The organism is Marinimicrobium sp. C2-29, assembly GCF_038419845.1.
In the GTDB taxonomy this organism is placed as follows: Bacteria; Pseudomonadota; Gammaproteobacteria; order Pseudomonadales; family Cellvibrionaceae; genus Marinimicrobium.
Genome location: NZ_JBCAQT010000008.1, coordinates 1 through 57,671, shown reverse-complemented (window position 1 = coordinate 57,671; position 57,671 = coordinate 1). Strand labels below are relative to the sequence as shown.

Here is a 57,671-nt window from a genome sequence, read left to right as displayed (position 1 = left end):
CGTCGCCGAAGATCTGGGTGTGGACGTCAAGCACGTGCGCGAGATGGAAGGCCGTCTGGCGTCCTACGACGCCGGCTTTGATGCCGGTGAAGAAGACGACGATGACAGCCACTATGTCGCGCCGGTGCACTATCTGGAAGACAAGCGCTACGACCCGGCCACCCAGCTGGAAGACTCCAACTGGGAAGAGAACAGCGTCAACAATCTGGAAGTCGCCTTGGAAAAGCTGGATGATCGCAGCCGAACCATTCTCCAGCGTCGCTGGCTGGCCGAAGACAAGTCGACGCTGCACGAGCTGGCTGCGGAATACGGCGTTTCGGCCGAGCGTATTCGTCAGCTTGAAAAAAATGCGATGAAGAAGGTCAAGACCGCCATTCTGGCTGCCTGATCCTCCACGCTTTCATACAAGCTGACACTTGAAAACCGGTTGAATTGACAGTCTGTTGAGTTGAAAAGCCGCGCGCTGCGCGGCTTTTTTGTCTGAGTCGGGCCCGTCCCTCGGGCTTGCCCTGTCTGGCCGGGCCAATGGCCCCAAGAGCGATTGATCGAAATGACACCCCTGTTTGTGCTTATTGCCGCCCTGTCCGGGTTGATCGCCGTCGGACTGGGTGCCTTTGCGGCCCATGGCCTGAAAGCCCGGTTGAGTGTCGAGGCTCTCTCCGCGTTTCAGACCGGGGTGCAGTATCAGATGTACCACGCACTGGCGCTGCTGGCGGTGGCGGTTCTGCTGCGGGTACTCGGCCATTCCTGGGCGCTGGCAGCCAGTGGCTGGCTGTTTTTGGCCGGCATCCTGTTCTTCAGTGGCAGTCTCTACGCACTGGCATTGGGCGGGCCGCGCTGGCTGGGGCCGGTGACGCCCCTGGGCGGACTCTGCTTTCTTCTGGGCTGGCTCGCGCTTACGGTGGCGGCGGTGCGGGCACTGCGTCTTTAAACCTGTTGATTGAGTTGTACTCGGCATGTCAGAAACTGAATCCCGCCTCGCCATCCGGCCGGAATACAAACCCAAAGCCATTCGCAGCTATGTGATCCGCGCCGGCCGCATTACCGAGGGCCAGCGGCAGGCGTTCGACCAATGGTGGCCCACCTATGGTCTGAGTCTGCACGATGGGCCCCTGGAGCCGAAGGCCGTTTTTGGTCGGGAGGCCCCGCTGGTGCTGGAAATCGGGTTCGGTATGGGCGACTCCCTGCTGGCCATGGCGCGCAACGAGCCGGACAAGGACTTCATCGGGATTGAAGTGCATCCTCCCGGTGTCGGCCGGTTGATCAAGGGCGCCGGGGACGAGGGGATTACCAACCTGCGCGTCTACATGGCCGATGCCATTGATGTGCTCGATGACTGTGTCCCCGAGGGGGCCATTGCTCGCTTCCAGCTCTATTTCCCCGACCCCTGGCACAAAAAGAAGCATCATAAGCGCCGGATTGTGCAGCCGGCCTTTGTCGAGAAGGTCCGGCAAAAGCTGATGCCCGGGGGGGTGATGCACCTGGCGACCGACTGGGAAAACTATGCCGAGCATATGCGGGAGGTGATGGAAGCGGCTCCGGGGCTCACCAATGTGGCGGGGGCCGGTCTCTATTCCGCTCGGCCGGAGTACCGCCCGGTGACCAAATTCGAGCAGCGCGGCGCCCGGTTGGGACACGGAGTCTGGGATCTGCTTTACCGCACCTGAGGGCCTGGTGCGGAGCCCCGGTGGCCCGGGAGGTTACGGAAGGCGCGGCAAATCGCCATTTTGCGTGATCGCTTTCGCGAAATGGGCTCCCGTTCGGTTTCTTTTCACGAAAAGAGACGGTATGCTCGCCGGGCGCTCTTCCGTCGAAGGAATTTACTCTGGCATGAAACTGTCATAGGACTGGGCTGCAACGCCGGTCGTGCTTTGGTCACCCAGTCAGGGATGAGCCGAAAACTGGCCTGGGCACATTTTTCGTCATGCTTGTGATCTGGGGTACAATCCGACGGCATGATAAGAATAATGCCACGGTCGTCTCTCTGGCCCGTTCACCAGTCAGGCGGCATTCTAGTGCGCGTGGAGTAGTCAATTGTCGAACACAACATTGCAACAAGAGCCAAAATCGACCGGCGTAGTGGCGGATTGGCGCAGCGAGCGGCTGGTCCAGGCCCTGCGGCGCTGTGGTGCCGGGTTCGCGCGGGTGCCCGCGTCCGTGTGGCGCTTTCTGGTCAAGCTCGCCCTGGTGGTCTGGCTCGCCTATACCCTGGCCCAGATGGTCTGGTTGCTGGTTCCCGCGCCGGATACGCCTCAGGCTCGTGTCGCCCCCAATGCGTTGGAAGCAGATCGCGGTGACGCGACGGGCGAGCGGGTGGATATTGCCCAGCTCGCTTCATTGGAAATCTTTGGGCGTGTGGCCGAAGGGGATGAACCCGAAGAGTTCGCCGGCTCGGGTGACGCTCCCGGAGGTTCGGGGATCGAAGACGAAGCGGTGGATACCGAGCTGAAGCTGGTGCTGCGCGGAATCATGGGCAGTAACGAGGAGGCGGCCGCCCGGGCGATCATTGCCGATGGCTCCGATCAGGCGATCTATGCCCCGGGAGACGAGTTGCCGGTCAGGGGCAGCGTGACTCTGGAAAAAGTGTTGCCACTGCGCGTGATTCTGAACAATAGCGGCCGTTACGAGTCTCTGTGGCTCTACTCCGACAATGATCTGGGCAGCAGCCTGGCCGCTTCGCGTCCGGTTCCGGATACGCCCAGCCGTAGCTGGGAGGGGGACGACAGTGAGGATATGGCCGAGAGTCCGGAGCCGCAGGACGATCGGCAGACTGAGGAAGCCATTGAAGAGCCGGTCGAAGAGCAGGAGCTGGAAGACGCGGCCGATGAAGTGGCGGACCGGATGGGCAGCCAGTCGCTTTCCGATGTGGTGTCCATGAGCATTCACCGCGAAGACGGTCAGATCGTCGGCTACAAGATTCGTCCCGGGCGCAACCGGGTTATGTTCGACTCCCTGGGGTTGGAAGCCGGCGACGTCGTCAAGGCGGTCAATGGCGTCGAGCTGAGCAGCCCCCAGAGAGTGATGGAAATTTACCGCGATATGGGGGGAGCCAGCTCCGCCAGTCTACTGATCGAACGGGACGGCCAGGAATTGTCCGTCGACATCGAGCTTGAATAACAACGAGGGTAACCAGTGAACGTGTGTGCGAAACGCTTGGTAGGAACGGCCGTGACCGCTCTGCTGTGTCTGAGTCTCAACGCCTGGGCGCAGCAGACCTGGACGGTCAACTTCAAGGATACCGACATCCAGGAAGTGATCAAATTCGTCGCCGACGCGACCGGCAAAACCATCATTGTCGACCCGAAGGTGCGCGGCCAGGTCCGGGTCATCTCCGAGGAGGAAGTGGACAAGGAAGAGCTCTATGACCTGTTTCTGTCGATGATGGACGTTCAGGGCTTTACCGCCGTGGAAAATGGCAATGTGGTCCGGGTGGTGCCCAATCGAGACGCGCGCTCGCTGCCCGTGCCGGCTGCGCTTGAAACCGATGGCCGGAGCGACGACACCTACATCACCCAGGTGCTCAAGCTCGACAACATCAGTGCCTCCAAAGTGCTGCCGACTTTGCGCCCCCTGGTTCCCCAGCACGGCCACCTCTCGGCGTATGACCCCAGCAACTCCATCATCGTGACCGACACCCGCTCCAATATCCTTCGACTCAAAGAAATTATTGCCCAGATTGATCAGTCCTCGGTGGTCGATACCGAGCTCATCCAGCTCGAGTTTGCCCAGGCCGAAGATGTCGCCCGGGCGGTCACCCAGATCGAGAAGCCCGGTTCCGGCGAAGGGGGCAAGCCGGCGCTGACGGTCGTGCCGGATACACGCACCAATGCGGTTCTGGTCCACGGCGACGATCTGCAGCGCCAGCGCGTGCGCCTGCTCGTGGAGCAGATGGATCGTCCCAAGACCAAAGACAACAATGTCCGGGTGGTCTACCTGAAGTACGCCAAGGCCGAAAATGTGGCCCAGGTGCTCAACGGCGTCATGCAAACCATGGGTGCGGAGTCAGGCGAAGGCCAGAATCGCAGCCGCCAGACCAGCATTCATCCCGATGAAGATACCAACTCCATCCTGATTACCGCTGATGGCGACGTCATGGAGTCACTTCTGGGTGTGATCGAAAGTCTGGACATCCGCCGCGCCCAGGTGCTGGTGGAGGCGATCATCGTCGAGGTGGAAGACAGCGATGGCCGGGAGCTGGGCGTCCAGTGGATGTATCGGGACGATAAGCGCGGCTTTGGCAGCTCCACCACCGGCGATGGCTCTCTCAGTGTCGGCCAGAGCGCCTTCGATGACAGCGACGAAGGCCTGATCAGTCTGGCGGGGTCCCTGGCACAGACCACTGGCCAGACCTTTGGTATCGGCCGGCTGGGTGAGCGCACCGATTTTCTGGCCATTCTCAACATGCTGCAGGAAGAGAGCTCCACCAATATTCTGTCCACGCCCAACCTGCTGACTACGGATAACCACACGGCCTCTATTTCAGTGGGCCAGAACGTTCCCTTTGCCACCGGCTCCTTCACCTCCACCGGCGGGGGCAGCAGCAACCCGGGCAACCCCTTCCGAACCATTGAACGGCGTGATGTGGGCATTCTGCTGGAAGTCACTCCGCATGTGAACGCCGGCGACAGCGTGGTACTGGACATCAGTCAGGAGGTGTCCAGCCTGTCCAATCTGAACAGCAACGATGGCCCCATCACCAATCAGCGCAAACTGGAAACCCAGGTGCTCGCCGCCAACGGCGAAACCGTGGTGCTCGGGGGCCTGATTGAAGAAGAGGTGCAGACCTCCACCCAGAAAGTGCCCTTCCTGGGCGACATTCCCCTGATGGGACGTCTGTTTCGCAACCAGACCGACAGCCTGTCGAAAACCAACTTGCTGGTCTTCATTCGGGCCACGGTGATTGAAGATGACCAGATGCTCCGGGGTGCGACCGCTGAGAAGTACAAAGAGTTGCGTCGACAGCAGGAAGAGCGTCGTGCCGCCGGCGGCATGTTGTTCAACAATCGGGAGCTTCCCGTCCTGCCCGAATGGCAGGAGAAGCTGGATCGTGCCGAGGAAATCAACATCCGCATGATGGGGCGCGACGAAGAGCAAGACGCCGAGGGTGAGGAGTAAAACCGTGAGCGCCGAATCCATGTTGGAGCAATACGAACAAGAGCAGGACCATACCCTGGGCGAGCTGCCCGAGGGCGAAGAGGTCCATGCGGCCAGTGTGGGTGACGATATCGCCCATGCCCGGCTACCGTTCGGTTTTGCGTCCAGTCACGGTGTGATGGTGGACGAAGAGGAAAACGGTCTCACCCTGATTTACCGCCCCGGACTCAACCTGGATGTATTGCTGGAACTGCAGCGCTATCTGGGCACCGAGTTCGCACTGCGTGAAGTGTCCTCCGAGGAATTTCAACAGCGGCTGACCCGCGTCTACCAAAGTGGTGACGGCGCGGCTCAGCAGGCGGCGGAAGACCTGGGGGCGGAATACGACCTGTCCTCCATGGCCGAGGATCTGGCCGACCGCACCGACCTGCTCGCCGGCAACGACGATGCGCCCATCATCCGTCTGATCAACGCCATCCTGTCACAGGCCGTGCGCGAAGAGGCCTCGGATATTCACCTGGAGCCCTTTGAAGACCGGGTCTCGGTACGCTTTCGCATCGATGGGGTCCTGAGTGAAATTCTCTCGCCCAAAGCGGAGTTGGCACCGGTGCTGGTGTCGCGCCTGAAAGTGATGGCGCGCCTGGACATCGCCGAAAAGCGCCTGCCCCAGGATGGTCGTATCACGGTGCGACTGGCGGGCCATGCGGTCGATATCCGGGTCTCCACCATTCCCTCGGCCCACGGCGAACGCATCGTATTGCGTCTGCTGGACCAGGCCGCCGGGCAGCTCTCTCTGGAGCAGCTGGCCATGCCGCCGCACGTGCGCGAGGGGCTGGGCAAGGCGCTGCACAAACCCCACGGTATCATTCTGGTGACCGGCCCCACCGGCTCGGGTAAAACCACCACCCTGTACGCGGGTCTGAGCCACATCAATACCCGCAGTCGCAATATTCTGACCATTGAAGACCCGGTGGAGTACCTGCTGCCGGGCATCGGCCAGACCCAGGTGAACACCAAGGTCGACATGACCTTTGCCCGCGGTCTGCGCGCCATTCTGCGGCAAGACCCGGATGTGGTCATGGTGGGCGAGATCCGCGATGGTGAGACCGCCGAAATCGCCATTCAGGCCAGTCTGACCGGTCACTTGGTGCTGTCCACGCTGCACACCAACACCGCCATCGGGGCGGTGATGCGGCTCAAAGACATGGGCGTTGAGCCCTTCCTGCTGGCCTCCAGCCTCGAGGTGGTGATGGCCCAGCGACTGGTGCGCAAGCTCTGCTCCGTATGCCGCGAGTCCTATGAGCCCAATGAAGCCGAGCGCGAGCTGATGCGCCTGCCCGAGGGCCAGAGAATTTACCGCCCCGTGGGCTGCAAACAGTGCAACAACATGGGCTACCGTGGCCGTAAGGGGATCTACGAACTGATTGAAATCAACGAGCGGATGCGCCACCTGATTCACGAGCAGGCCGGCGAACACGACCTCCTGGCCGAGGCGCGCAAATACAGCCCCTCGATCAGCGACGACGGCCGCCAGTGTGTGATCGATGGCACGACCAGCCTGGAAGAAGTGCTCCGGGTGACCACCGCCAGCTAGTGAATTGAATTGCGAGATGAGAAGCCATGGGTGCCTATAGCTATCAAGCATTGAACGAGGCCGGTAAAACGGTCAAGGGCATTCTTGAAGGCGACTCCGAGCGCCAGGTGCGCAGTCAGCTGCGGGCCAAAAAGCTCAAACCGCTCGAAGTTTCCAGTGCCGTGGGGGGCAAACGCGCCAGCACCGCTTCAGCGGCGCAGGGGTTGAGTGGCTTCCAGCAACGCTGGCGGGCGCGGATGAATACCCGCGACCTGAGCCTGATTACCCGACAACTGGCCTCACTGGTGAAATCCGGCCTGCCTCTGGATGAAGCGTTGCAGGCCACCGCCAAGCAGCAACAGAAGCCCAATAACAAGCGCATACTGCTGCAGGTTCGATCGAAAGTACTGGAAGGTCTGAGTCTGGCCCAGGCGCTGGGTGAAATCCCGGGCGCCTTCGACAATATGTTCCGGGCCATGGTCAAGGCCGGTGAAAGCTCGGGTTATCTGGCGCCGGTGCTTGAGCGACTGGCGGATTATACCCAGAGCAATCAGCAGATCCAGCAGCGCCTGAAAATGGCGATGATCTATCCACTGGTGCTGCTGTTCATCAGCCTGACGGTGATCATAGCCCTGATGGCGTTCGTGGTCCCCAAGCTGGTGAGTATTTTTCAGCAGAGCGAGCGCGATCTACCGGCGCTGACGCAGTTCATGATCGCCAGCAGTGACTTTATCGTCAACTATGGCCACTACACGATACTGGCGATCATCGGGCTGGTATTCGGTTTCCACCGCCTCTTGCGCAACGAGGCCAGGCTCAGACGCTGGCATCAAATAAAATTGAAAATGCCGGTGATGGGCAATCTGATCCTGCAGATCAACAGCTCCCGGTTTGCGGCGACCCTGGCGCTGTTGTCCTCCAGTGGCGTGCCCCTGCTGCAGGCGCTGCACATTGCCGGGCAGGTGATGACCAACAAAATCATGCAGGAAGCCTGTGAGGCGGTGGCCGAAGATGTGCAGGAGGGGACCAGCCTGCACCGGGCGATGGAAAAAGCCGGGTACTTTCCGCCCCTGCTGGTGCAGCTGGTGGCCAGCGGCGAGACCAACGGTACCTTGCCCGAGCAGCTGGAGAACGCGGCCCAGGATCAGGACCGGGAGCTGGAAATGATGCTGGGGGTGGCCATGGGCCTGCTGGAGCCCTTTACGGTGGTGTTCATGGGCGGTGCGGTCTGCCTGATCGTGATGGCCATTCTGCAACCGATCTTTGAAATGAACAGCCTGATTTAACAGACCGAAATACCAATTTTTTATGATTGATACAGTGGGAGTAAAGCAATGAAACAGAATCAGGGGATGCGTCGCCAGGGCGGCTTCAGTTTGATTGAAATCATGGTGGTGGTGATCATCATCGGTTTGCTGGCGAGTATCGTCGCTCCAGCGGTACTCAACCGGGCCGACGACGCCCGCATCCAGAAAGTGCAGGCCGATTTCAAGAACATCCAGACCGCGCTCAAGCTCTACCGCATCGACAACTATGTGTACCCCTCCAGTGAACAGGGGCTGGAGGCACTGGTCAGCAAACCGACCACCGCGCCCGAGCCGCGCAACTGGAAGCAGGGCGGCTACCTGGACGACCTGCCCCAGGACCCCTGGGGCAATGATTACAAATACCTGAGCCCGGGCGAGTCGCGCGAATACGATATCTATACCCTGGGCGCCGATGGGGTCACCGGCGGTGAAGGCCAGAACGCTGATATCGGCGTGTGGGATGAGCGCACGCAGGAAGATTGATGAGCTTTATGCCGGCATCTCTGGTCCGCGCCCGCGGCTTCACTCTCGTTGAGCTGCTCGTCGTCCTGATGATTGTCGGCATCGCGATCGCCATGGCGTCGCTCTCTGTGGGTGGTCGGGACAACGCCACCCTGGCAGAAGAGGAAGCCGAGCAATTCATGGTAAGCGCCCGCTTCGTGTCCGAGCAGACCGTGCTCAACCGCGAGGTGATCGGCCTGTTCTGGCAGCCGCGCGCCGACTCGGGAGCCACCGGGCAGCGCTGGTGCTACCAGTGGCGCCGCTACCGAGACCAGAGATGGGAGGAGGTCACCGACTTCATGGAAGAGCGGTGCCTGCCCCCGGAGTTGCAGCTGGAGGTTCGGGTGGAAGGTGAAGAGTGGGAGTACGACCCGCGCGAAACCACGCCCCAACCGGTGCTGGCCTTTTACCCCAGCGGCGAGGCCACGCCCTACGAAATGGCCATCATTCCGGGTCGGTTCGACGAAGGCGAGACCCAGCGCATCGAAATCACCATGATGGCGGACCTGATCTGGGTCAACCGCGAACGGGAAGAGGAGTTGCAGGACGAATGGTAAGCCGGGTGCGACAGAACCGGGGGTTTACTCTGGTGGAAGTGATGGTGGCCCTGGTGATTGTCGCCGTGGCCCTCCCGGCCTTCCTGTCTCTGGTAATGACCCAGCTGGACGGCACGGGCGCGATTCGCGACAAAACCATGGCCTTCTGGGTGGCGGAAAACGAGATGACCCGGCTGCAGCTGCAGCACCGACTGCTGCAGGACTTCAACCTTCCCGACAGTGATCAGGGCGAGGTGACCCAGGCCGGTGTGCAGTGGTACTGGCAGATGGAAAACGAAGCCACGGATTCGGGCATCCAGGGTTTCCGCCAGGTGGAAATCTCGGTGGCGCTCGATCGCAACCGGGACTCAAGCTTGGCGCAGCTGTTGGGGTTTGTTCATGAGCAGCCGTGAGCGCATAGACAACCATGAGCGCATGGAAAGCCATGAGCTTGGGCGCCGGCAACGGGGCTTTACCCTGCTGGAGATGATGGTGGCGCTGGCCATCGCCGGAGCCATCGCGGCGATGGCCTACCAGGCACTGGTGGCGGCCAGCAACGGCGCCGAACGCAGCCGTGAAATCATGACGCGGATCAACGAGCTGGATCGGGCCTGGCAGATCATCGCCTCGGACTTTCGTCATATTCTGGAGCCCGAGCCGGCTCCCCAGGGGCAGGCCCAAAGCCAGATGCAGGGCATGGGACAGGGGCTGAGGTTTCGTTTCGTCGCCGATCCCATCGCCACGCCCGATGAGGAGCAGCGGTTGTTGCTGTTCACCCGCGAAGGCTGGTTCAACCCTCTGGAACGGTTGCGCAGCGACCTGCAGGAAGTCAGCTACCGGCTGGATGAGGGCACACTCTGGCGCGACTATCGGCCGGTGCGCAATCGGCCTTTTGACGAATACGATTTCGAGGAGCAGGCCCTGAACCAACGGCTGCTCGAAGGGGTGAAGGATATTGAGCTGCGCTTTTTATCCAAACAGTTGATTGATCGTTCGGGCCAGAGTGCGCTGGACGGCGACGATTACTCCCGGGACTGGGCGGCCGGCTGGCCCGACCCGGACCAGATGGGAACCGGGAATCAGGTGACGCTGCCGCTGGCGGTATTGGTCCGAATCGAAGTTGAGGGGGTAGGAGTCAGTGAACGTCTGTTCGAAATCACCCGCTTCAACTAAACGCCGTCAGTCGGGCGCCGTGCTGATCATGGCGCTGATGATTGTCAGCGTCGTGGCGGGGCTGGCGATCAAGTTCACGGGCGATTACCAGCTCGGGATGGCCAAGGCCGAGAGCCGCTGGCACGGCGCCCAGGCGCGCTCCTACTTGCTGGGGGCGGAGAACCTGGCCACCTACCTGCTGGAGCAGGACCCGGATCCGGCCGTGGATCATCTGGAGGAGCCCTGGGCGCAGGAAGCCCCGCCGTTTCAGATCGATGGGGGCTGGATACTGGCCTCGGTTGAGGATGCGCAGAGCCGGCTGAACCTGAACGATCTGGGCGGTACGCTGGATCCGAACAAGGCGCTGACCGATCCGAGCCGCTACACCGAAATGCAGCGGCGGTTCATCCGCCTGCTACAGACATTTACCGAGCAGGATGTGCCGCTCAATGAAGACGAGGCGGTCGTGATTCTCGAGGCGATTGTCGACTGGATGGATCCGGACAATCAGCCAAGCGGTTTTGGCGGCGCCGAGGCGGATTATTATCAGGGGCTGGACCCGGCTTACCTGCCGGCCAACAGCGAGTTTGTGAGTGTGGAGGAGCTGCGGCTGGTGCGTCACGTCGGTCCGGAACTGATGGAGCTTCTGCGACCGCACCTGGTGGTGTTGCCGCGGGGCCAGAGCATGAATGTGAACACCCTGTCCATGAAGCTGCTGCGCACGATCAATGCCAGCGACCGGCTGCAACCGCTCGGGCCCACGGAGGTGGAGCTGCTGCGTCAGGACTGGCCGGAGGAGGGCTACCACGTGGACGTGCAGAGTTTTCTGAGCACGCCGGCCTGGCAGGGCATTGGCGGCAGCCCGCCGGATACCAGCGGGTTGTCAGTGAACAGCAATTTTTTTCTGGTCAGCACCACGGTCTCACTGGTGGACCAACGGCGCAGCATGCGCAGCTTGATGATGCGTGCGAGCGATGAATTTGAAGTGGTCAGACGCATCGACGTCTACTGACCGCGCTCAAACCCAACACGGAACAGCGATTACAGAGACTATGGCCAACCAACTTGTACTTTACGCCAATCGCGCCCAGGACCAGTTCCGCTGGTGCTGGCTCGATGCCGACCACCGGCCGATTCTGGACAGCGCGGCTTCGGGAGACCTGGACACCCTGATGGCAACGCTCGGCGAGGGGCACCACAGTGCCTGGGTACTGCTGCCCGGCCTGCAGGTGGTGACGCGCGAGTTGGAGTATGTGGAAAAGGAAAAGAAACACCTCAGCCGCCTCCTGCCGTTTCAGCTTGAAGAGAACGTGATCGGCGATATTGACCAGTTCCACTTCGCCCTCGGCCCGGCCAAAGAGGGGCGGGCCGTCACCGCCTACATGGAGCGCGCTTGGCTGCGCCAGCTGTTCGATCGTTTTGCCGAGCGCAATCTGGAAATCACTCACGCCTGGCCTTTGCCGTTGATGTTGCCCCTGGCACAGGAAGCGGAGTTGAGCGAGGAGTACCCTTATTGGACGCTGCAGCTGGAAGGTGACGAGCTGCTGGTGCATTACGCCCCCAGCCTCGGCTACAGCGTCGAGCGCAACCAGGCCAGACTCAGTCTGCAGATGTTGCTCACGGCCCAACAGCGGGTCGACAACCTGCCTCGTCTGTCTCTGCGCGCCAGCACGGATGCGGATCTGATGGCGCTGGAATCCCTCTTGCCGGCGGAGCTGAAAGAGCGGGTGGACGAGCAGGCCCTGGTCGAGTTCTGGCAGTTGGATTTTACCGGCGCGCCCACCGACCTGTGTCAGGGGGAGTTCTCCCAGCGCCTGCCCATCGAACGCTGGTGGCGCGACTGGCAGGGTGTGGCCGTGGCGGCGGCTGCCTGTCTGGTCATCTATATCGGCGTCACCGTGTTTCAGGTGCAGACCCTGGAGGCGGAAAATATCGAAATTCGGCGGGATATCGAAGAAACGTATCGCAGCGTTGCCGGCAGCGGGGTGCTCACCGATGCGGAGCGGCAGCTGCGGCAGCAGGTTTCCGAGTTGCAACCGGCCGGTAGTAGTGGCCGGGTCACCCCTTTTCTGGCGGATCTGTTTCCCGCCATGGCGAACGCCGAAGAGGTCAGTCTCAGCGCTCTTTCCTATGCCGCGCGCAGCAATGAGTTGAGCCTCAATGTGCGTGCCAATACCTTCAATGCCATCGAGACCCTGCGCACCGAAATCCAGCAGCGCGGCCTCGAAGCCGAGCTGCTGAGCGCCAGTGCCCAGGGTGACAGCCACTCGGCCCGACTCAGAGTCACCCGGGGGAACCCATGACCCAGATTTTCGACTTTCTTTCGCGCTACAACCGCCGCGAGCAGACCATCCTGCTCCTCGGCGCTCTGGCGGTCACCCTGTACCTGCTGTGGAAACTCCTGTTGGTGCCCCTGCAGGACTGGCGAGAGCAGCAGATACGGGCCAATGCCAATGCGAGCCAGACGCTCGGACGAGTGGAGCTGTTGAGCGCACAGCTCGAGCAAGCCCGGCAGCGCCAGCGAGAAGGTGGCAGTGACACCGGCAACCTGAGCGCACTGGTGGACACCACGCTGCGCGCCAACCAGCTGGACATGAGTGGCTTCCAGCCCGGTACCGGCGGGCAGGTGCGAGTGCGCCTGGATGAAGTCCCTTACGACCGGTTCATGCAGTGGCTGCACGATATGGAATACCAGAACGGCGTCAATGTGGTGGACTTTTCCATGGCCGGAACCAATGAAGCGGGGCGGGTCACCGTCAATATTCGACTCCAGAAAGACTGATTGAACAGGATTGCGATAGACCTATGTGGGACACACTGTCTAAATTCATACCGCCGCTGCGCTGGGTTCTGCTGCTCCTGGTGCTGACTCTCGTATTTGCGATCACGCAGATACCCGCCTCCTGGGCCGCCTACTTCATGACCCAGGGCAATACCCTGGCACTCAGTGGCGTGACCGGTACCGCCTGGAGCGGCCAGGCGCGCATGTCCAGTATCGAAATCGACAACCAGCACTATTCGCTCGGCGAGCTCCAGTGGCAACTCAAGCCTCTGACCCTGCTGAGTCTGCGGCCCTGCGCCGATGTCGATGCGCGCCTGGAAGCCCAGCAGATCGAGGGCCGGGCCTGTGCCGGGCTCAACGGCCGGCTGACCGTGACCGACGCCAGTATCGACGCTCCGGCGAGTCTGGTACAGGCCGGCGTCCCCGTTCCGGTGCAGGGGCAGCTGTCGGCCAATCTGCAGACGCTGAGCATGAAGGGCCAGAGCCTGTCGGAGCTGCGCGGTAACCTCAGCTGGACCAATGCCCGTGTTCAGGTTGAGGGCACCTGGGCCACCCTGGGCAGCTTTGCCGCCGAGGCCACCTACGACCCCGAAGCGGATGCGCTGGTGGCGGACGTCTTTGACCTGGACGGCCCGATTGATCTGGATGCCGAGGTCCGCCTGCCCCTGGCGGGCGGCATTTTTGTCGAGGGCGAGCTGGAATTGACCGGTGCCTTCAGCGACCAGATCCAGGCCCGCGATTGGCTACCCATGGTGCTGGATCACCAGAGCGGCAACCGCTACAAAGTGGATCTGCAATTCTGACCCTGCGAGGCAAGGGGTCGGGTTTCCAACCCGGAACGATTTCGTGCACACTCCAGGTTTATGGTCATTCCGACTTATTGATTAAACCGTTGAGGCGTCTGGGTTATGAAAGTATTGTTAATCGGGGGTACGGGTCAGATCAGCACCGCCGTGTCCCGGCTGCTGGTCGATCAGGGTGTGGATCTGTGGCTGCTCAATCGCGGCAACCGCGTCGAGTGTGTGCCCGACGGAGCGAAAGTCGTTCAGGGCGACATCAATAACCGCGCCGACATCGAAGCGCTGCTCGAGGATGAGTACTTTGATGTGGTGGTTAACTGGATCGTCTTTCACCCCGACGAGATGGATCGGGACATCGAGTATTTCACCGGCAAGACCGATCAGTATATTCTGATCAGCACGGTCGCGACCTACCAGAGGCCGCCGGTGTACTACGTGCTGGACGAATCCACGCCGCAGCACAATCCCGTGTGGGATTACGCCACCAACAAGATCGCCTGTGAGCAGCGGCTCATGGCCGCCTACCGGGAGCGGGGCTTTCCCGCCACCATTGTCCGGCCCTCGCAGACCTATGGCGAGGCCAGTATCCCCTTCGCCGTCAACAGCGCGGAACATCCCTGGACCCTGCCCGACCGGATTCTGAAAGGCAAAAAGGTGATCGTGCCCGGCGACGGCAGCTCCCTCTGGTGCATTACCCACAATACCGATTTCGCCGAGGGCTTTGCCGGGTTGCTGGGTCACACGCAGACACTGGGGCACGCCTTTCACATCACCTCCGACGAGGTGAAGACCTGGGATCAATATCTGGAAGAGCTGGGCCGGGCCCTGGGCGTCAAACCCCGTCCCATTCACATGACCAGCGAGTGCATCGCCCGGTTTCTGCCCGAGTTCGAAGCGCCTCTGAAGGGGGATGCGAGCATCAGCTTTGTGCTGGACAACACCAAAATCAAAACCTTCGTCCCGGGCTATCGGGCCACTAGGCGTTTTGAGCAGGGAATCCGCCAGTCGGTGGCCTACTATCGGGAGAATCCCGAGCGACAGACCGTCGACGAGACACTCGACGCCACCATGGATAAGGCAATTGCGGCCTACGAGCAGTTTCTGGCAAGCATTTAGCGAGTCTGTCAGTCAGCGATCATCGCCGTGGCGAGCGCCGCTCGCTACTCCATCAACTGATACACCCAGGCCTCGCGTCCGTCATCCAGGGTGATGGCGTGGCGCCGGTAGCGCACACCCAGACGCTCATAACGATCGAGGCGGCGCAGCTCATCCCGCGAGACGGTGAGGATCATCCCCTCCACTTCACTCTCCGGCGCGGGCTCTATATCCAGGCCGGTTTTGCGATAGCCCTCCAGCGTGTGGGGCTTAGGGTCCCCGGCACGGCCGGTGACGATCCAGCGCACGGGCGCGAAGCGCAGGGTACCGTAGACAAAGACAAGGTGGTGACCGGCTTCGGTCGGCGCCGGTGCCATCGTTTCGGGGTATTCATAGCCGTAGGGACTGAGCAGCGTCAGCCAGAGGTAAAACAGCACCGATGCGGTGAGGGCCAGCAGCAAGGCCAGCGTGGTCAGCAGGATCTTCTTGAGTGCGGTCATGGCGTTATTGAGTGTGTTCTCCTCAGGGTCACTCCGGAGTGGGATCTTACCCCGGGGGGCGGAGTGATTGGAAACGAGCCGGGCATTTCTTTTTCCGGGCCTGCACCGTAAACTCTGGGTTCTGTTTTTTTCTGGCCCCCGGGGCCGCTTATGGGGATGGAACGATGCGAGTTGAAGTCAGTGGCCTGCTGGGCCTGATTATTCTGATCTGTGTGATCTACGCCATCATCAAAACCGTGCAGAGCAATGCGTCCAGCAGCACCAAGGTCATCTGGATTCTGGTGCTGCTGTTTTTACCCGCACTGGGGTTCATTCTCTGGTTGTTTCTGGGGCCGCGCTGATTCTCAGCCAGCGACCGGGTCCCGGTCAAAGCTCATGATCGGGTGGACCCGTTTCTGGCGCTCGCAGGGCCGCCTCCCCAGGAGACTCTGCTGGCGCCCGGCCCCAGGCTGAAGCCGACCTGCAATAGGGTGCGAAGCGACCTTATTCCCCGATCAATTCCCGAACCTGTTTGCGGTACTTTTCTTCGTCGCCTTCCCTGTAGCCGCGGTTCACGTAGCGCACCTCACCGTCGCGGTCCACCATCACCGTTGTGGGCATGGCGTTGACCTGGTAGGCGCGGCTGACCTCGCTCTCGGGGTCGTAGAGGATCGGAAAGGACACGCCCACATCGGCCAGGAATTTCTCGGCCGCTTCCGGGTTCTGTTCCACATTGATGCCGAACAGGGTAAACCCGTCTTTTTCGTAGCGGTCGTAGAGCTCTTCCAGCAGCGGCATTTCCTTGCGGCAGGGGGCGCACCAGGAGGCCCAGAAGTTGATCATGACCACTTTGCCGCGCTGTTCTTCCAGATTCAGGTTTTCGCCGGTGTCGCTTTTGAGGGTAAAGTCCGGGGCCTTCTCGGCCTGGACGTTCAGGGCCAGGCCCAAGAGGGCCGCCATTATCAGCCGCACAGATACTGCCATGATATTGTCCTCTGTCGCTCGGATTGCCACGCAAACAATCAGAAAAAGATCGACACGCCCAGGCGCGCCAGGTTGTTCACTTCCATCTCGGGGCGCCGGTAAATCCGGCCCGGAAACAGATTGTAGCCCAACGAGAGGTTGTAGTGGCGGTCCTCGCGCTGCTCTTCGGTGAGAAGCTCGATCGCGCCACCAGGACAAGGTTCTATGGACGAGGGATAAACTCTGCTAGGCTATGGCAAAGGAGGCTGCCAACTATGAGATTCATCCGAGAGGGTCTGATTCTGATATGCCTGACGCTGGTCGGGCTGGGCGGGTTTGGTCTGGTCCACGCCCAGCAGAGCGAGAGCAGCGGGCCCCATGTGGCCGAGCTGACCATTGATGGGCCCATCGGCCCCGCCACCAAGGACTATCTGGTGCGCTCCATGGAGACGGCCCGTGACAAGGGCGCCCACGCCATCCTGATCCGCATGGATACCCCCGGCGGCCTGGACTCCTCCACCCGCGATATCATCAAGGCCCTGCTCGCCTCCCCCACCCCCGTGATTACCTATGTGCACCCGGCGGGCGCTCGCGCCGCCAGTGCCGGCACCTATATTCTGTACGGTAGCCATGTCGCCGCCATGACACCTTCCACCAACCTGGGCGCGGCCACACCGGTGCAGATGGGAGGCCTGCCCACACCGCCGTCGGGCGGGGATCAGAAGCCGGCGGGTGATGCTCAGGAAGAGAAAGGCGGAGAGAGCAGTGGAAAGGAAGGTGGAGAGAACAGCGCGCCCTCCGGCGATGCCATGGAGCGTAAGGTGATCAATGACTCAGTGGCGTTTATCCGGGGCCTGGCCAACCGCTATGACCGCAATGCCGACTGGGCCGAACGCGCGGTGCGCGAAGCGGTGAGTCTCACCGCGAACGAAGCGCTGGAGCAGAATGTGATCGACCTGGTGGCCGAGAACCGCGAAGACCTGCTGGCCCAACTGGACGGGCGCGAGGTGAAGCTGGAAAGCGGCCCCATGACCCTCGAAACCGCCGACCTGCCGATTGAAGCCTACGCCCCCGACTGGCGCAACGAATTCCTGTCCGTGATCACCAACCCGCAGGTCGCCTCCATTCTGTTGTTGATCGGCGTCTATGGGCTGATTCTGGAGGGCTACAACCCGGGAACCCTGGTGCCGGGTGTCGTGGGGGTGATCTGCCTGCTGATCGGCCTCTATGCCCTGCAGGTGTTGCCGGTCAATTACGCGGGTCTGGCGCTGATCATACTCGGGGGTGTGCTGATTCTGGCGGAGGCGTTTGTTCCCAGTTTCGGGGTCCTGGGTATCGGCGGTGTGATCGCCCTGGTGCTGGGCTCCATCATGCTGGTGGACACCGACGTCCCGGGGATGGAGGTCTCCTACGAAATCATCGGCGCGATTGCCGCCGTCAGCTCACTGATCGTGCTGGGCATCATCACCATGATCGGTCGAACCCTGCGCATGCCGCGGCCGGACAGCAGCCGGGCCATGGTGGGGCGCGAGGCGCCGGTCGCCAGTCAGGGAGAGGGGGGCTACAAAGTCCTGATCGACGGGGAGTACTGGAACGCCCGCAGCTCCGAATCGTTGCAGCCGGGCGATCGAGTGGAAGTCACTGATCAGGACGGGTTGCAGCTTGAGGTAAAGCGCAAATAATCGACCGACCGCCGGGCCGGGCCGGTCGGGCACACTGGCTTTTTCATCTGAAGGAGAAAGGCGCATGATGTTTGAATACTTTATCGGTCTGTTAGTGACCTTCGTTTTCCTGTTGGTGGTTTATGCCGTTCGCATTCTGCGTGAATACGAGCGGGGCGTGGTGTTTTTGCTGGGCCGTTTTCAGAGCGTGAAGGGCCCGGGTCTGATCATCATCATTCCCTTCGTCCAGACGGTGGAGAAGGTGGACCTGCGCACCATCGTGATGGATGTGCCCAGTCAGGATGTGATCAGCCGGGACAACGTATCGGTCAAGGTCAATGCCGTGGTGTATTTTCGGGTGATCGATCCGCAGAAAGCGATCATCAATGTGGAGAATTACTACGAAGCGGTCAGCCAGCTGTCGCAGACCACGCTGCGCTCGGTGCTGGGCAAGCACGAGCTGGACGAGATGCTGGCGGAGCGGGACAAGCTCAACGTGGATATTCAGGAGATTCTGGATCAGAATTCAGATCCCTGGGGCATCAAAGTCAGCAATGTGGAAATCAAGCACGTGGACCTGGATGAGAGCATGATCCGCGCCATTGCCCGGCAGGCCGAGGCGGAACGCTCGCGGCGCGCCAAGATCATCCACGCCGAGGGCGAATCCCAGGCGGCGGCCAAGCTCACCGATGCCGCGGAGGAGCTCTCCAAGAACCCGAATGCCATGACGCTGCGTTACCTGCAGACGTTGATTGATATTGCCGGAGAGAAAAACTCCACCATCGTCTTCCCCCTGCCCGTGGACATGCTGGGGTCGATCATGAAGCAGTTTCAGTCGAAAGGGTAAGGTGAGCCTGAGCGGTGCGGCGCCGGCCGGGCCGCTCTACTCATTCTCCTGGCGGGCGTAGACCTCGACCGCATCGGTCTCGTCGATCACGATATCCATTACGATGGGCTGACAGCAGACCTGGCAGTCCTCCACGTAAGACTGCTCCGGGACGGACGTATCCACCAGTATGGCGATGACTTCCGAGCAGTAGGGGCAGTGAATGTTCTTTTCTACCAAGTCGGCCATGGGTACCTCCCGGTTATCGCAGGGTATTTCCTGAGATGGTGCAAAACGGTCGAAGTTCCCGCTACTCCGGGAGTGTCGGACCGTGTCGCGTTTGAGGATAGCAGGATCCCCTGAGTGGCGCCACGGGCCGCTTCACTCCTTTCCTTCCCCCTGTGCCCGGACCGATTCGCGGCGGGGGCAAAATCATGTAAGATTCCCGGACTGACCGCACTTGACGGAGATACAGATCATGCAGGTAATATTCTGGCGGCCCGAGGGCCTCAAAAAGTATCTGACGGTGACGGGACTGATGCTCGTCTTGTTCGCGGCCGGGTGCAGCACCCCGACCGCCGATAAAAAAGCGGAGGCAGAGGTGACGCCCTGGCCCGAACCGGAATCCGAGCCGGCTCAGGCCTTTATTGCGCAGTGCCGGGCCGATCTGGAAACGGCCGAGGAGCAGCTCGATCGGCTTGAAGCCGGAGAGTTTGCGGGCGATACCCAGGCGCTGTTGCACGCCATCAATGAGCTGGATGTGGTGTCCGACCGGGCGGTCAGCCGGGCGGGCCTGTATTTCAATGTGCACCCGGATCCCGAAGTCCGGGAGGTAGCCAATACCTGCAAAGAGCGGGCGGTGGAGCTGTTCAGCGACATTGGCCTGTCCCGCCCGCTGTTCAAGCAGGTGTCCGATATCGACACTGAAGCGTTGAGTCGCCTGGATCGACGTTATGTGACCGAGATGCTCGAAGGGTTTGAGCGCTCCGGCGTCGACCGGGATGAGGCGACCCGCGAGCGGGTCAGAGAGCTGAATGAAATCATCAACAAATTGGGGCAACGGTTCAACCGCAACATTCGCGAGGATGTGCGCCAGGTGACGGTCTCTTCGGCCGATGCTCTGGACGGTCTGCCCCAGGACTACATTGATTCCCACTCTCCCAATGAGGAGGGCGAGATTGTCATCACCACCAACTACCCCGACTACCTGCCGGTCATGCAGTACGCCCATGACGATGATCTGCGCCTGAGGCTGTACAAGGTATTTCGTCAGCGCGGTTACCCGGAGAACGAAACGGTGCTCAAAGAGCTCCTCGAAGCCCGCCATGAGCTGGCCCGGCTGCTCGGTTACGACAACTACGCCGAGTACGTGACCGAAAACAAAATGATCGAGACCCCGCAGAACGCGCAAAATTTTATCGATGACATTTCCACCGTGGCCTCACCCCGGGCCCAGGCCGAATACGACGTTTTGCTGGAAAGACTGCGCAAGATAGACCCGGACGCGGACGTTGTGGGGGACTGGCAGAAGACCTATCTGGAGGAGCTGGTCAAGAAAGAGCAGTACGAAGTGGATGCCCAGGAGGTGAGACAGTACTTCCGCTACAGCGAGGTGCGCGACGGAATCTTCGAACTGACCGAGACGCTGTTCGATGTCCAGATCAGACCCTGGGACGTCGATCCCTGGCACGAGGACGTGGAAGCCTACGAAATCTGGGATGGCGACGAGCGACTCGGGCAGTTCTATCTGGATATGCACCCGCGCGAGGGCAAATACAAACACGCGGCCGCCTTCAGTCTGCAGGATGGCCTCAAAGGCGGTCAGCCCCCGATCAAGGCGTTGGTGTGCAACTTCCCGGGCGCCGAAGGGCCGGGGTATATGGAGCACTCCCAGGTGGAGACCTTCCTGCACGAGTTCGGACATCTGTTGCACGGTATCTTTGCCGGCGACCAGCCCTGGCTGGCCCTGTCGGGCATCAAAACCGAGTGGGACTTCGTCGAAGCGCCGTCACAGATGTTGGAGGAGTGGGTCTGGGATGCCGACACCCTGAAAACCTTTGCCCGCAACAGCGAGGGCGAGCTGATTCCCGACGAACTGGTGGAGAAGATGAACCTAGGCCGCGACTTTGGGCGTGGTCTGTTCACCAGGCACCAGATGTTCTACGCCTCCATTTCGCTCAATCTCTATAATCAGGAGCCTTCGGCTATCGAGTTTGAACCCCTGTTGCGTGAACTGCAGGGCCAGTACTCGCCTTTCCCCTACGTTGATGACACCTATTTCCACACCAGCTTTGGTCACCTCTACGGTTACTCGGCCATCTACTACACTTACATGTGGTCCAAGGTCATCGCCTCGGACATGTTCAGTGAATTCAAGCGCGAAGGCCTGCGCAATACCGAAGTGGCGCGTCGTTATCGCGAAGAGGTATTGGCGCCCGGTGGCTCGGAGGATGCGGCCGTGCTGGTGGAGAATTTCCTCGGCCGGCCCTACAGCTTTGACGCTTTTGCCGAAGAACTCTCACCCGATGTCGTGGAGGAGGTTGAGGAATGATAATAACCAGCTCGCGCGGTCTGCTGACCGCGCTCGTGTTGAGTCTGGCATTGATCGGTTGTTCCAATGGCGATAACGATGGAGAAACCCCGGTCGAGCGCGGCAATCGCGAGCAGATTCTGCATATGGGCAATGGCGATGAGCCCTCGGATGTGGATCCGCATACCACCACCGGTATTCCCGAGTACTTTATCCAGAAGGCGCTGTTTGAAGGCCTGGTCAGCAAACATCCGGAAACCCTGGAAGTGGTGCCCGGCGTGGCCGAGCGTTGGGACGTGTCGGAAGACAATCGGGTGTTCACCTTTCACCTGCGCGAAGATGCCCGCTGGTCCAACGGCGATCCGGTCACGGCGGAAGACTTTGTCTGGTCCTGGGAGCGGGCCCTGATGCCGGCGTTGGGTAATCAGTATGCCTACTCGCTGTTTGTGGTGGAAAATGCCGAGGCTTATCATCGCGGAGAAATCGAAGACTTCTCCGAAGTGGGCGTCAAGGCGCTGGACGAACGGACGCTGGAAGTCACCCTGGCAAATCCCACGTCCTACTTTCTGCAGTTACTGGATCATCACAGCATGTTTCCGGTCCACCGGGACACGGTGCTGGCCCACGGCGACATGGATGAACGTGGTACCCGCTGGACCCGCCCCGAAAACTTTGTGGGCAATGGTGCGTTTACCATCGAGGAATGGTCGCCGGGCCGGGTCTTTGTCGTCGCAAAAACCGACCAGTATTGGGACGCCGATCAGGTGGAGTTGCAGGAAATCCATTTCCACCCAATCCAGCAGGTCACCACCGAGGAGCGCATGTTCCGCTCGGGGCAGCTGCACGTCACGAACACCATGCCAACCTCAAAAATTTCGGTTTACCGCGAGGCGGACCACCCGGCACTTCGGCTCAACCCCTATCTCGGCACCTATTTTTATCTGATCAACACCGAGCGCGAGCCCTACGACGATGTCCGGGTGCGCCAGGCTCTGGCGTACAGCATTGATCGGGAGTCCATTGTCGAGAATATCACTCAGGCGGGAGAGCGGCCCGCCTACGCGCTGACCCCGCCGGGTACCCTGGGTTATACCCCCGAAGCGCAGGTGCCCTATGATCCTGAACTCGCCCGGGAGCTGTTGGCGGAGGCCGGTTACCCCGGTGGCGAGGGCATGCCCAAAGTGGAAATCCTGTACAACACCATGGAGGACCACAAGAAAATCGCTTTGGCCATTCAGCAGATGTGGCGTCGGGAGCTGAATGTGGATGTCACTCTGCGTAACCAGGAATGGAAGGTGTACCTGAACAGCAAACGCATCAGTGACTTTGATCTGGCTCGACTCGGCTGGATCGGTGACTATGTTGACCCCAGCACCTTTCTCGATCTGTTCATCACCGATGGAGGCAACAACAATACCGGCTGGGGCAATGAACAGTACGATGAGCTGCTGCGGAAAGCCGCCCGTTCTGCAAGCCGGGAGGAGCGCTATGATTACTTTCAGCAGGCGGAAAGCATTCTGATGGAAGAGGTTCCGCTGATCCCTCTGTACAACTACACCACCAAGCGGCTGGTGAGCCCATCGGTCAAAGGTTGGTACGACAACATCATGGACTACCACCCCTATAAGTATCTTTCCCTCGAGCCGGACACTGAAATGCCCGAGCCGCCGACGGAGTAGGGGAGCGTCATGCTGAGGTTTATTCTCGGACGATTGGGCCAGGCGATACCGGTGATGTTGGTGGTGGTGACCATCACCTTTTTCATGGTGCGCCTGGCGCCGGGGGGCCCCTTCGATACCGAACGCGCTGTGCCGCCGGAAGTGATGGAAGCGCTCAATGAACGCTACAACCTGGATCAGTCCATGGGCGCTCAGTACCTGAACTACCTGGGGAACCTGCTTCAGGGAGACCTGGGCCCCTCGTTCAAATTCCCCAATCGAACCGTCAATGAGATGATTGCCAGTGGCGCCCCCACGACCTTCGAACTGGGGCTCTACGCCATTGTGTTTGCGCTGGTCATCGGCCTGCTGGCCGGTGTGGTGGCCTCTTTGCGGGCCAACACCCTGCAGGACTATGTGCCCATGTCGTTGGCGATGGTGGGTATCTGTCTGCCGTCCTTTGTGCTCGGGCCCATGTTGGTACTGGTATTCGGCATCTGGTTGGAGTGGCTGCCGGTGTCCGGCTGGGGCAGCTCGGCCGGGGACAAGATTCTGCCCTCCATTACCCTGGGCTCCACCTACGCCGCCTATATCGCACGCATCAGTCGTGGCGGTATGCTCGAGGTGCTGTCACAGGATTACATCCGTACCGCGCGTGCCAAGGGGTTGTCCACTTTTCGCATTGTGACGGTGCACGCGCTGCGCGGTGGCATCACTCCGGTGGTGTCGTTTATGGGGCCGGCCATCGCCGGTCTTCTGGCGGGCTCCTTTGTGGTGGAAACCATTTTCCAGATTCCGGGGCTGGGCCGCTTTTTCATCCAGGCGGCGTTCAACCGGGATTACACCATGGTGCTCGGTATGACCATTTTCTTCGCAGGGCTGATTATCCTGCTGAACCTGATTGCGGATACGGTATTGGTATGGCTCAACCCGAAACTGCGCCCGAACGCTCGCCCGAGTTGAGCGGGCAGGCCCTGGAATCGGGCAGCTCGCTCTGGCACGACGCCTTTGTGCGCCTGCGCCGGAATCGCCTGGCGATGATGAGTCTGGTGTTTCTGGTCGCTCTGGTGCTGGTCGCCCTGGCCACCCCCTGGCTGGCGCCCTACAGCTACGAGGAGCAGGACCTGGCGCTGGGCGCCAGCGCGCCCTCGGCCGAGCACTGGCTGGGTACCGACACCCTGGGCCGGGATCTGCTCACCCGCATCATGTACGGCACCCGGGTGTCGCTCATGGTCGGCTTTATCGCCACCGCCGTGGCGCTGGGCATCGGGGTGCTCTGGGGCACCACAGCGGGCTTTCTGGGCGGGCGCGTCGACATGGTCATGATGCGCTTGGTGGATGTGCTCTACGCCTTGCCGTTTGCGATTTTTGTGGTCCTGTTGACGGTGATTTTCGGCAGCAGCCTCTTATTGTTATTTCTCGCCATCGGTGCGGTGGAGTGGTTGACCATGGCGCGCATCGTGCGCGGTCAGGTGCTGGGGCTGCGCCGGCAGGAGTTTATCGAGGCGGCCATTTCGCTGGGCCTGTCACGTTGGAGCATTATCACCCGCCACCTGATTCCCAATGCCCTGGGGCCGATCATTGTCTATACCACCCTGACCATTCCCAGCGTGATTCTGCTCGAATCCTTTCTGAGCTTTCTCGGGCTGGGCGTGCAGGCGCCCCAGAGCTCCTGGGGCTCGCTGATATCCGACGGCGTCGACACCATGGAGGAGTATCCCTGGTTGTTGATTTTTCCCGGGCTGACCCTGGCCGTGGCCCTGTTCGCCCTGAATTTTCTGGGCGACGGCCTGCGCGATGCCCTCGACCCACGCGTTTCCAAAGACTGAAGCTATGGCACTCTTGTCGGTAGAACATCTGTCCGTCCACTTTCACACCCGCGAGGGCGTGGTGCGAGCGGTGGACGGTGTGAGCTTTTCGGTGGAGCCCGGCGAGGTGCTGGGCATCGTGGGCGAATCCGGCTCGGGCAAGTCGGTGGCCTGCTACAGCCTGCTGGGCCTGATTCCCATGCCGCCGGGCCGTATCGAAAGCGGCCGGGCGGAATTCGATGGCATCGATCTGCTCAGCCTGAGCGAAAAGCAGCTGCGCCGCATTCGCGGCCGCCGGATCAGCATGGTGTTTCAGGATCCGATGACCAGTCTGAATCCCTATATGCGCATCGGCGACCAGTTGGTGGAGTCCCTGCGCCAGCACCACCGGGTGGATAAAAAAGCCGCGCGGGAGCGGGCCATTCTGTCTCTGGAGGAGGTCGGCATCCGCGAGGCGCGCCAGCGGATCGACAACTACCCGCACGAGTTCTCCGGCGGCATGCGCCAACGGGTGATGGTCGCCATGGCGCTGATTACCGAGCCGGAGCTGTTGATCGCGGACGAGCCGACGACGGCGCTGGACGTCACGGTGCAGGCGCAGATACTCGATCTGATCAAAGAGATACAGCGCCGTCGAAACCTGACGGTGGTCTTCATCAGTCACGACCTGGGAGTGGTGGCCGGGCTGGCCGATCATATTCTGGTAATGAAGTCCGGACAGGTGGTCGAGGCCGGGCCGCCCAAGCAGATTTTCCGCGCGCCCCAACACCCCTATACCCGGCAATTGATCGAGGCGATTCCCACCAGTGCCAAGTCGGCCGTGGGCACGCTGGAAGATACGCCCCTTCTGGATGTGCGTGAACTGTACACGGCCTTCCCGGTGTACCGGGGGATGTTTTTCCCCCGTGAGGTCAGCCGCGTCGAGGCGGTCAAATCGGTCAGCCTGTCGGTTCGGAAGGGCGAGATTCTGGGGCTGGTCGGGGAGTCCGGCTCGGGCAAGTCGACCCTGGGGCGCAGCATCATGCGGCTGGTGGACAGCCAGTCCGGGGAAGTCTGGCTGGATGGCAAGAGCCTGAGCGCCCTGCGCAAGGGCGAGTTGAAACGTGCGCGGCGCGATTTTCAGATGATTTTTCAGGATCCCTACGCCTCGCTCAATCCGCGCATGACCGTGTTCGATACCCTGGCCGAGCCGCTGCTGCTGCACGGCCTGGCGGAGCGGGGCAACCTGCGCGAAGAGATCAATCAGTTGATGGACGACGTGGGCCTGGATCGCCGCTCGGTGCGCAAATACCCCCACGAGTTTTCCGGGGGGCAGCGTCAGCGGGTGGCTATTGCCCGGGCCCTGGCGGTCCGGCCCCGACTGATCGTGGCCGACGAGCCGGTCTCGGCGCTGGATGTCACCATCCAGGCGCAGATACTGGACCTGTTGCTGGCGCTCACCCAACGCCACGGTCTCACCATGTTGTTCATCTCCCACGATCTGGCCGTGGTGCGCTACCTCTGCGACCGGGTGGCCGTGATGAGGCAGGGAGAACTGGTGGAACAGGGCGAGACCGAGGCCGTCTTCTCACACCCGCAACACCCCTATACCCGCGACCTGCTGGACGCCATTCCCTCGGTCGATTTTGGCACTGAATCAGCCCAGTAATCGCGCCACGCGTTGGCGCAGCTCTGGCACCACCTCCCCCTCAAACCACGGGTTACGCCGCAGCCAGAGATTGTTGCGTGGGCTGGGGTGGGGCATGGGCAGCTTCTCCGGCCAGTAGTCCCGCCAGTTTGCGACCCGCTGGGTCAGGGTTTCCCGGCTTTTACCCAGATGGTAGGCGTGGGCGTACTGGCCGATGACCAGCGTCAGCTCCAGGTTGGGCAGTTGTGCCAGCAGGTGGTGGTGCCAGGTCTGGGCGCATTCGGGCCGCGGCGGCAGGTCACCGGAGCGCCCCTTGCCGGGATAGCAGAATCCCATGGGAATGATGGCGATCTGTTCCGCGTCATAGAAGGTTTCCCGATCCACACCCATCCAGTCCCGCAGCCGATCGCCGCTCGGGTCGTTGAAGGGCAACCCGGTTTCGTGCACCCGCCGGCCGGGGGCCTGGGCGGCCACCAGAATCCGCGCTTTCGGATGAAACTGCAGCACCGGTCTGGGCCCGAGCGGCAACATCGGGGCGCAGAGTCGGCACTGACGCACGTCGTTGAGGAGCTTCTCCCAATTTTGTGCCGGGGGTCGAGTCATACCGCCTCTTCCTGCTTCGTTTTACCGCACGATACCGAAGGCCTTCGGCCTTTGGAAGCACAGGAATGTTATCCCCGAAAAACCTTCGAGTGGACTTTGATGCCTTAGTGTTGAATTCAAAGCCACTGACCTCCCGAGATGTGTCCGGTTTCATAGTATTGGGTCCCTAAAGTCGCGATCCTGTGACGACTCAAAACCAGTCCCAATGTAATCGGTCTTCAGCCAATTGTTTCGTCCGTTTTTGTTATTTGCATTTGGACTATAAGTGATCAGATGTTAGGAAGAATCTGTCTAACAGGTCGGACCGCCCATGGCGTTCGGACTGGAGACTGAAGTCTGTTACGTCGAGTGATGGTGGCATAAGTGGTTTTCACGCGCACCATCATCGATGTTTCACCAACGAGCGGCAACCGCTCAATCACAATAAGAGGGATAAACTATGCGGTATCAAAATGTGTTATTCGGTTCATTAACCCTGATGTTATCGGTCAGTGCGATGGGGCACGGTGTGATGTCGGACCCGGCCTCGCGCAACTGGACCTGCGGGGCCATCACCAAGCCCGACACCGCCGAGGCCGGCAGTGCCTGTGCGGAAGCCTTTGAGGGCGATTTTGAAGGTGGCTATCAGTTCATGAGTGTGTTGACTCATGACCTGGGTCGCAAAGGCGTATCGCCCCTGCCCGACAATGTCTGTGGGTTCGACAGCGAAACCTGGGACGGTGGCGCCACCCCCTGGGACAAGCCGATCGATTGGCCCACCGTGCCCATGAGTGCGGGTGAGCAGACCTTTACCTGGGATATATCCTGGGGCCCGCACTTTGATGACACCGAGGAGTTTGTGTATTACATCACCAAACCCGGTTTCGAGTATCAAGTGGGTGAGCCACTGACCTGGGACGACTTTGAAAGTGAGCCTTTCTGTGACCTCACCGGTTACGACGACAGCAACCCCGGCGCAACGCCCAACATCACCCCGGAAAAGGGTGAGTCACTGTTCCATACTCAGTGTAACGTGCCCGAGCGTTCCGGTCGTCATGTGATCTATGGGGAGTGGGGCCGTAACTACTTTACCTATGAGCGTTTCCACGGCTGTATCGATGTGGAGTTTGGTGGTGACGGTGGCGGCAGCCCCGCGCCGGCTCCGGATGTCGTGGCCAGCATCGATGCGACGCCAGGCAATAGCGTGTTCGCCGGTGAAGGCGAAATCAGCTTCAGTGGCGCTGACTCTCAGGGCGAAAACCTGAGTTATGAGTGGAGCCTCGAGACGGCTGACAGCTCGCTCTACAGCCTGAGCAACACCAGTGGCGAAACCACGGTGCTGAGCCTGGCCGACACCGATAGCGAGAACGCTCTGACCGTCCGTCTCCAGGTGAGCGATGGCTCCTCCACCAGCGCGACCTCCATGGACATCACTCACGTACCCTCTACCGGCACCAGCTGGGAGAACCTCGGTTCTCTGACCGGTGAGTCCCAGACTCTGAACGAGGGCGATGAAGTCCAGTTGCGCCTGGTGGGCAATGACGGTTCCGACAGCTACCTGCCCGCTAACGCTCTGGTGATCGATGGAAGCACCACGGGTGCCAGCAGCTGGACCTACGCCCTGGCCCAGGCCGTGAACGCTGAAAATACCGATGTACGGGTGGGTGTCCTTAACGATGACGGCGATGTCGAGCCGGTCGAGAGTGCAACTGACAACAATGTTTACGCTCAGGTGCCCTCTGCTTACGCCAGTGCATTCCTGGAAGTCGATTCTCAAGGGTCTGGCGACGATGGCAGCACCGGTGATGACAGCACCGGTCGCCAGTGTGACTGGTACGGTACGCTCTACCCCGTGTGTGAAAACGACGACGGCTGGGGCTACGAGAATGGCCAGAGCTGCATCGGCGAAACCACCTGCAGCAACCAGCCCGCCCCACACGGCATCGTCGACGGTGATGATAGTGCCAACGATGATGACGATGGTGCCAACGACGGCGATGACGGTTCCAATGGTGATGGTTCGGCATCGGCCAGCTGCGAGCATGTGATCAGCAATGAGTGGGGCGATGGCTTCACCGGTAGCATCGTGATCACCAACAACAGCGACAGTGCCGTCGACGGCTGGACTGTGGAGTGGGACTACTCCGGCAGCACCGAGGTGACCAACAGCTGGAATGCCGAAGTGTCCGGTTCCGGCCCCTACACCGCCAGCGACATGGGCTGGAATGGGTCGATTCAGCCGGGCGAGTCGGTTGAGTTCGGTTTCCAGGCATCCGGTGCCGCCGAAACGCCACAAGTGACCGGTTCAGTCTGCGAGTAACATCGTTTGCTTGAGCCATAAAAAAACCGGGGGCTTTTGGCCCCCGGTTTTTTATGAGAGTGACAGAAAAATCAGGTGTTCGTGTGAACACGCCGCCGGATAGCACCCAGCGACAACAACACCATCAACAGTGCGACAGGAATACTGCCGCCGCCTGATCCGCCGTTGCCTTCTTCTTCGTTCTCATCGTCCCCGTCGTTTCCGCCGTTGTCATTTCCTTGATCTTCATCGGGCTCATCTGACGGCTCCTGTGTCACCTGGAATACCGCCGTGGTGCGAGCCGGCACAGTGAAGGTACCAGTGTCAGCGTCAAAGCCCGCGTCGCTCAGGCGCTCGTCCGACGAGTCCTGCTGTACCGGATGCAGTTCAAAGGCGGCCCCTTCCCAGTCTTCGCGGCTCAGGGTCTGAGCGTCCACATGAGCGTTGAACAGGACCATGACCGTTTCTCGCTCCGGATCCAGATCGTCCTCGTTGTCTTTGATCTGCATCGCGATCAGGGCGGCTTTCTGCTCGGCTCCCGTATTATGGAAGCTGATCTGTGCCTGGATCTGCTCGGCGGTTTCCAGCCGGAACAACTTTGAGCTGTGGCGGATGCTCAGCATTTCCTTGGTGTGCGCCAGCGACTGGAGGATCTGCTCTTCACCCACGGCCAGTGTGCTGTCGGCCAGGCGCGGTTGCATTACATCCCAGTTGGCTTCATTGGAATGCGCTGGCGGCAGACCCCGTCCCCAACCGTTGTCCTGATAGCTGTAGTCCAGGAGGTTGAACCAGTCCCCGGAGTCATAGCTGTCCCGGTCCATCGACTTGGATCGCATCAGCTCCTGCCCCGCCTGCATGAAGGGCACACCCTGGGCCAGCAACACGAGACTGCCGCCCATGTTGTGCACACGCACCCGGTCTTCAAGACTGCGGTCGAGTGGAATCTTGTACTGGTTGATATCGAACAGGGTTTCGTTGTCGTGCTTTTCGATGTAGTTGATGCTCTCCTGTGGATTCAGGGTATAGCCCACGGCCGCGCCGTAGTCGCCGGTCGCCGGGTTGCCCTGCCAGTCGGTGAACTCGTAGTCGCGCAGACTGCCGATCAAGCCGATGCGAATGCGGTCGGTCGTGCGCAGCAGTTGCTCCAGCTCGCCGGTGCTGCCGGAGTTTTCGGCATTGGGGTCGTAATACAGGCCGTTGATGAAGCTCTGATTGGCGACGTGCCCCAGTCCGGTATCGAAGGGGCTGCCACCGCGAACCGCATCGCGGAACCGGTCGTTGAAGGTGCCGATGCCGGTGCCGGCCATATTGATCTGGGTAGCCTGCTCAAAGCGCGCATCGTCCGCCACTTCGCCGAAATTCCAGCCTTCGCCGTACAGATAGATGTCTTCGCCGTTGACGCCGTGTTCGGCTTCGTTGAGCGTGGCGAGCCGGTCTTTGATGGTCTGCATGTTGGCTTTGCTGTGATGGCCCATCAGATCAAAGCGAAAGCTGTCTACCTTGTACAGCTCGGCCCAGACCATCAGCGAGTCCACCATGAATTTTTCCATCATTTTGTGTTCGCTGGCGGTATTCTCACAGCAGGTGCTGCGCTCAATGTCACCATTGGCGTTCAGACGGTGGTAGTAGCCGGGGACCACTTTGTCCAGAACGGCCTTTGGTCCCAGCCCTGACTGACTCGTGTGGTTATAGACCACGTCCATGACCACTCGCAGTCCGGCTTCGTTCAGTGCCTTGACCATCTCCCGGAACTCGAGAATGCGGGTCGTGCCATTGGGGTCGGTCGCGTAGCTGCCCTCGGGGGTATTGAAATGATGGGGGTCGTAGCACCAGTTGAAGGCATCGTTGGCGCGAATCTCACTGATGGCGGCCTGTTGTTCGGTGCTGTCCGGGTCGTAGACTGACAGATCCTGGTCCAGCGTCTGCCGGTCGTCGGGATTTTCGGGAATGGTCGCGCAGTCGTTCACCGGCAGCAGGTGCAGGTGGCTGACGCCGACGGATTGCAGGTCACGCAGATGCTGCATGCCCAGGCTGTCGGCCACGGTAAAAGCCTTGAACTTGCCCCGGTACTCTTCCGGCACTTCCGGATCGCTGACACTGAAGTCGCGCACGTGCGTTTCGTACACCACCATGTCCTGGGCGCCGGTAAAGTCCGGCTTGCTCAGCTCGTCCCAGCCTTCGGGCTTGAGGTCCTCGTCGTGCAGGTTGACCAGCTGGCTGCGAGCACCGTCGGTGCTGGCACTGAGGGTGTGGGGGTCGGTGGCCCGGGTGGTCTCGATGGCCTGGGTGTAGGGGCTGTAGACGTCGAGCTCAAACTGATAATACTGACGGTCCCAGTCGGCCGATCCGGTAATGCTCCAGACACCGGTGCTGGCGTCCTTCTCCATGGGCAGGGTGGTTGCCTCGGTCGTCGGATTGCCGTCTTCGTAGAGCAGAAGGCTGACCGACTGGGCGGTCGGTGCCCAGAGCTTCAGGGTGGGGACGCCCTCGTTGTAGACCGGGCCCAGGTCGCCCTCGTAGGCGAACAGATCGTCCAGCACGCCGGGAATCTGCAGGCCGGTGGCGTCGATCAGGCTGCCGTCGTCATTACTGGCCGAGATGGCGGTCTGCTGGGTGACGATGGTGGGAACCTGCTCAAGGTCGCCGGCGGGAATGGTAAACACCGGAAACTGGGCGAGGTGGGGGAATTTTTCTTTGAGCGCGTCGCTCATGCCGTCGGGATCATGGGTCAGCGGGAGGCTGTCGCCGCCAGTGACACCGTCAGGACTGCTGGTCAGGCCCGCGCTGGTATCAAAGTGCAATCGCACGTCCGCGTCGGTGGGAACCGCCCATGCCAGTGTCTCCCGGTCGAGCCAGTAGGCCTTGGCCTGGGTCAGATCACCGGAGGACACCACATCGCCCACCACCACGCTGTTGTCCAGGCTGTTATAGGTGAAGGTCACGGCTTCGCCGTCTTCTCCGACCGTGAAGGGCACATTGCCGCCATTGTCGCCGTAGCTTTCGTCCCAGCTTTCATTGAGCGCGACCTTGGCTTCGTAGTCGCCGGCTGGAATGTCGGTGGTGGTAAAGGTGTAGATGCCGTCGCCATTGGTGTCCTGCAGCCAGCCGCGCAGGCAATCGGGTGCCCAGTCGCCGGGGCAGCCCAGGTGCGTCTGGAAGTTGCCCACGGCGGCGGCAATCACGCTATTGACGCTATCGGTCATCCAGTGGGTGCGATGGCTGTAATAAAAATTGACGGCGGTTTCATCTGCGAGTGACAGGGGAATATTGCCGCCATCCTGCTCGGCGCCCATGCCATAGTTTTCATCCCAGCTGCCGTTCAGGGCAGCCTTGTATTCCCAATCGCCGGCGGCAATCGTGAAAGTGCCGCGCCAGACGCCGTCGTCCCCCGCCTCTAGCTGGGTGTCGGTGCAGGGCGGCGCCCAGTCGCCGCTACAGCCCAGTTCGGATTGCAGGTCGCCGGCCAGGGTGACGCTGTCGGGGTCGGTGGTGTGATCGGCGAGTGCGGTGGAGGTGGCGCTGCTGGCGCCCATTACCAGGGCGGTACTGGCAAGCCAGCGGCTCCAGGTGGTAGCCGGATTTCGGTGCATGATCATTGTTATTACTCCATGCCAATTTGTGAGAGTTATCTTTATTGGTGAACTGTCAGGTAAAAAAAAGGCGCAGAAGACTGCGCCGAAGTTTCCCAACACAAAGCAATGAGAGAGATAAAGCAATATAAAAAAGAGCGGTCTGTTGGTCTGACAGACCGGGTCTGGTGTGCGCCAGACCACAGGATCATCCTAGGCTGGTAGGGGGTTGCGCTCAATAGACTGCATACGTATGCATCAGTCGGGGACCGATGAATACGTATGCAATGGCGTTTTTCAGAGTGCTTGGAAGGAAAGGTTTTATTGATCCAGCTGCAGAATGACCGACTCCAGCGGCGCCAGCTCAAAGCGGACGCTTGCACCTTCCGAATCCACCACCAGTTCCAGCGATTCGGCGTTCGGATCAAGTCGGTTACTGAGGGAATGCCGGCCAGGCTCCAGCTGCCAATGATCAATTAAATGGCCGGGAAGCCGCAGCTCAACCGGTGCGGCGTCCCGGTCGCCAAAATGGCTGACAATCAACCATTTCTGCTGTTCATCAAAGCGCGCGAACGAAAACAGTTTCTCGTTGTACTGATCGCTGTATTCGCGGTTGTAGTTGTGCAAATGGGCAAAATCGCCGTTGAGCGCCGGTGCGCTTCGCGTGAGGGTCAGTAGCCGTTGATAGAAGTCACGCAACTGTGATTGACTGTCACTGAGTTGACCGCCATCAAAGGCCCCTTCGTTCATCCAACGCTGGTGGGCGGGCACGCCCCAGTAGTCAAAAATCGTGGTGCGGCTGGCTTTTCCGAATCCGGCGTCATCGTTCGCGTCTTCCCCCACTTCCTGACCAAAATAGATCATGGCGGGGCCGCGTCCGAGCGTGCTTGAAACCACCATGGCGGGCATGCCTTTGCGGGCGTCACCGGCAAACTCGGGATGGGCGATGCGCTGCTCGTCGTGGTTTTCCAGAAACAGCAGCATGTGTTGGTCAATGTCGGCAAGGGCGTCGCGTACGGGCGGCAGGGTGTCGGTGCTGGCTTCGCCGCGCATGATGGGCTTGAGTGTGTCGTAAACGTCTACCTTGGCGTAGAGGTAATCCATCTTCCCCAGATGAATGTAATCGCGGTACGCGTCCGGGTTGTAAATTTCGGCCAGTAGAAACGCATCGGGGTGCTCGACCTTGATCGAGGCGTTGAGAAAACTCCAGAACTCTACCGGCACCATTTCCGCCATATCGTAGCGGAAGCCGTCGACGCCCTTCTTCAGCCAGTAGTGCGCAATGTCGCGCATCTTGTACCAGGAGTCGGGCAGGTCCTGCTCCTGCCAGAAGGCGTGGTGCGCCTCAACTGAGCGCTCGGCATAGTCTTTGGGCAGGGAGGGAAAGTCGTGGCTGCCATCCGGGCGAACCCCGTAATTGATCTTGACGGTCTCGTACCAGTCATTGAAGTCCGGCTGGGCGGCGCGGGCGCGGTTGCCGGTCCACTTGGCGGGGAATTCGTCAAACTGTCCGTCCGCCAGTGGGTGTGAGTCGCCTCCCAGAGGTTGGTAACCGCCTTCGGGTTCGGGCACTTCGAAGGGCTCGCCCACCACGTAGTAAAACTGATTGTCCCTGGCGTAGGTGACCGAGTCGTCGTCCTCTGCGCCCAGATTGTCTACACCTTCGGGCCGTGAAATGGACTCGTACTTGCGAGCCACATGGTTGGGGACGATGTCGATGATGACCTTGAGGTCGTGTCTGTGGGTGCGCTCGATCAGGGCCTCGAATTCCTCCAGGCGCCTGGCGGGGTCATCGGCCAGATCGGGATTGACGTTGTAGTAATCCTTGACCGCATAGGGGGAGCCGGCGCGCCCCTTCACCACATCCGGGTCGTCCAGGCTGATGCCGTAGTCGGTGTAGTCGTTGATCACGGCGTGGTGGGGCACGCCGGTGTACCAGATGTGGGTGGCCCCCAGTTGATGGAGTTCGCTCAGGGCCGTGTCATTGATGTCACTGAATTTTCCGACGCCGTTCTGCTCCGGCGTGCCCCAGGGAATGTTGGCGGTCTCGGTGTTGCCAAACAGGCGAGTGAACATCTGGTAGACCACCGGTTTTCCGGCCATGGTTTCAATTCCTTCGTCGGTTTCGTTGGTTGCTGTGTGCGGGGCGCACCCGATGGTGATCAGAGCGGCCGCCGCAAGAGCCATTCGTTGACGCATGGTGTGGTCCTGTTACTGTAGATTCAGAATTCGGGCGCTCATTGGCGCCAGGTCAAGCGTTCTTTCCAGAGTCACAGTTTCATCGGTGATCGCGTCCCGTCCGCTGCTGTGCTCCTGGAGTCCCTGACGATAGCGTTCGAGATCCAGTGTCAGGTTTTCATCGGTATGGTTGATGGCGACCATGATGCGCTCTCCACCTGTGTAACGGAAATAGACATAGGCGCCTTCGTGAGGGGCGAAGTGCAGCAGCTCTCCCTGGTGAATGGCTTCCTGGTCCTGACGCCAGTTGAGCAGTCTGCGCAGGTAGGTTTGCGCGTCGCGCTGAGCGTCGCTGAGGCCCTCACCGGTAAAGCCGTTGCGCTCATCGCCCTGCCAGCCGCCCGGGAAGTCGCTGCGCACCGCGCCATCGTCGCGTTCTTTCGGGCTGGTGGCGAGCACTTCCGAGCCGTAGAAAAACTGCGGCGTCCCGCGCATGGTGGCCAGCAGGGCCATGGCAATGTTGAACCGTCGTTCGTCTTCATCGATCAGACTGTACAGTCGACTGGTGTCGTGATTCTCGGCAAAGATCACCAGCTGCATGGGGTCGGCATAAAGGTTGTCATCGGCCAGGGATTCGTACACGCGGATCAACCCTTGCCCCCAGACCTCCTCTTCGGTGAGAGCGGTGCGCAGGCTGTCGTACAGCGGAAAATCCATTACGCTGGGCAGATGGGAGACATAGCCGTCCCGGTTGTCTTTGCCCGCTTGCCAGTAAGAGACCACATTGGGGTTGGTGCTCCACTCCTCCCCGACAATATTGAAGTTGGGGTACTCCTCCATGATGCGCCGTGTCCACTCGGTCAGAAAGTCCTTGTCCGAGTAGGAGTAGGTGTCGGTTCGGATGCCGTAGAGGTCGGCGTACTCGATCCACCAGACGCTGTTCTGTATCAGGTAGTTGGACACTAGAGGGTTACGTTGATTCAGGTCGGGCATGGACTTTACAAACCAGCCATCGGCGAACTCGCGCTTGTCCACATCGGCGGCGTAGGGGTCCTGAACGCTGGTGCGATAGTGGGTGGTGGCCTGAAAGTCATCCGGGTAGTTGAGCCAGTCTTTGGTGGGCAGGTCCTCCATCCACCAGTGCTCCGAGCCGATGTGGTTGAGAATCACATCCTGAATCAGTCCCACACCTTTGGCCTGGCCTTTAAGGCTCAGCTGTCGGTAGTCCTCATTGCTTCCAAAGCGTGCGTCGATCCGGTAGTGATCGGTGGTGGAATAGCCGTGGTAGGAATACTCGCGTTGATCATTCTCCAGCATCGGTGTTGGCCAGATGGCGGTAAACCCCATATCGGCAATGTAGTCCAGGTGCTCGATCATGCCGGCCAGATCGCCCCCATGACGGCCGACGCTGCTGTCCCGGTCGGCAGCCTCCTTCAGTTCCGGCAGGGTGTCGTTGGCGGGGTCGCCGTTGGCAAAACGGTCCGGGGTGATCAGATAAATGGCATCCGCGGTGTTGAAGCCTCCGCGCTCGGCGGAACCTTTCCGGCGGTTATGAAAGGCGTAGTCATGGTGGATAATTCGATCTTCGCCGTCATTAAATTGCAGTGTGACCTGTCCACCACGGAACACGTCAGTGACCTCCAAGTCGACGAACAGGTAGTTCTCACTGTCGACGCGGTGCACTTTACTAATAGACACCTGTGGGTGATCTACGGACACGGACCAGTCACCTATGGCGTCGCCATGGACCAGTAGTTGAACGGTCGGGGTATGCATTCCGACCCACCAGAAGGGAGGTTCGACCCGCTCGATGGGATCGGCGAGTACGGACGTGCCAATGAAAAGAGTGAGAATTGCAGTCAGACGCTTCATTATCGGGTTTCCATCACTTCAGGGAGGATAAAAAATGGTTATGAGAGGGCATCTGGGTCACTGTCTTGTCGACAATGCGCTGCCAGGACAGCATGAACTCGCGCAACTGATCGGTTTCCAGGTTATCGACCAGGGGGTGGTAGTCCTCTGGCGTGATGCCTTGGCCGAGCATGACCTGCTCCCAGGCAGTCTCACTGAACAGCTCGTCCTGTTCCCGGAATACCCGGCCGGATCCGGAGAAAAGGTCGATTCGTCTTAGCAGTGATTCCGGTTTGGGTGATTCGTGACACATGCGCCAGAAGGGGCTGTCAGTTTTGCTATTCAGGTGATAGTGCAGAATGATGAAATCGCGAATCTTCTCGAACTCGGTCTGCGATTGCCGGTTGTATTCTTCAATATCGCTCGGTTGTATACCGTTACGGGGAAACAGCTTGATCAGGCGTGTCAGCCCCTGCTGGACCAGATGCAGGCTGGTGGACTCCAGAGGCTCCAGAAAGCCGCTGGACAGGCCCAAGGACACCACATTCTGGCACCATTGTTGGACCCGGCGTCCAGTTTTGAAGCGAATGGGGCGCGGGTCCGAGAGCGCGGGGGTGTCCAGATTGGACAGCAGCGTGTGTGCCGCTTCGTCGTCGCTCAGGTGACGGTGACTGTAAACCAGACCGTTGCCGGTGCGATGCTGAAGAGGGATCCGCCATTGCCAGCCACCCTCGTGGGCGATCGCCCGCGTGTAAGGAGTCACCGTCTCCGCCGGTTCACTGGGAACGGCAAGAGCGCGATCACAGGGCAGCCAGTGGCTCCAGTCCTCATAGTCGACGCCCAGTGCTTCACCGATCAGCAGGGCGCGGAAACCCGAGCAGTCAATAAACAGGTCGGCTTCCAGGCGTTCGTTGGATTCGAGGTGTACGCCGGCAATATTACCGGTTTCAGGGTCCTTCTCTACGCGCTGAATCTTGCCATCAATGCGTGAAACTCCAAGCTTTTCGCTATAGGCGCGCAACATCTGAGCGTACAGGCCGGCATCCAGATGATAGGCGTGGGTCAGCCCGGGAAATTGAGTGCCGGGAATGGTCTCCATGGGTGCAAACCGATTGTGTCGGGCGGCCTGGTCGTTCAGCGAGTAGCGCCAGAAATCATCTGCGACTCCGGCTCGTCGGGCTTTCAACCAGTAGTGATGGAAGCCGGCAATACCCAGGTTGCGCCCGATTTCACCAAAAGCGTGCATATAACAGTCGCCCTGGCGATTCCAATTCTCAAACTGAATGCCGAGCTTGATGGTACCCCGGGTCTGTTTCAGAAAGTCAGACTCTTTGAGGCCGAGTACATCGTTGAAGTTCTTGATGGGTGGGATGGTTGCTTCTCCGACACCGATGGTGCCGATCTCGCTGGATTCCACCAACTGAATGCGGATCTGCTTGCTGAAAAATCGGGATAGCACCGCCGCCGCCATCCATCCGGAGGAGCCACCGCCGACAATCAACACGTTTTTTATGGAATGATTCACTTTTTATCTCCAGCCAAAAAAAAGCCCCTGCTAAAGTTCTCACTATAGCAGGGGCCTTCCTTCATGCCCTGATTAGAACTGGTAGTTCACACCGAGCAGGTAGTTGGCACCGAAGGTCTGGTAAGACGTGATCCGGCGGGGATCGTCGTCTTCCGCTGCAACGGTTGCTTCGTCAGTCAGGTTCTGGGCCTGCAGGGTAACGCTCAGACCTTCGAGCGAGTTGAAACCGCCCGCGCCAAAGTCATAGCCGATCTGTGCATCCCACAGCTCTGAACCCTGATCCGTTGTCGGGGTCAGCGCCAGGCTGAGGCCGCGACTTTCGGTCAGGAACTCATCACGCTTGCGGCCACTGACACGGAACTCGAAACCGTTCTTCTCGTAGTAGAAGGTCAGCTGATACGACTCTTCGGACAGACCGGGAATGTTCTGCCGGTCGCCATCATACTCGACCGCGCCATCGAGGAAGGTTGCCGCGGCAACAAGGCCGAAGCCGTCCAGAGCTTCGCTGAAGGTATAGAAAGGCAGGCTGCCGTGCAGTTCAATACCTTCCACTTTACCTTTACCCAGTTCGGCGACAGAGGTGGTCGGCCCTTCAAAAGACTGGAAGTTGTCCACACCCGCATCGTGATAGCCTTCGATGAAAAATGGCTCAAAGTCGGTTATCACGTCCTGATTGATGTGCCAGTTGAGCAGATCCTTGTAGAACCAGGAAGCGGCGAGGTAACCGTCATCGGAGAAGTAGTACTCGTACGACAGGTCGGTCTGAATGGCTTCCAGGGGGCGCAGGTCCGGGTTGCCGCCAGAGCCGCTCCAGGCGCTGAACTCGGGATCGGCACTTTCGCGACGGCCGTCATCGAAGCTGAAGCTGATGGTGTTGTTCGGGCGCATGTCGTCCATACGAGCCCGGGAAATGGTCTTGGCCGTTGCGAAGCGGACCACCTGATTCTCCGTCATCTGGAAGTTCATGTTCAGACTGGGAAGAACCTTGATGTAGTCGTCACCACCGCTGACCGGTGTCGCTACCACACTGACCAGACCGGTGTCTTCATCTTCGCGTGCCACACTGGCGAAGCCTTCCGAGCTCTGGTCGGTATCGACGATCTGTACACCGATGTTACCCGAGAGAATGCCGGTCTCGAAGTCCGCTTTGGCATAGGCGGTCACCACTTCTTCGTTCACCTCGTAGGTGTCACCCAGCCGGCTGGTTTCAAACTCAGTAGCGTCAATCTCGTCGTAAACGCCGTCACGGTACATACCCACACCGTCGTAGGCCACCATGCCACCCAGGCCGATGAAGCTCAGGTTGGTTGTGCCAACGTAGTAAGGCTCGAGCTCCGAATCCGTGAACGACAGAGCGGTCTGATCTTCGCGCGGCAGGTCCGCGTCAAAGCCGGGAGCCACCAGGAAGGCACCGTAGTTGACCTTGCTCTTGGTACGGTCGGAGTAGTTCAGGCCGAGCTCGAGGCCGTGGAAGAATTCGCCTTCGAGCGCGGCGGTTGTGGACAGACGCAGTGTGTCCAGCTCTTCTTCAAAGCGCGGGTAGTTGACGAAGCCGTCTTGCGCGTTGTCTTTGCCGCCCATGCGTTGGGCGATGGCGCCACCCCAGGGCTGAGGACCGGCCAGTCGAATAGCCGACGCATCAGTATAGTCGGGCATCTGAATGTCGGGATGTTCGCTGAACATCAAACCTTCGGGTGATACCTGCTGCCAGGCGCGAGCGGCGGGATCGCCCTGTTGGGTGGTGCCGGCGCGACCGGTGCCGGAATAACTTTCGATGTTGATCAGGTCCTTGGTCGATTCGCTGGTGGCGAAATCGATTTCGGCCGACCAGGTGTCGTTGATGCGGTAGTCAGCGTTGAAGCCGAAAGTGGACAGCTCGCCCTCTTTGTCTTCCCCGTCATTGCGGATGACGCTGTGGAAACCGTCAAACACGCCGTTCATGACCAGGCCATCTTCAACGTCGCCGGGCGTGTAGTTTGCGCCGCCCCAAACCGGACCGCCCTCTTCAAAGCCGCGGAACACCTTGGATTCCAGGAAGTCGATATACAGGGCGTCGACTGTGATGCTCAGATCATCCGTCGGCTCCCACTGAAACACACTGGAGACTGTGTCGCGTTCCATGGTGGCGGAACGCACATAGGAGTCATGCCCACCAAAGATGAAACCTTCGTCGACCTCTGGGTAGCCCCAGACGCGCACATTCTCTTCCTGGCTCGGAGAGTCCATGGTGGCGAGCGTCAACGCAAAGCCCATGGTATCAGCGGCAAAGGTATCGGAGTAAGTGAATGCCAGTCGGTGGCCGGTGTCATCATAGTCCGGGTTGGCAGATTCCATGCCGTTGACTTCGTAATTGCCGTTGATGCTGACGATTCGATCATTTTCCAGCGGACGCAGGGTGCGCAGATCCACAACACCGCCCAGGCCCTGATTCACCAGGTCCGACTGCATGGTCTTGTAAACAACCGCATCGGAGATGATTTCAGAGGGGTAGAGGTCATACTCAACGCCGCGGTTGTCACCGATGCCGAGCAGCTCTCGACCGTTCATGGTGGTGGCGACGTAGTCTTCATTGAAGCCGCGAACGGAGATGCCACTGGTCCGGCCGTTGACCCGCTCACCGGCAAGGCCGGGCAGGCGAGCCAGTGATTCGGCGATGCTGGTATCGGGCAACTTACCGATATCTTCAGCGGACACCACTTCCACAATGGACGATGAGTCTTCTTTGATGGCGATGGCGTTGGTCAGGCTGCGGCGAATACCGGTAACCACCACTTCCTCGAGCATGCCGGCTTCCTGATTCTGGGCATAGGCGGGAGTGACAGTCATTCCGGCGGCAAGGCAGCCGATCACGGAGGGCAAAATAAGCTTCTTGGTGTTCATCATCTAACTATCCCCTTTCATAGGTTATTATGGTTGAGCGTTGAGTCGTAAAAAGTTTTTGCCGGTGACCGATGGTTCAGAGTGTCGTTTGCTGTTGACCTCAATCATCGGTACAGGCAGCGTCCAGTTCCGGCGGTGTGCCGCCAATTTCCTGCTTGATTTCAGGCTATCCCATCGGGTAGGGGTGGGCAATTCATTGCATACGTATTCAACGTATGTATTCCACCCTCAATCAATTGAATACGTATGCAGAGTGAATCTGCCGGCATCGTCAAAGCTCCAGACTGAAATAGCCGGCGCTGTAGGCGGGCAGAATCAGCTGTTGCCCTTCGATTCTGGCTCCGGTGAAACCGTGGCCCTCCTGTGCCGGACCAGTTGGCAATGAGTCAAGTGCCAGCGTGGCGGCCTGATCGGTAAAGTTCATGGCGACCAGAAGCTTCTGGTCTGGGTGACGTCGAGTAAACACCATCTGTCCTTCCGGCGCATCCTGAAATTCAATGTCTCCCAGACGCAATGCGGGCTGATCCCGGCGCCACAGTACGAAAGTACGATAGGCATTCAGGATCGAGTCCGGGTTGTCGTCCTGTCGATCGACCGCGCGGGGCCGATGCTCGCGGGGGATGGGCAACCAGGTGCTGTCCGCCTCGGAAAAACCGGCATTGTGAGCGTTTTCCTGCCAGGGCATGGGAGTTCGACAGCCGTCCCGGCCTTTGAAGCGCGGCCAGAAAGTGATGCCGTAGGGATCCTGAAGTTCGTGCTTTTGCAGCTCCGCCTCGGTCAGGCCGAGCTCTTCGCCCTGATAGCTGCACACGCTGCCGCGCAGCGATAACATCATGGCGTTGAACAGTTTGGCCAGGGCATCGGGTTTTGCCTCCCCGCCCCAGCGGGACATCACCCGGCGTACATCGTGATTGCCGATTGACCAGCAGGGCCAGCCCTCGGCCAGGCTTGCCTCCAGGGTTTCCACCGTTTCCCGGATGTAGCGGGTGCTGAAATTTTCCACCAGTAATTCAAAACTGTAAGTGGTATGCAGCCGGTTGTTGCCCCGGGTGTATTCGGCCATGGTGGCCAGAGAGTCCTCGGAAGAAATTTCCCCCAGCGTGACCGATCCGGGATAGCGATCCATCACCTTGCGCAAAGACTCGAGAAACTGCAGGTTCTCCGGGCGATCGTTGTTGTACCAGTGGTACTGAAATGCGTAGGGGTTGTCTTCGGTAAAGCCCCGGCCCTTGCGCTCCTCTTTGGGCTTGGCCGGATTGTCACGCAGCTTCTGATCGTGAAAGCAGAAGGTGATGGCATCCAGGCGCAGGCCGTCCACGCCGCGCTTCAGCCAGAACTCCACTTCGTCCAGAATTTCCGCGCGGACTTCCGCGTTGTGAAAATTCAGGTCGGGTTGGCTCTTCAGAAAGTTGTGCAGGTAGTACTGCTCGCGGCGCGGCTCCCACTCCCAGGCGCAGCCGCCAAAAATGGACAGCCAGTTGTTCGGGGGCGTGCCGTCGTCCTTCGGGTCGGCCCAGACGTACCAGTCCGCCTTGGGGTTATTGCGGCACTGACGGCTTTCCTCGAACCAGGCGTGCTGGTCCGACGTGTGGCTCAGCACCTGATCAATGATGATCTTGATCCCCTTGGCGTGTGCCTGTTCAATCAGTCGATCGAAATCGTCCAGATTGCCGAAAATGGGGTCGATGTCCCGATAGTCGCTGATGTCATAACCGAAATCTTTCATGGGCGACCTGAAGAAGGGCGATACCCAGATGGCATCCACACCGAGGCTGGCGATATAGTCCAGCTTCGAAATAATACCCGGGATATCGCCGATGCCATCGGCGTTGCTGTCCATCAGGCTGCGGGGGTAGACCTGGTAAATGACGGCACCGCGCCACCAGGGGTTAGTCTTCATGGGTTACCTCCGCAAAAAATGCTGAGCGAATCCGGCTGGAGCACGGGCCAAAAAAAGTCGTAAGAGAGTTCATCGCAAAAAGCCTTGAAGCATTATTGTCTTCGTTGTTTGAGCGCGGGCTTCAGTGATTGCCCGGCGTCGATCAAGCTGAAACCAATATACGTTAGCGCTGGAATCGGCGGCAACACACTACATACGTATGCATTGCTCCAGAGGCGGGGAAAACGATCAAAAAAGGGTCAGATTCTGATGAATACGTATGCAGGCTATTGCCGCGGCGCGCCGGCTTGCTTAATTTGAGCGCAGTGGGCCCGGTGCTGGGTCTACCGGCCTGTGGGGTTTTCTTTCCATGGGTGTGAACATGCTAAGCTAAAAACACCCGATAACGGATAACAAGTGGTCAACATGAATCAAAAACCTCAACTCAGCTTTTGGCAGATCTGGAACATGAGTTTCGGCTTTCTCGGCATCCAGTTTGGCTTTGCCCTGCAGAATGCCAACGTCAGCCGTATCTTCCAGACTCTGGGCGCTCCCATCGACGACCTGGCCATTCTCTGGCTGGCAGCACCGGTGACCGGTCTGATTGTTCAGCCGATCATCGGCTACATGAGTGACAAAACCTGGAGTCGGCGCTGGGGCCGGCGTCGGCCCTATTTTCTGGTGGGGGCCATTCTGGCCAGCGCGGCGCTGTTCTATATGCCCCACTCGCCGGCGCTCTGGGTCGCGGCGGGCATGCTCTGGATCCTGGATGCGTCGATCAACATCTCCATGGAGCCCTTTCGCGCCTTTGTCGGTGACATGCTGCCCGAGCGCCAGCGTACCCGCGGCTTTGCCATGCAGAGTTTCTTCATCGGTGTGGGCGCCATTGTCGCCTCCTTTATGCCCTGGATCATGAGCAACTGGATCGGTGTCAGTAACACGGCGCCCGCCGGTGTGGTGCCGGACTCGGTGGTCTACGCCTTCTGGGTGGGCGGCGCGGTACTGCTGCTGGCCGTGTTCTGGACGGTGTTTACCACCCGGGAATACAGCCCCGAGGAAATGGCCGCCTTCGAGCGGTATCAGCAGGAGCAGAAGGCACAGGCCCCACCCGAGCGCGAGACCCGCAGTGTGACCTCCTACCTAGGGTGGGGCGGCGCCTTTGTCGCTGTCGGGGCGTTGGGCGCGCTACTGGTGCAGAGCTTCGGGCTGGATCCCAAGCTGCATGTGTTGGCGGCGCTGGTGTTGGTCATCGGCATTCTTCAGGTGGTGGCGGGCGCGCTGCTCAAGCAGGGCCGGACCGGCAATGGCATCTATCAGGTGGCACACGACCTGTTCCATATGCCCCGGACCATGGCGCAGCTGGCGGTGGTCCAGTTCTTCTCCTGGTTTGCCCTCTTTTCCCTCTGGATCTACGGGACCAGTGCAGTGACCTCGTTCCACTACGGGACCAGTGACACCAGCAGCCAACTCTACAACGACGGGGCCGACTGGGTGGGCGTGCTGTTCGGCGCCTACAATGGTTTTGCCGCCCTGGCTGCGTTTTTCATTCCGGTATTGGCACGTTGGACCAGTCGCAAGCAGGCGCACATGATCAATCTGGGGCTCGGCGCCGCCGGCCTGATTTCCTTTGTGATCATTCGTGACCCCGTGTGGTTGATGGTGTCCATGGTTGGCGTCGGCTTTGCTTGGGCGTCGATCCTGTCCGTACCCTACGCCATTCTGTCTTGCTCGCTTCCGTCTCACAAAATGGGCGTGTACATGGGCATCTTCAATTTCTTTATTGTGATTCCCCAGATCATTGCGGTGAGCGTTCTGGGGCTGATGCTGCGCGTCCTGTTTGATGGCGAGCCCATTTACATTCTGGTAGCCGGGGGTGTGTCCTTCCTGATCGCCGCTGCCGCCACTCTCCTGGTAACCGACGAGGGAACCGAAGCATGAAACGTTTGATGAACTACCGAATTCTGGTTCTCGCCACGCTGGTGACGCTCGGCGCCTGCTCCGGGCAGCCGGGCAAAGAGGACCGTCCCCATTACTACGGCACCCAGGAAGCCTTTGCCGAGGAGGCCATCTACTTTCTGCTGACCGACCGTTTTGTGGACGGCGATCCGGGCAACAACCACGAAGATCAGGGCGGTGAGCACCCAACCTTTGATCGGCCCATGCCCGGGCCCGAGGGTAAAGAGGCCAACGTGGGCTACCTTGGGGGTGACTTCCAGGGCATCCTGGATAACGCCGACTACCTGGCCGAGCTGGGTATTACCGCGCTGTGGATTTCACCGATTGTCGACAATCCCGACCAGGCGTTTACCGGGGGCGATCCCGTCGGCTTTGCCCAGCCCGGCGATGGCGGTAAAACCGGCTTTCATGGTTACTGGGGCACCAACTTTTTCAAGGTAGATGAGCACTGGGAATCCGAGGGGCTGACCTTTGCCGACCTTACCCGCCGCCTGCGCGAGGAGCATGACCTCAAGATAGTGCTGGATATTGTGGCCAATCACAGCTCGCCGGCTTACTCCATGCCGGAGGATCAGCCCATGTTTGGCGAAGTGCGGGGCCCGAATGGCGAGCTGATTGCCGACCATGAAAACCTCGAGCCCGAGGAGCTGAACCCGAACAATCCGCTGCACGCCTTTTATGAGCGGGAGAAAGACCTGGCCCAGCTTGGGAAGTTCGATGCCGACAACCCGGCGGTGATGGATTATGTAGTGGACGCCTATCTGCAGTGGATCGACCAGGGCGCGGCCGCCTTTCGCATCGACACCCTGCGCCACAAGCCCCACGCCTTCTGGAAAGAGTTCACCGACCGGATTCGGGCCGAGCACCCGGACTTTTTCATGTTCGGTGAAAGCTTTGTGTTTGACGCGGACTTTCTGGGCGCACACACCCAGCCGGAGAACGGGGGCCTGAGCGTGCTCGATTTTCCGGCCCAGGAAACCCTGACGGCCGTGTTTGAAAATCCCGACAGTGACTATGCCGATATTCAGGGTTACCTGCACCTGGAAGACGGGCCCTATCACAACCCCTACGAGCTGGTGTCCTTCTACGAGAACCACGACATTCGTCGGATGGATGGTGACACCGAGGCTTACATTAACGCCAACAACTGGCTGTTCACCTCGCGCGGCATTCCATCCATTTACTACGGCTCGGAAATCGGTTTCATGCCGGGCACCAAAGAGCACGAGGGCAACCGCAACTACTTTGGCACCGAGGGTATTGAACAAGCTCGCGACCATGCCATCGCCAAAAATCTGGGCCAGATTGCGCACATTCGACAGGAGTCCATTGCTCTGCAAAAAGGCCTGCAGGTCAATCTGGATTTCGAAGGGGATCAGGCTTCTTTCCTGCGTGTCTACCAGGACGATCATCAGGCGCAAACCGCACTGGTTCTGTTGAACAAGGGGGAAGCGGGGACCAGTATCACGGTGGACCGCTGGCTCAATGAAGGTGAGTGGTACGACGCCGCCAGTGGTGAGCGGTTCGACGTCGAGGGGCAACTGACGCTGCGGGTCCCGGCCAACGGTGTCCGGGTGCTGCTGTTCGACGGAGTTGTGAACAACGAGGCTCTGGCCGACCGGCTGGCTGAGTTGCAACAGCTCTGATCGTTGCTAGCGCTTGGCCCCGCAGGATCCGCGCACAATCAGCTCTGCGGGGAGCAGGAAGGATTCCAGAGTCTCCCCCTCAATCAGCCTCAGCAGGTTGTCCACCAGGAGCTCGCCCGCCACGCCGGTGTTCTGCTGCACGGTGGTGAGCGGGGGGTGGGTGTAGGAGGCGGTGGGAATATCATCGAAACCGACCACCGCCACATCATCGGGTACATGCAGGTCACTGTCCTCCAGTGCCTGAATCGCCCCGATGGCAATCAGGTCACTGGCCCCGAAAATGGCATCGAATTCTACGCCCCGCTCCTGCAGGGTGCGAACGCCGTCGGCCCCCTGGGTTTCCGAAGTTTCCGCATCCACCTGCAGAGCCGGGTCCAGCTCGACACCGGCGTCCTTGAGCGCGCGGCTGTGGCCCTCGTAGCGACGGCTGAACTCGGGCGCATGCTCGGAGGCGTTGCCGATAAAGGCGATGCGCCGACGACCCAGTCTCAGCAGGTGCTGGGTGGCTTTGTAGGCGCCATTGAAGTTGTCACACCCGATCGACATGCCCGGCTGGCCGGGCAGGACCGGGCCCCAGGTGATGTAGTGAGCGCCGGCCTCATTCAGGTGGATCAGCTTCTCCACATAGGTCACATAGTCGCCGTAGCCGAGAAAAATGATGCCATCCGCCCGGTGGGCGTCTTCGAAATCCGCATGCCAGTCGTCACTCATCTGCTGGAACGACACCAGCAGGTCGTACTGGCGGTTGGCGCAGGCGCGGGTGATGCTGCCGAGCATCGACAGAAAGAAGGGGTTGATCATCGACTCGCCGATGCCCTGGTCTTCGCACAGCAATAACGCAATGGTATTGGTCCGCTGGGAGCGCAGGTTGCGGGCGTTTTTGTCGACTTTGTAGTTGAGCTCCCGGGCGATGGCCTGAACCCGTTTTCGCGTGGCCTCATTCACCAGAGGGCTGTCGCGCAGAGCGCGGGAAACGGTGGACTGGGATACCCCGGCCCGATAGGCGATATCAAAGGAGGTGGCCTTGTCGTCTTTCATGCACCGAAAGTCCCGGGCCGTCTGTTACGGCCTCTGTTGTTATGGAGCCCAAGCATTGGGGTGGCAGTGAATATAGCACAGACAACCCGGGTGTGGCACCTCAGTCGCCCTCATCCCGGGTGCCACAGGACTCCGGTACTGGGTGCCGCAGGCACGGGCCGGGGTTGGGACTATTGGGACTGGCCACCTTGCGGGTGATCCCGGTCGCGATGCTTTCGTTTCTCCTGGTGTTCTTCCCTTTTCGCCTGAATGGCGCTCATCACGCTGGCCACCTTCCCGGCTTCCAGGACCTCATCCAGCCGCGCCTCCAGCACGGTATCGGAGTAGGCTCTCATGGCCCTCACCTCCTCCTGTGGGGGCAGGCTTTTGCCCAGCTCGCTCAGTGCCTTTTCCGCCTGCTGGCGATCCCGGCGGAAGTCCCTGAAGACCTGATGGACCTCCTCCCGCTTTGCCTCGCTCAGCTCCAGCTGGTTCAGAATGTCGTTTAAATAGGCCGCGTCCCTGTCTCCGTTGTGCTGGTCCGCCAGCGTCGGGACCGAGGCCAAAGCGGCCAGAAGAGTTGATGCCAGCAACAGTGTCCGGATCATGGTTTTCCCCCTCGCCGAGCCCTCTCGGCATTCAGAGATCAATGGTGGTAGAGCACCTCTCTTCCAGTATTGACCATGTCGCCCAATTCTGGGGCGCGGAACGGCCGTTTTATAGATTCTTTCGGTATAACGTCGGGTGGCACCACTATCGTGGGGCTCTAGCTTGTTTTCCCCATCGGCGCAAAAGCGACGACCCGTCGATTTTATCTCCATAATGTTGATCCACGCGACAAATAGGCCCGTATATTGTCGGGAAATTTAACAACATTGTTTCTGGCAGCTGGGGTAGGCCCGGTAGAGCAGGGACGTGGTACCGGATGAGAAGAGAAAAGCACTATGAACAAACCTCTTACGATCGCCCAGCGTTTGGGGCTGGGCTTTGGGCTGATTGTCTCCCTGCTGGTGATTGTCACGCTTCTGGGCATGCACCGGGTCAGCGTGATTGACGCGACCCTGACCGAAGTGAACCAGAGCGCCAGTCAGAAGCAGCGTTTTGCCATCAACTTTCGCGGCAGTGTCCACGACCGGGCCATTGCCATACGCGACGCGGTGCTGGTGGATAATGATCGGGCTCTCGATCGACACCTGGAGCAGATCCGCCAGTTGGATGCCTTCTATCAGGAATCCGCCGGACCCATGGACGCTCTGATGAATGAGCTCGGCGCCACGGCGGAGGAGCAACAACTGCTGGAGCGCATCAAAGCCATTGAAGAAAAGACCCAGGCGTTGACCGCTGATCTGCTCGCCCAGCGGCAGGCCGGGGATCGGGAGGGTGCCCGGGCGTTTCTGTTGTCCGAGGTCTCTTCCGCCTACACCGAGTGGCTTGCCCGGGTGAATGCGTTTATCGACTACCAGGAGGCGGTGATCGGCGAAGATATCGGTCTGGTCCAGGAGATCGCCGGCAACTTTGGTATTGCCATGGTGCTGTTTGCGGCTCTGGCGATTGTCGCCAGTGTGGTGATCTCCTTCATGATCATCCGCAATATGAAGGCCACGCTGGGCGCCGAGCCGCACGAGGTGTCAGAGGCCATCGAGCGGCTTGCCTCGGGGGAGCTCAGCCTCTATCAGACAACCCGTCATCCCGGAAGCGTCATGGGCCGGGTGAATCAGACGCTCGAACGGCTCTCGGGCATCATTCTGGAAGTGCGCGGCGCGGCGGAGAACCTGACGCGCTCCTCGGAGGAGTTGAGCGCGACCTCCGACGACAACAATCATCAGATCCAGCGCCAGTCTCAGGAAACCGAGCAGATGGCCACGGCGATCAACGAGATGACCGCCTCGGTGGCCGAAGTCTCGCGCAACACCAGCAGCGCGGCCGATGCGGCCCAGACCGCCGATCGCGAAGTGGAGGCCGGCAATGAGACGGTGCAGCGCACAGTGGCGGCGATTCAGCACCTGGCCGCCACGCTGGAGGACACCACCGAGAAAGTGCAGGCGGTGTCCGAGCACAGCCGTCATATCGAGAAGATCATCGAAGTCATCAGCGCCATCGCCGAGCAGACCAACCTGCTGGCGCTCAACGCGGCCATTGAGGCGGCGCGGGCCGGCGAGCACGGGCGGGGTTTTGCCGTGGTGGCGGATGAAGTCCGCTCGCTGGCCAGTCGCACCCAGGAGTCGACCCGGGAGATCAGCACCATGATCGGGACGCTTCAGGAAGGGGCCCAGAGTGCGGCCCAGGTGATGTTCACCAGTCGGGAGCTGGCCCAGGAAACGGTGGAGCAGACCCGCAGCTCCGAGCAGGCCCTGCAGAGCATCCGCCGGGAGGTGGTGGCCATCACCGACATGAATACCCAGATTGCCAGCGCGGCGGAGCAGCAGAGTCACGTAGCGGAAGAGGTCAACCAGAACATTACCCGTATCAGCGAGGCCACGGCAGCGTCCTCGGCCGGTTCCAACCAGGTGGCGGGCGCCAGTCGGGAGCTGGCGAGCCTGGCCGACACCCTGTCGCGGAAAGTCAGCTTCTTCAGTGTGTAGAAACTGGGCAGAGGTCGAACGCCGGGTCAGTCGTTTTCGGTGAGCTTTAACACCTGGTCCAGGGCATTGTCATACCCCGCCTCCCTGGACTCGTGACTGAGGAACGGTTGGTGAATATGGGGTGGAATACCCACATCCTCGTACAGCTGTTGGTCGAAGGCGCGGTAAATCTCATTGGACAGCGTCATGTGCCAGCCATTGGGCAGGTGTCGCTCCAGGGTGTCGGACAGTATGCCTTGGGTGGGCTCGCCGATCAGCGTCAGCGCCGGGCGCTGCAGCAATGACAACACAAAGATCTCGGCGGCGCTGGCGGTCAGCTCACTGGTCAGGACAAACAGGCGGCCTTGATAGCCCCCCTCGGCCGGCTCGACGTGAACCGGCTGGCGCCCGGTAAACCCCCCGCCTTTGCGGGCGGCCTTGGTGAAGGCCAACGTCTTCCGGTCCAGCAGGTAGGAGGCAAAACGCAGCGCCACCCCGTCGTACCCGCCGCCGTTGCCGCGCACATCCACGGCCAGGTTGGGCAGATGGCCGATGTCCGCCAAGGCCTTCTGCATCATCGCGTCGGTAATCGCCAGGTCCTTGCCCGGGTGGCCCACATCGCCGCTCTGCCCGGCCATGGCGCGAATATTCAGGTAGCCGGTGCTGGCGTTCAGTTGCCCCCACTCCACCAGCCGCCGGCCGCCGTGGCGAACGTTGTTGCCCAGATAATCTTCGTGAATGACATCGTGCAACCACTCCCTGAGCTCGGACAGGTAGGAGTTGACCTCGCGCGGGTCATCGGCGTCTTCCAGCTCCTGATCCAGCCGCTCATAAAGTTGCGACTGGCCGGCGGCGCTGTAGCTGCCCCAGTCCGAATGCAGCCGGACATGCCCGTCGCGCAGGGGGCGAAGCATCGCCGTCAGGGCGGCAAACAGGTCGTCCGGGTCGGAGTCGGGGTGAATCTGGCGCCGGTGGCGGCGGTAGCTCTTGTCCCAGTCGACATTCTTCAGGGTGAACAGGGCGTACTGCTCGGCGAAGGTGTGCCAGAACACCTCAAAGTTGTACTCGGGGTCCTCCGGATCGTGCGCTTCGGTTCGCGCCAGGCTGGGCGGTAACTGCTTCAGGCGGTAATAGCCCACGCGCGATACCCCGGTGGCCCGGCGCGCACTGAACGCCTGCCCGGCGGGAGAGACCTCCAGATCTTCATGGTGTTGAGTGAGCTCGCTTAAAGGGCCGGCGTGAACCGCCAGACAGCTGACGGCGGTTTCCTCGTAGAGGGTGTAACGATCCTTGGTAATGTGCAGTATTTTCCCGTAGCCGCGCGAGCGCCAGACGCCTTCAAGGCGTCTGAACTGGTCGACAGAGGGTGTGTTGACGGGCCATTCGGCAGATTTCACAGGCAGACGCTCCAAAACGCTATTAGAAGCATAGGAGGCTCTTACGCGGAAAGCAAAGCGGTTGCCTTACTTGCCTTCTGGCCTTAAAGGGAAAGCCATCCCTGGCCGTTCAGGCCCCGCGGACCGCTATCCCGCCTGCCGGGCGCGAGAGGAGTGAACACGCCACAGGTAATACACCGCGGGCAGCACCAGCAGAGTCAGAATCAGCGTGGAGAAAACCCCGCCGACCATGGGTGCGGCGATGCGGTGCATGATCTCCGAGCCGGTGCCGCCGCCGAGCATGATGGGCAGCAGGCCGGCAAAGAGCGTGGCCGCCGTCATCACAATGGGCCGCAGACGCAGGCCAGCGCCCTCCATCACCGCCTGTTGGATATCCTCCCGGGTGGGTGAGCGTTCTTCATCGTCGCACCGGTTCAGCATCTCGCGGTATTCCAGGTTCAGATATACCAGCATCAGCACGCCAATCTCCACCGCCACCCCGGCCAGAGCGATAAAGCCCATGGCCACCGCCACGGACAGGTCATAGCCCAGCCACAGCAGCAACCAGACGCCGCCCAGAAGACCAAAGGGCAGGGTGGCGAGAATCATGGCCACTTCGACAAAGCGGCGGAAGTTCAGATACAGCAGCAGAATGATGATCGCCAGGGTCAACGGCAAGACCAGGGTGAGCCGTTCTTTGGCGCGCTCCATGTACTCGTATTGCCCCGCAAAGCGGACGGAATAGCCGGCCGGCAGATCCAGTTGCTCCTGGACTACCGTCTTGGCCTCCTCCACAAACGAACCCAGATCCCGTCCGGCGATGTCCACAAACACCCAGCCGTTGAGCCGGGCGTTTTCGCTTTTGATGGCTGGTGGGCCGTCTTCCACGTAGATCTCCGCCACCGCCTCGAGTGGAATGTGATCGCCGCCCGGTGTCACAATGGGCAGGGTGCGCAGGGCCTCGGGGGAGTCCCGATAGTGTTGCGGGTAGCGCAGGTTCACGGGGTAGCGCTCCTGGCCCTCAATGGTTTCGGTAATGTTGGCGCCGCCGATGGCGGTGCGCACCACGGCCTGCACATCAGCCATATTCAGCCCGTAACGGGCCGCCCGTTGGCGATCGATGTCGACCTTGAGGTAGCGGCCACCGGCCACCCGTTCGGCGTAGACCGAGGTGGCGCCGGGGACATCGCCCAGCAGTGATTCCAGCTCGCGCCCCAGGCCTTCAATCACGTCCAGTTCCGGCCCGGCGATTTTGACCCCCACCGGAGTCTTGATGCCCGTGGCCAGCATATCGATGCGGGTCTTGATGGGCATGACCCAGGCGTTGGTCAGGCCGGGAAAGTCGATCAGCGCATCGAGCTCTTCGCGGATGGACTCCGGCGTCACCCCCGGTCGCCACTGGTCTCGGGGTTTGAACTGAATCACCGTCTCGATCATGGTCAGCGGCGCCGGGTCGGTGGCGGTATCAGCGCGACCTATTTTTCCGAAGACGGTTTTCACCTCCGGCAGGGTTTTGATCAACTTGTCAGTCTGCTGCAGGATCTGTCGGGCCTCCCCGATGGACACACTCGCGTAGGTGGTGGGCATGTACATCAAGTCGCCCTCATCCAGCGGCGGCATGAACTCCGTACCCAGCTTATTCGCCGGCAGGAGCCCGACCACCATGATCACCAGCGCCAATACCACCAGTGTTTTGGGAAAGCGCAACACGCCGCGCAGCAGGGGCCGGTAAAACCCGGTCAGCAGGCGATTGATCGGGTTGCGGCTCTCGGGCAGGATCCGGCCGCGCACGCAGTAGCCCAGCAGCACCGGCACCAGGGTAATGGCCAGCCCGGCAGAAGCCGCCATGGCGTAGGTTTTGGTAAACGCCAGCGGGGAGAACATCCGCCCCTCCTGCGCCTCCAATGCGAACACCGGCAGAAAACTCAGGGTGATGATCAACAGTGAAAAGAACAGCGCGGGGCCCACCTCGGAGGCGGCGCGCGCCACCAACGGCCAGCGTTCCTCCGGTGTCAGGGGCCCCTTGTGGCGCTCCAGGTGCTTGTGCATGTTCTCGATCATCACAATCGCGCCATCGACCATGGCGCCGATGGCAATGGCAATGCCCCCGAGGGACATGATGTTGGCGTTGATGCCCTGCAGCTTCATGATCACGATGGCGGTGAGAATGCCCAGCGGCAAGCTGATCACCACCACCAGCGACGAGCGCAAGTGGAACAGAAAGAGCGCGCAGATCAGGACCACCACCAGCAGTTCCTGCCCGAGTTTTTCATACAGGTTCTGCACGGCGTTGAGGATCAGCTGCGAGCGATCGTAGGTGGTGACAATCTCAACCCCTTCCGGGAGGCTGGGCTTCAATTCCTCCAGGCGCTGTTTGACCCGGCCTATCACCTCGGCGGCATTCTCGCCCGAGCGCATCACCACGATACCGCCCACCACTTCGCCTTCGCCGTTGAGTTCCGCAATGCCGCGGCGCATCTCCGGCCCCACCCGGATGTCGGCGATGTCTCCCAGTAACAGAGGGGTACCCCGCTCGCTGGTGCTGAGCGGAATGTGTTTCATATCCTCCACGCCTTTCAGATAACCGGTGGCGCGCACCATGTATTCGGCTTCGGCCATTTCCACCACGGAGGCGCCGGTTTCGCTGTTGCTGCGCTCGATGGCGGCGTGCACCTGGGCCAGCGGCAGGTTGTGGGCCCGGAGTTTGTCCGGATCCACTTCCACCTGGTATTGCCGGACCATGCCCCCGATCGTGGCGATTTCGGACACGCCCGACAGCGCCTGCAGTTCGTACTTCAGAAACCAGTCCTGCAGGCTGCGCAGCTCGGCCAGGTTGTGGTTGCCCGTGCGGTCCACCAGGGCGTAGTTGAACACCCAGCCCACGCCTGTGGCATCAGGCCCGAGCTCCGGGCGGGCATCGGCCGGCAGGTCGCCGCTCACCTGGCTCAGATACTCAAGCACCCGGGAGCGAGCCCAGTACAGATCCGTGTCCTCATCAAAAATGACGTACACATAGGAGTCGCCAAAGAAGGAAAAGCCGCGCACCGTCTGGGCATTGGGGACGGACAGCAGGGCGGTGGTCAGCGGGTAGGTCACCTGATCCTGAACCACCTGCGGTGCCTGGCCGGGGTAGGAGGTTTTGACGATGACCTGCACATCGGACAGGTCGGGAATTGCATCCACGGGCGTGGTGCGGGCCGAGTAAAAGCCCCAGCCGGCCAACAGAATGCTGGCAATCAGTACCAGTACCCGGTTGTGGACGGACCAGCGAATAACAGCGTTGATCATCAGCGATCCCCTCCCTGGTTCTCGTGCTCCATGTCTTCATGATCCATCTCACCATGGTCCATCTCGCTGTGATCCATATCCCCCTGGTCCATCTCACTGTGGTCCATTGCTTCGGCCTGTTGTTCTTCCGGGGACTGTTTCTCTTGGGGCTCCATGCGCAACAGCTCGGCCTCGCGGCTGGATTCCGAATCAATCAGGAACTGACCATCCACCACCACTCTGTCGCCAGCGCTCAATCCTTCCAGAATTTCTACCCGCCCATCGCGGGCATGGCCAATCCGCACGGGAACCGAGCGGTACCGGTTCGGCTCGACCTGCTTCACGACCCGGGCTCCCCGGCCGGTGCGGATCACCGCGCTGGCCGGCGCGGAGATTACGTTATTGCGCTCCCCGGTATCCACACGGGCGCGGACAAACATGTCAGGTTTGAGCTTGCCGTCTTCATTGGGAAATACCAGTCGTGCGCGCAGGGTACGGTTGTCGGCGTTGAGTGAGGGGTAGAGGTAGTCCACTTCCCCCTGCCACTCTTCCCCGGGATAGCTGTCCGAGGTGACGGTGACGGGCTGGCCCTCGGCGAGCAACCCGGCCTGGCGCTCGAACACCTCCACGGTCAGCCAGATATCGTCGAGCGAGCCGATCGACATCAGGTTCTGCGCCAGGTCGACAAAGTTACCCTCGCGCACGCCCAGCTGGACGGCATAGCCATCGCGCTCACTGTAGTAGTGCAGCTTCTCACGCACCTCGCGGGTTTCTTTCAGACGCTCGACTTCCCGTTCGCTCACCCCCTTGGCGCGCAGTTGCGACAGCGAAGAGCGGGCGCGCTCGGGCTGGTCCTGTCGGATGCCCTGGAGGTATTCCTGCTGGATATTCACGATTTCCGGGGAGTAGAACTCGAACAGCTTCTGGCCGGCCCGCACCGGGTCTCCCTCGGTGGCGACCGACAGATCGCTGACCCAGCCGGTGGCGCGCACATGATAGTGCTTGATCCGGTCCTGATTGACCTGCACCAGGCCCACCGTTTCCACCGGCTGGGACCAGTCGCCGCGGGTGACATCGCCGAGTTTGAGGCCGAGATTCTGCTCCACGGTGGGCTCAATGCGCACGTCGCCGGGCTCATCGTCTTCATCACCCGCGTAGACCGGCACCAGATCCATCCCCATGGGGGACTGTCCGGGCTCATCCCGTCGGTAGCTGTCGTCCATGGGCGCCACCCAGTAGAGGGGCTCGCCTTTGTCCCCGTCTTCACCGGCTTCTGAGCTTTCGCCGGAATTGTCCGCTGACCCCGAATCCGACAGATACCAGAGGCTGAGGCCGATTCCGGCGCCAGCGCCCAACACAAGCGCGCACAGCAGCGCGCCAATAGAGAGAGATTTGTTCATAACACTTGCCCACAAGTTGAAAAAAGAGACGACCGGTGCGTTTTTCAGGCGCACTAACCCCGGGTCAGGCCTCTATGGGTGGGCGAAGCAGCTCAAGCGGTGTGGAGTGGGGGTGGGAGAGGGTGTAGGCCGAAAACCCGCCCTCGATGACAGCAGGCGACAGCCACTGGCTGGCCGTCAGCGCCGAGGCGCCGGAGCAGGACCCAGGACAGCATTGGCAGTCGGTGAAACAATCCTCATCGGACGTGTCGGCTGAATGATCGGTATGCCCGCCGTGATGGCCCTCATGCCCCATGTCGGCGGCCTGGGCTATCTCATGGCAGGGCTCCGGCTCGGCGGGGGCCGGGGCGCCATGAGTGGCACTCGTCAACCCTGCCATCAGAAGCAGTAGCGCGGAGAGCCATGTGGTCAGGGTTCGGCGGTTCATTGGTTTATTGTATACCAGAGAGCGGGGAGCTGGAACCCGGTTGCCGGTAAGGGGTGAGCAATGGTGTCAGCTTGGAGTCAGAAGGCAGCCTCGTGCTTGGCTTTGTGGCGGGGCGGAATGGGCCAATAAGCAGCGGTTGACCGGGAGTTCATATAATAGAAGGTGGTGATCGAAAACGGCACTCGCCCTTACCTTCGGCGCATCCCTCTTCATTATGGGGCGTCAAATTACCTGCATGGTGATCTTGAAGTAAATTTTTCATGAAAATTTTTTGGGTTTCTCAACTTTAGTTCTAATGTTAAGTAAATTCATGTTTTATAACGAAAATAATGTTTCGTGTGTTTTTCTACGCGACAGACGAGTCTTTCATTCTGTCGCTTGACGCGTCAATACAGGCGCATAGCACATTAGTCATATTTGCTTCGCCGTTTCGCTGAAGGATAGAATATTGCCATTATTATCAGGGAGCGGAAGTAGCCAGAAATAGAATAACGTTCTGCTCCCTCCACACTAATATCGTCCAACCTTTGTTAAGGAATTCATAAAATGCAGGGAAGCATCTTCGTCACCCTACTTACATTTTCTCTATCTCTCACTGTTTCTCATTCCGCCATGGCTCAGACGCAACGCATCGAGGCCGAGGACTACATGGAGATGTCTGGGATAGAAGTCGAACTGACCTCGGATGAGGGGGGCGGCAGTAATATCGGTTGGATTGATGTTGACGACTGGATTGCCTATAACGTTCGGTAATCCTCCCATAAATTAAGGGTACTCATAAGTAGAATTTTCTCGTAATCTATCCCCAGAGGAGATTCTGCATGAAGAAGTCACGTTTTACCGACAGTCAGATCCTGGCCATCCTG

At 60.2% G+C, this 57,671-nt stretch carries 45 protein-coding genes (1 of these 45 running past the window's edge); 29 read left to right on the top strand and 16 right to left on the bottom strand.

The window, feature by feature from the left end; all coding sequences use genetic code 11:
* From rpoH to AAE484_RS09300, 16 genes are all read left to right on the top strand, one after another.
* Window positions 1-388, top strand: the 3' portion of a protein-coding gene (rpoH, locus tag AAE484_RS09375) for an RNA polymerase sigma factor RpoH (RefSeq protein ID WP_341938117.1). The gene continues 470 nt to the left of window position 1, outside the view; 388 of the gene's 858 nt are visible here — the last part of the coding sequence; its start codon lies beyond the left edge, outside the window; its stop codon occupies window positions 386-388.
* A 162-nt stretch (window positions 389-550) separates the two neighbouring features.
* Window positions 551-931: a DUF423 domain-containing protein gene (locus AAE484_RS09370; RefSeq protein WP_341938116.1), complete on the top strand. Its 381-nt coding sequence runs from the start codon at window positions 551-553 to the stop codon at window positions 929-931.
* A gap of 52 nt (window positions 932-983) precedes the next feature.
* Entirely contained in the window at window positions 984-1,667 is a 684-nt protein-coding gene (trmB, locus tag AAE484_RS09365; RefSeq protein WP_341938237.1) for a tRNA (guanosine(46)-N7)-methyltransferase TrmB, read from the top strand.
* 367 nt (window positions 1,668-2,034) lie between these two features.
* Window positions 2,035-3,117, top strand: coding sequence for a type II secretion system protein GspC (gspC, locus tag AAE484_RS09360; RefSeq protein ID WP_341938115.1), 1,083 nt, complete (start codon window positions 2,035-2,037; stop codon window positions 3,115-3,117).
* Between the two features lie 51 nt (window positions 3,118-3,168).
* Entirely contained in the window at window positions 3,169-5,115 is a 1,947-nt protein-coding gene (gene gspD / locus AAE484_RS09355; RefSeq protein ID WP_341938114.1) for a type II secretion system secretin GspD, read from the top strand.
* Window positions 5,116-5,134: 19 nt separating this feature from the next.
* Window positions 5,135-6,688 (top strand): type II secretion system ATPase GspE, encoded by a 1,554-nt coding sequence (gene gspE, locus AAE484_RS09350; protein ID WP_445928847.1) that lies wholly within the window; start codon window positions 5,135-5,137, stop codon window positions 6,686-6,688.
* Window positions 6,689-6,714: 26 nt separating this feature from the next.
* Window positions 6,715-7,953: a type II secretion system inner membrane protein GspF gene (gspF, locus tag AAE484_RS09345; protein ID WP_341938112.1), complete on the top strand. Its 1,239-nt coding sequence runs from the start codon at window positions 6,715-6,717 to the stop codon at window positions 7,951-7,953.
* A gap of 48 nt (window positions 7,954-8,001) precedes the next feature.
* The gene (gene gspG / locus AAE484_RS09340) at window positions 8,002-8,457 is read left to right on the top strand and encodes a type II secretion system major pseudopilin GspG (protein WP_341938111.1); all 456 of its coding nucleotides are present in this window, start codon (window positions 8,002-8,004) and stop codon (window positions 8,455-8,457) included.
* 8 nt (window positions 8,458-8,465) lie between these two features.
* Window positions 8,466-9,032: a prepilin-type N-terminal cleavage/methylation domain-containing protein gene (locus tag AAE484_RS09335; RefSeq protein ID WP_341938110.1), complete on the top strand. Its 567-nt coding sequence runs from the start codon at window positions 8,466-8,468 to the stop codon at window positions 9,030-9,032.
* Window positions 9,026-9,424: a type II secretion system minor pseudopilin GspI gene (gspI, locus tag AAE484_RS09330; RefSeq protein WP_341938109.1), complete on the top strand. Its 399-nt coding sequence runs from the start codon at window positions 9,026-9,028 to the stop codon at window positions 9,422-9,424. The genes AAE484_RS09335 and gspI overlap by 7 nt, the downstream gene beginning before the upstream one ends.
* Window positions 9,411-10,184: a type II secretion system minor pseudopilin GspJ gene (gspJ, locus tag AAE484_RS09325; RefSeq protein ID WP_341938108.1), complete on the top strand. Its 774-nt coding sequence runs from the start codon at window positions 9,411-9,413 to the stop codon at window positions 10,182-10,184. Before gspI ends, gspJ begins: the two co-directional genes overlap by 14 nt.
* Complete coding sequence (gene gspK, locus AAE484_RS09320) at window positions 10,150-11,175, top strand: type II secretion system minor pseudopilin GspK (RefSeq protein WP_341938107.1); 1,026 nt, start codon at window positions 10,150-10,152, stop codon at window positions 11,173-11,175. The genes gspJ and gspK overlap by 35 nt, the downstream gene beginning before the upstream one ends.
* A gap of 40 nt (window positions 11,176-11,215) precedes the next feature.
* Window positions 11,216-12,466: a type II secretion system protein GspL gene (gspL, locus tag AAE484_RS09315; RefSeq protein ID WP_341938106.1), complete on the top strand. Its 1,251-nt coding sequence runs from the start codon at window positions 11,216-11,218 to the stop codon at window positions 12,464-12,466.
* A complete protein-coding gene (gspM, locus tag AAE484_RS09310) occupies window positions 12,463-12,945 on the top strand; it encodes a type II secretion system protein GspM (protein ID WP_341938105.1) in 483 nt (160 codons plus the stop codon). The genes gspL and gspM overlap by 4 nt, the downstream gene beginning before the upstream one ends.
* Before the next feature lie 23 nt (window positions 12,946-12,968).
* Entirely contained in the window at window positions 12,969-13,748 is a 780-nt protein-coding gene (locus AAE484_RS09305; protein ID WP_341938104.1) for a type II secretion system protein N, read from the top strand.
* 105 nt (window positions 13,749-13,853) lie between these two features.
* Window positions 13,854-14,861: an NAD-dependent epimerase/dehydratase family protein gene (locus AAE484_RS09300; RefSeq protein WP_341938103.1), complete on the top strand. Its 1,008-nt coding sequence runs from the start codon at window positions 13,854-13,856 to the stop codon at window positions 14,859-14,861.
* Between the two features lie 44 nt (window positions 14,862-14,905).
* Here the strand turns inward: AAE484_RS09300 and AAE484_RS09295 are convergent, their stop codons facing one another.
* Entirely contained in the window at window positions 14,906-15,340 is a 435-nt protein-coding gene (locus tag AAE484_RS09295; protein ID WP_341938102.1) for a gamma-glutamylcyclotransferase family protein, read from the bottom strand.
* 164 nt (window positions 15,341-15,504) lie between these two features.
* On the opposite strand from AAE484_RS09295, the gene AAE484_RS09290 reads away from it, so the two are divergent.
* Window positions 15,505-15,681 (top strand): PLDc N-terminal domain-containing protein, encoded by a 177-nt coding sequence (locus AAE484_RS09290; RefSeq protein ID WP_341938101.1) that lies wholly within the window; start codon window positions 15,505-15,507, stop codon window positions 15,679-15,681.
* A gap of 142 nt (window positions 15,682-15,823) precedes the next feature.
* Here the strand turns inward: AAE484_RS09290 and AAE484_RS09285 are convergent, their stop codons facing one another.
* A complete protein-coding gene (locus AAE484_RS09285) occupies window positions 15,824-16,303 on the bottom strand; it encodes a TlpA family protein disulfide reductase (protein WP_341938100.1) in 480 nt (159 codons plus the stop codon).
* 254 nt (window positions 16,304-16,557) lie between these two features.
* Between AAE484_RS09285 and AAE484_RS09280 the strand changes: the two genes are divergently transcribed.
* Window positions 16,558-17,964: an NfeD family protein gene (locus AAE484_RS09280; protein WP_341938099.1), complete on the top strand. Its 1,407-nt coding sequence runs from the start codon at window positions 16,558-16,560 to the stop codon at window positions 17,962-17,964.
* 64 nt (window positions 17,965-18,028) lie between these two features.
* Window positions 18,029-18,790, top strand: coding sequence for a slipin family protein (locus AAE484_RS09275; protein ID WP_445928844.1), 762 nt, complete (start codon window positions 18,029-18,031; stop codon window positions 18,788-18,790).
* Window positions 18,791-18,826: 36 nt separating this feature from the next.
* Here the strand turns inward: AAE484_RS09275 and AAE484_RS09270 are convergent, their stop codons facing one another.
* The gene (locus AAE484_RS09270) at window positions 18,827-19,018 is read right to left on the bottom strand and encodes a CPXCG motif-containing cysteine-rich protein (protein WP_341938098.1); all 192 of its coding nucleotides are present in this window, start codon (window positions 19,016-19,018) and stop codon (window positions 18,827-18,829) included.
* 229 nt (window positions 19,019-19,247) lie between these two features.
* On the opposite strand from AAE484_RS09270, the gene AAE484_RS09265 reads away from it, so the two are divergent.
* Genes AAE484_RS09265 through AAE484_RS09245 form a run of 5 tightly spaced genes read left to right on the top strand, consistent with a single transcriptional unit; the run spans window position 19,248 to window position 26,413 of the window.
* Window positions 19,248-21,320: a M3 family metallopeptidase gene (locus tag AAE484_RS09265; RefSeq protein WP_341938097.1), complete on the top strand. Its 2,073-nt coding sequence runs from the start codon at window positions 19,248-19,250 to the stop codon at window positions 21,318-21,320.
* Window positions 21,317-22,978 carry a peptide ABC transporter substrate-binding protein gene (locus AAE484_RS09260; protein ID WP_341938096.1) on the top strand — a complete coding sequence of 554 codons (1,662 nt, stop codon included), beginning with the start codon at window positions 21,317-21,319 and terminating at the stop codon, window positions 22,976-22,978. The genes AAE484_RS09265 and AAE484_RS09260 overlap by 4 nt, the downstream gene beginning before the upstream one ends.
* 9 nt (window positions 22,979-22,987) lie before the next feature.
* The gene (locus tag AAE484_RS09255) at window positions 22,988-23,920 is read left to right on the top strand and encodes an ABC transporter permease (RefSeq protein WP_341938095.1); all 933 of its coding nucleotides are present in this window, start codon (window positions 22,988-22,990) and stop codon (window positions 23,918-23,920) included.
* A complete protein-coding gene (locus AAE484_RS09250; protein WP_341938094.1) occupies window positions 23,878-24,786 on the top strand; it encodes an ABC transporter permease in 909 nt (302 codons plus the stop codon). Before AAE484_RS09255 ends, AAE484_RS09250 begins: the two co-directional genes overlap by 43 nt.
* A gap of 4 nt (window positions 24,787-24,790) precedes the next feature.
* Window positions 24,791-26,413: an ABC transporter ATP-binding protein gene (locus tag AAE484_RS09245; protein ID WP_341938093.1), complete on the top strand. Its 1,623-nt coding sequence runs from the start codon at window positions 24,791-24,793 to the stop codon at window positions 26,411-26,413.
* Here the strand turns inward: AAE484_RS09245 and AAE484_RS09240 are convergent.
* Window positions 26,402-26,995 carry a uracil-DNA glycosylase family protein gene (locus AAE484_RS09240; RefSeq protein WP_341938092.1) on the bottom strand — a complete coding sequence of 198 codons (594 nt, stop codon included), beginning with the start codon at window positions 26,993-26,995 and terminating at the stop codon, window positions 26,402-26,404. The two genes, AAE484_RS09245 and AAE484_RS09240, sit on opposite strands and share 12 nt — an antisense overlap.
* A 439-nt stretch (window positions 26,996-27,434) precedes the next feature.
* Here AAE484_RS09240 and AAE484_RS09235 point away from each other — a divergent pair, with 439 nt between their 5' ends.
* Complete coding sequence (locus tag AAE484_RS09235) at window positions 27,435-29,294, top strand: lytic polysaccharide monooxygenase (protein WP_341938091.1); 1,860 nt, start codon at window positions 27,435-27,437, stop codon at window positions 29,292-29,294.
* A gap of 71 nt (window positions 29,295-29,365) precedes the next feature.
* On the opposite strand, the gene pulA is transcribed toward AAE484_RS09235, so the two are convergent.
* The 6 genes from pulA to AAE484_RS09205 form a co-directional block, all read right to left on the bottom strand.
* A complete protein-coding gene (pulA, locus tag AAE484_RS09230) occupies window positions 29,366-32,869 on the bottom strand; it encodes a pullulanase-type alpha-1,6-glucosidase (protein ID WP_341938090.1) in 3,504 nt (1,167 codons plus the stop codon).
* 294 nt (window positions 32,870-33,163) lie between these two features.
* Window positions 33,164-35,041: an alpha-amylase family protein gene (locus AAE484_RS09225; RefSeq protein WP_341938089.1), complete on the bottom strand. Its 1,878-nt coding sequence runs from the start codon at window positions 35,039-35,041 to the stop codon at window positions 33,164-33,166.
* Between the two features lie 12 nt (window positions 35,042-35,053).
* A complete protein-coding gene (locus AAE484_RS09220) occupies window positions 35,054-36,892 on the bottom strand; it encodes a glycoside hydrolase family 13 protein (protein ID WP_341938088.1) in 1,839 nt (612 codons plus the stop codon).
* Between the two features lie 13 nt (window positions 36,893-36,905).
* On the bottom strand, window positions 36,906-38,396 hold the full coding sequence (locus AAE484_RS09215) for a tryptophan halogenase family protein (RefSeq protein ID WP_341938087.1): 1,491 nt from the start codon (window positions 38,394-38,396) through the stop codon (window positions 36,906-36,908).
* 72 nt (window positions 38,397-38,468) lie between these two features.
* A complete protein-coding gene (locus AAE484_RS09210) occupies window positions 38,469-41,279 on the bottom strand; it encodes a TonB-dependent receptor (RefSeq protein WP_341938086.1) in 2,811 nt (936 codons plus the stop codon).
* A 268-nt stretch (window positions 41,280-41,547) separates the two neighbouring features.
* The gene (locus AAE484_RS09205) at window positions 41,548-43,176 is read right to left on the bottom strand and encodes an alpha-glucosidase family protein (RefSeq protein WP_341938085.1); all 1,629 of its coding nucleotides are present in this window, start codon (window positions 43,174-43,176) and stop codon (window positions 41,548-41,550) included.
* 405 nt (window positions 43,177-43,581) lie between these two features.
* Here AAE484_RS09205 and AAE484_RS09200 point away from each other — a divergent pair, with 405 nt between their 5' ends.
* Both AAE484_RS09200 and AAE484_RS09195 read left to right on the top strand, forming a co-directional pair.
* Window positions 43,582-45,093: an MFS transporter gene (locus AAE484_RS09200; protein WP_341938084.1), complete on the top strand. Its 1,512-nt coding sequence runs from the start codon at window positions 43,582-43,584 to the stop codon at window positions 45,091-45,093.
* Window positions 45,090-46,757, top strand: a complete 1,668-nt coding sequence (locus AAE484_RS09195) for an alpha-amylase family glycosyl hydrolase (RefSeq protein ID WP_341938083.1) — start codon at window positions 45,090-45,092, stop codon at window positions 46,755-46,757. The genes AAE484_RS09200 and AAE484_RS09195 overlap by 4 nt, the downstream gene beginning before the upstream one ends.
* 6 nt (window positions 46,758-46,763) lie before the next feature.
* On the opposite strand, the gene AAE484_RS09190 is transcribed toward AAE484_RS09195, so the two are convergent.
* Both AAE484_RS09190 and AAE484_RS09185 read right to left on the bottom strand, forming a co-directional pair.
* On the bottom strand, window positions 46,764-47,795 hold the full coding sequence (locus AAE484_RS09190; RefSeq protein ID WP_341938082.1) for a LacI family DNA-binding transcriptional regulator: 1,032 nt from the start codon (window positions 47,793-47,795) through the stop codon (window positions 46,764-46,766).
* Window positions 47,796-47,965: 170 nt separating this feature from the next.
* Complete coding sequence (locus AAE484_RS09185) at window positions 47,966-48,382, bottom strand: hypothetical protein (RefSeq protein ID WP_341938081.1); 417 nt, start codon at window positions 48,380-48,382, stop codon at window positions 47,966-47,968.
* 336 nt (window positions 48,383-48,718) lie between these two features.
* Here AAE484_RS09185 and AAE484_RS09180 point away from each other — a divergent pair, with 336 nt between their 5' ends.
* The gene (locus AAE484_RS09180) at window positions 48,719-50,356 is read left to right on the top strand and encodes a methyl-accepting chemotaxis protein (protein ID WP_341938080.1); all 1,638 of its coding nucleotides are present in this window, start codon (window positions 48,719-48,721) and stop codon (window positions 50,354-50,356) included.
* Window positions 50,357-50,382: 26 nt separating this feature from the next.
* Here the strand turns inward: AAE484_RS09180 and AAE484_RS09175 are convergent, their stop codons facing one another.
* From AAE484_RS09175 to AAE484_RS09160, 4 genes are all read right to left on the bottom strand, one after another.
* Entirely contained in the window at window positions 50,383-51,732 is a 1,350-nt protein-coding gene (locus tag AAE484_RS09175) for a S41 family peptidase (protein WP_341938079.1), read from the bottom strand.
* Window positions 51,733-51,858: 126 nt separating this feature from the next.
* The gene (locus AAE484_RS09170) at window positions 51,859-54,999 is read right to left on the bottom strand and encodes an efflux RND transporter permease subunit (RefSeq protein ID WP_341938078.1); all 3,141 of its coding nucleotides are present in this window, start codon (window positions 54,997-54,999) and stop codon (window positions 51,859-51,861) included.
* Window positions 54,999-56,378, bottom strand: coding sequence for an efflux RND transporter periplasmic adaptor subunit (locus tag AAE484_RS09165; protein ID WP_341938077.1), 1,380 nt, complete (start codon window positions 56,376-56,378; stop codon window positions 54,999-55,001). Before AAE484_RS09165 ends, AAE484_RS09170 begins: the two co-directional genes overlap by 1 nt.
* Before the next feature lie 64 nt (window positions 56,379-56,442).
* Window positions 56,443-56,805: a hypothetical protein gene (locus tag AAE484_RS09160; RefSeq protein ID WP_341938076.1), complete on the bottom strand. Its 363-nt coding sequence runs from the start codon at window positions 56,803-56,805 to the stop codon at window positions 56,443-56,445.
* Between the two features lie 546 nt (window positions 56,806-57,351).
* Between AAE484_RS09160 and AAE484_RS09155 the strand changes: the two genes are divergently transcribed.
* Complete coding sequence (locus AAE484_RS09155) at window positions 57,352-57,558, top strand: carbohydrate-binding protein (RefSeq protein ID WP_341938075.1); 207 nt, start codon at window positions 57,352-57,354, stop codon at window positions 57,556-57,558.
* The last annotated feature ends 113 nt before the right edge of the window (window positions 57,559-57,671 follow it).

Coding starts and splice junctions, on each gene's coding strand:
- AAE484_RS09370 (WP_341938116.1), top strand. CDS start 551: ATGACACCCCTGTTTGTGCTTATTGCCGCCCTGTCCGGGTTGATCGCC.
- gspE (WP_445928847.1), top strand. CDS start 5,135: ATGTTGGAGCAATACGAACAAGAGCAGGACCATACCCTGGGCGAGCTG.
- gspF (WP_341938112.1), top strand. CDS start 6,715: ATGGGTGCCTATAGCTATCAAGCATTGAACGAGGCCGGTAAAACGGTC.
- gspG (WP_341938111.1), top strand. CDS start 8,002: ATGAAACAGAATCAGGGGATGCGTCGCCAGGGCGGCTTCAGTTTGATT.
- AAE484_RS09335 (WP_341938110.1), top strand. CDS start 8,466: ATGCCGGCATCTCTGGTCCGCGCCCGCGGCTTCACTCTCGTTGAGCTG.
- gspI (WP_341938109.1), top strand. CDS start 9,026: ATGGTAAGCCGGGTGCGACAGAACCGGGGGTTTACTCTGGTGGAAGTG.
- gspJ (WP_341938108.1), top strand. CDS start 9,411: ATGAGCAGCCGTGAGCGCATAGACAACCATGAGCGCATGGAAAGCCAT.
- gspL (WP_341938106.1), top strand. CDS start 11,216: ATGGCCAACCAACTTGTACTTTACGCCAATCGCGCCCAGGACCAGTTC.
- gspM (WP_341938105.1), top strand. CDS start 12,463: ATGACCCAGATTTTCGACTTTCTTTCGCGCTACAACCGCCGCGAGCAG.
- AAE484_RS09305 (WP_341938104.1), top strand. CDS start 12,969: ATGTGGGACACACTGTCTAAATTCATACCGCCGCTGCGCTGGGTTCTG.
- AAE484_RS09300 (WP_341938103.1), top strand. CDS start 13,854: ATGAAAGTATTGTTAATCGGGGGTACGGGTCAGATCAGCACCGCCGTG.
- AAE484_RS09295 (WP_341938102.1), bottom strand. CDS start 15,340: ATGACCGCACTCAAGAAGATCCTGCTGACCACGCTGGCCTTGCTGCTG.
- AAE484_RS09290 (WP_341938101.1), top strand. CDS start 15,505: ATGCGAGTTGAAGTCAGTGGCCTGCTGGGCCTGATTATTCTGATCTGT.
- AAE484_RS09285 (WP_341938100.1), bottom strand. CDS start 16,303: ATGGCAGTATCTGTGCGGCTGATAATGGCGGCCCTCTTGGGCCTGGCC.
- AAE484_RS09280 (WP_341938099.1), top strand. CDS start 16,558: ATGAGATTCATCCGAGAGGGTCTGATTCTGATATGCCTGACGCTGGTC.
- AAE484_RS09275 (WP_445928844.1), top strand. CDS start 18,029: ATGATGTTTGAATACTTTATCGGTCTGTTAGTGACCTTCGTTTTCCTG.
- AAE484_RS09270 (WP_341938098.1), bottom strand. CDS start 19,018: ATGGCCGACTTGGTAGAAAAGAACATTCACTGCCCCTACTGCTCGGAA.
- AAE484_RS09265 (WP_341938097.1), top strand. CDS start 19,248: ATGCAGGTAATATTCTGGCGGCCCGAGGGCCTCAAAAAGTATCTGACG.
- AAE484_RS09260 (WP_341938096.1), top strand. CDS start 21,317: ATGATAATAACCAGCTCGCGCGGTCTGCTGACCGCGCTCGTGTTGAGT.
- AAE484_RS09255 (WP_341938095.1), top strand. CDS start 22,988: ATGCTGAGGTTTATTCTCGGACGATTGGGCCAGGCGATACCGGTGATG.
- AAE484_RS09250 (WP_341938094.1), top strand. CDS start 23,878: ATGGCTCAACCCGAAACTGCGCCCGAACGCTCGCCCGAGTTGAGCGGG.
- AAE484_RS09245 (WP_341938093.1), top strand. CDS start 24,791: ATGGCACTCTTGTCGGTAGAACATCTGTCCGTCCACTTTCACACCCGC.
- AAE484_RS09240 (WP_341938092.1), bottom strand. CDS start 26,995: ATGACTCGACCCCCGGCACAAAATTGGGAGAAGCTCCTCAACGACGTG.
- AAE484_RS09235 (WP_341938091.1), top strand. CDS start 27,435: ATGCGGTATCAAAATGTGTTATTCGGTTCATTAACCCTGATGTTATCG.
- pulA (WP_341938090.1), bottom strand. CDS start 32,869: ATGATCATGCACCGAAATCCGGCTACCACCTGGAGCCGCTGGCTTGCC.
- AAE484_RS09225 (WP_341938089.1), bottom strand. CDS start 35,041: ATGCGTCAACGAATGGCTCTTGCGGCGGCCGCTCTGATCACCATCGGG.
- AAE484_RS09220 (WP_341938088.1), bottom strand. CDS start 36,892: ATGAAGCGTCTGACTGCAATTCTCACTCTTTTCATTGGCACGTCCGTA.
- AAE484_RS09210 (WP_341938086.1), bottom strand. CDS start 41,279: ATGATGAACACCAAGAAGCTTATTTTGCCCTCCGTGATCGGCTGCCTT.
- AAE484_RS09205 (WP_341938085.1), bottom strand. CDS start 43,176: ATGAAGACTAACCCCTGGTGGCGCGGTGCCGTCATTTACCAGGTCTAC.
- AAE484_RS09200 (WP_341938084.1), top strand. CDS start 43,582: ATGAATCAAAAACCTCAACTCAGCTTTTGGCAGATCTGGAACATGAGT.
- AAE484_RS09195 (WP_341938083.1), top strand. CDS start 45,090: ATGAAACGTTTGATGAACTACCGAATTCTGGTTCTCGCCACGCTGGTG.
- AAE484_RS09190 (WP_341938082.1), bottom strand. CDS start 47,795: ATGAAAGACGACAAGGCCACCTCCTTTGATATCGCCTATCGGGCCGGG.
- AAE484_RS09185 (WP_341938081.1), bottom strand. CDS start 48,382: ATGATCCGGACACTGTTGCTGGCATCAACTCTTCTGGCCGCTTTGGCC.
- AAE484_RS09180 (WP_341938080.1), top strand. CDS start 48,719: ATGAACAAACCTCTTACGATCGCCCAGCGTTTGGGGCTGGGCTTTGGG.
- AAE484_RS09170 (WP_341938078.1), bottom strand. CDS start 54,999: ATGATCAACGCTGTTATTCGCTGGTCCGTCCACAACCGGGTACTGGTA.
- AAE484_RS09165 (WP_341938077.1), bottom strand. CDS start 56,378: ATGAACAAATCTCTCTCTATTGGCGCGCTGCTGTGCGCGCTTGTGTTG.
- AAE484_RS09160 (WP_341938076.1), bottom strand. CDS start 56,805: ATGAACCGCCGAACCCTGACCACATGGCTCTCCGCGCTACTGCTTCTG.
- AAE484_RS09155 (WP_341938075.1), top strand. CDS start 57,352: ATGCAGGGAAGCATCTTCGTCACCCTACTTACATTTTCTCTATCTCTC.